Origin of the sequence: Treponema sp. UBA3813 (assembly GCA_002368605.1) — a bacterium.
Lineage (GTDB): Bacteria > Spirochaetota > Spirochaetia > Treponematales > Treponemataceae > Treponema_D.
The window spans coordinates 1-46,652 of record DFEB01000022.1 but is presented as its reverse complement, the minus strand read 5'-3'; the positions used below and the strand labels follow the sequence as shown (position 1 = coordinate 46,652).

General features: G+C 43.7%; 38 protein-coding genes and 1 tRNA gene. 26 read left to right on the top strand and 13 right to left on the bottom strand.

What is annotated here, in order from left to right; translation table 11 throughout:
* The 7 genes from B2089_RS03520 to B2089_RS03490 form a co-directional block, all read left to right on the top strand.
* On the top strand, nt 1-1,032 hold a 1,032-nt coding region (locus B2089_RS03520; RefSeq protein WP_296685931.1), incomplete at its 5' end, for a S1 RNA-binding domain-containing protein.
* A 21-nt stretch (nt 1,033-1,053) separates the two neighbouring features.
* Nucleotides 1,054-2,604, top strand: coding sequence for a sigma-54-dependent Fis family transcriptional regulator (locus B2089_RS03515; RefSeq protein ID WP_296320556.1), 1,551 nt, complete (start codon nt 1,054-1,056; stop codon nt 2,602-2,604).
* Nucleotides 2,605-2,671: 67 nt separating this feature from the next.
* A complete protein-coding gene (locus B2089_RS03510; protein WP_296320559.1) occupies nt 2,672-3,349 on the top strand; it encodes a tetratricopeptide repeat protein in 678 nt (225 codons plus the stop codon).
* 43 nt (nt 3,350-3,392) lie between these two features.
* Nucleotides 3,393-4,151 carry a hypothetical protein gene (locus tag B2089_RS03505; RefSeq protein WP_296320564.1) on the top strand — a complete coding sequence of 253 codons (759 nt, stop codon included), beginning with the start codon at nt 3,393-3,395 and terminating at the stop codon, nt 4,149-4,151.
* 43 nt (nt 4,152-4,194) lie between these two features.
* Nucleotides 4,195-4,269, top strand: a tRNA-Arg gene (locus B2089_RS03500).
* 45 nt (nt 4,270-4,314) lie between these two features.
* Nucleotides 4,315-4,926 (top strand): hypothetical protein, encoded by a 612-nt coding sequence (locus B2089_RS03495; RefSeq protein ID WP_296320567.1) that lies wholly within the window; start codon nt 4,315-4,317, stop codon nt 4,924-4,926.
* Nucleotides 4,927-5,916: a glycosyl hydrolase family 18 protein gene (locus tag B2089_RS03490; protein ID WP_296320570.1), complete on the top strand. Its 990-nt coding sequence runs from the start codon at nt 4,927-4,929 to the stop codon at nt 5,914-5,916. It abuts the gene before it with no gap.
* 71 nt (nt 5,917-5,987) lie between these two features.
* Here B2089_RS03490 and B2089_RS03485 read toward each other — a convergent pair whose 3' ends face one another.
* The gene (locus B2089_RS03485; RefSeq protein ID WP_296320573.1) at nt 5,988-8,147 is read right to left on the bottom strand and encodes an ATP-dependent helicase; all 2,160 of its coding nucleotides are present in this window, start codon (nt 8,145-8,147) and stop codon (nt 5,988-5,990) included.
* 68 nt (nt 8,148-8,215) lie between these two features.
* Complete coding sequence (locus B2089_RS03480) at nt 8,216-8,707, bottom strand: hypothetical protein (RefSeq protein ID WP_296320578.1); 492 nt, start codon at nt 8,705-8,707, stop codon at nt 8,216-8,218.
* Between the two features lie 410 nt (nt 8,708-9,117).
* On the opposite strand from B2089_RS03480, the gene B2089_RS03475 reads away from it, so the two are divergent.
* Nucleotides 9,118-11,877 (top strand): hypothetical protein, encoded by a 2,760-nt coding sequence (locus B2089_RS03475; RefSeq protein ID WP_296320582.1) that lies wholly within the window; start codon nt 9,118-9,120, stop codon nt 11,875-11,877.
* Nucleotides 11,878-11,917: 40 nt separating this feature from the next.
* Here the strand turns inward: B2089_RS03475 and B2089_RS03470 are convergent, their stop codons facing one another.
* Complete coding sequence (locus B2089_RS03470; RefSeq protein WP_296320584.1) at nt 11,918-12,466, bottom strand: hypothetical protein; 549 nt, start codon at nt 12,464-12,466, stop codon at nt 11,918-11,920.
* Nucleotides 12,467-12,554: 88 nt separating this feature from the next.
* On the opposite strand from B2089_RS03470, the gene B2089_RS03465 reads away from it, so the two are divergent.
* Together B2089_RS03465 and B2089_RS03460 are read left to right on the top strand one after the other, a co-directional pair.
* Nucleotides 12,555-13,793, top strand: coding sequence for an aminotransferase class V-fold PLP-dependent enzyme (locus tag B2089_RS03465; RefSeq protein WP_296320592.1), 1,239 nt, complete (start codon nt 12,555-12,557; stop codon nt 13,791-13,793).
* Nucleotides 13,794-13,862: 69 nt separating this feature from the next.
* A complete protein-coding gene (locus B2089_RS03460; RefSeq protein ID WP_296320594.1) occupies nt 13,863-15,086 on the top strand; it encodes an LL-diaminopimelate aminotransferase in 1,224 nt (407 codons plus the stop codon).
* 36 nt (nt 15,087-15,122) lie between these two features.
* Here the strand turns inward: B2089_RS03460 and B2089_RS03455 are convergent, their stop codons facing one another.
* The 4 genes from B2089_RS03455 to B2089_RS03440 form a co-directional block, all read right to left on the bottom strand.
* A complete protein-coding gene (locus tag B2089_RS03455) occupies nt 15,123-16,325 on the bottom strand; it encodes a hypothetical protein (protein WP_296320597.1) in 1,203 nt (400 codons plus the stop codon).
* Nucleotides 16,326-16,337: 12 nt separating this feature from the next.
* Nucleotides 16,338-17,636 (bottom strand): OmpA family protein, encoded by a 1,299-nt coding sequence (locus B2089_RS03450; RefSeq protein WP_296320601.1) that lies wholly within the window; start codon nt 17,634-17,636, stop codon nt 16,338-16,340.
* Nucleotides 17,637-17,726: 90 nt separating this feature from the next.
* Complete coding sequence (locus B2089_RS03445) at nt 17,727-18,695, bottom strand: lytic transglycosylase domain-containing protein (protein ID WP_296320605.1); 969 nt, start codon at nt 18,693-18,695, stop codon at nt 17,727-17,729.
* Nucleotides 18,696-18,780: 85 nt separating this feature from the next.
* Nucleotides 18,781-19,704, bottom strand: coding sequence for a tetratricopeptide repeat protein (locus B2089_RS03440; RefSeq protein WP_296320607.1), 924 nt, complete (start codon nt 19,702-19,704; stop codon nt 18,781-18,783).
* Nucleotides 19,705-20,003: 299 nt separating this feature from the next.
* Here B2089_RS03440 and B2089_RS03435 point away from each other — a divergent pair, with 299 nt between their 5' ends.
* From B2089_RS03435 to ffh, 9 genes are all read left to right on the top strand, one after another.
* Nucleotides 20,004-20,609, top strand: coding sequence for a hypothetical protein (locus tag B2089_RS03435; RefSeq protein WP_296320611.1), 606 nt, complete (start codon nt 20,004-20,006; stop codon nt 20,607-20,609).
* A gap of 5 nt (nt 20,610-20,614) precedes the next feature.
* Nucleotides 20,615-22,351 carry a tetratricopeptide repeat protein gene (locus tag B2089_RS03430; RefSeq protein WP_296320614.1) on the top strand — a complete coding sequence of 579 codons (1,737 nt, stop codon included), beginning with the start codon at nt 20,615-20,617 and terminating at the stop codon, nt 22,349-22,351.
* A 73-nt stretch (nt 22,352-22,424) separates the two neighbouring features.
* Nucleotides 22,425-22,817, top strand: coding sequence for a preprotein translocase subunit YajC (yajC, locus tag B2089_RS03425; RefSeq protein WP_296320617.1), 393 nt, complete (start codon nt 22,425-22,427; stop codon nt 22,815-22,817).
* 21 nt (nt 22,818-22,838) lie between these two features.
* Nucleotides 22,839-24,626 carry a protein translocase subunit SecD gene (secD, locus tag B2089_RS03420; RefSeq protein WP_296320620.1) on the top strand — a complete coding sequence of 596 codons (1,788 nt, stop codon included), beginning with the start codon at nt 22,839-22,841 and terminating at the stop codon, nt 24,624-24,626.
* The gene (gene secF, locus B2089_RS03415) at nt 24,626-25,867 is read left to right on the top strand and encodes a protein translocase subunit SecF (protein ID WP_296320623.1); all 1,242 of its coding nucleotides are present in this window, start codon (nt 24,626-24,628) and stop codon (nt 25,865-25,867) included. The genes secD and secF overlap by 1 nt, the downstream gene beginning before the upstream one ends.
* Nucleotides 25,868-26,001: 134 nt before the next feature.
* On the top strand, nt 26,002-26,904 hold the full coding sequence (gene ispH, locus B2089_RS03410) for a 4-hydroxy-3-methylbut-2-enyl diphosphate reductase (RefSeq protein ID WP_296320626.1): 903 nt from the start codon (nt 26,002-26,004) through the stop codon (nt 26,902-26,904).
* Nucleotides 26,905-26,942: 38 nt separating this feature from the next.
* Complete coding sequence (gene ndk, locus B2089_RS03405) at nt 26,943-27,392, top strand: nucleoside-diphosphate kinase (protein WP_296320629.1); 450 nt, start codon at nt 26,943-26,945, stop codon at nt 27,390-27,392.
* Nucleotides 27,393-27,442: 50 nt separating this feature from the next.
* Nucleotides 27,443-28,513, top strand: coding sequence for an NAD(P)H-dependent glycerol-3-phosphate dehydrogenase (locus B2089_RS03400; RefSeq protein WP_296320634.1), 1,071 nt, complete (start codon nt 27,443-27,445; stop codon nt 28,511-28,513).
* 34 nt (nt 28,514-28,547) lie between these two features.
* Nucleotides 28,548-29,972, top strand: a complete 1,425-nt coding sequence (gene ffh / locus B2089_RS03395; protein WP_296320637.1) for a signal recognition particle protein — start codon at nt 28,548-28,550, stop codon at nt 29,970-29,972.
* 111 nt (nt 29,973-30,083) lie between these two features.
* On the opposite strand, the gene B2089_RS03390 is transcribed toward ffh, so the two are convergent.
* Nucleotides 30,084-30,812: an isoamylase gene (locus B2089_RS03390; protein WP_296320640.1), complete on the bottom strand. Its 729-nt coding sequence runs from the start codon at nt 30,810-30,812 to the stop codon at nt 30,084-30,086.
* Nucleotides 30,813-30,930: 118 nt separating this feature from the next.
* Between B2089_RS03390 and flcA the strand changes: the two genes are divergently transcribed.
* Nucleotides 30,931-34,305: a periplasmic flagellar collar protein FlcA gene (gene flcA / locus B2089_RS03385; protein WP_296320643.1), complete on the top strand. Its 3,375-nt coding sequence runs from the start codon at nt 30,931-30,933 to the stop codon at nt 34,303-34,305.
* On the top strand, nt 34,305-34,922 hold the full coding sequence (locus B2089_RS03380) for a diacylglycerol/polyprenol kinase family protein (RefSeq protein WP_296320646.1): 618 nt from the start codon (nt 34,305-34,307) through the stop codon (nt 34,920-34,922). The genes flcA and B2089_RS03380 overlap by 1 nt, the downstream gene beginning before the upstream one ends.
* Here B2089_RS03380 and B2089_RS03375 read toward each other — a convergent pair.
* A complete protein-coding gene (locus tag B2089_RS03375) occupies nt 34,919-35,254 on the bottom strand; it encodes a hypothetical protein (RefSeq protein WP_296685918.1) in 336 nt (111 codons plus the stop codon). The genes B2089_RS03380 and B2089_RS03375 overlap by 4 nt on opposite strands.
* 600 nt (nt 35,255-35,854) lie before the next feature.
* On the opposite strand from B2089_RS03375, the gene B2089_RS03370 reads away from it, so the two are divergent.
* From B2089_RS03370 to B2089_RS03360, 3 genes are all read left to right on the top strand, one after another.
* Entirely contained in the window at nt 35,855-36,556 is a 702-nt protein-coding gene (locus tag B2089_RS03370) for a DUF2259 domain-containing protein (protein ID WP_296320651.1), read from the top strand.
* A 138-nt stretch (nt 36,557-36,694) separates the two neighbouring features.
* Nucleotides 36,695-37,810, top strand: a complete 1,116-nt coding sequence (locus B2089_RS03365) for a hypothetical protein (protein WP_296320654.1) — start codon at nt 36,695-36,697, stop codon at nt 37,808-37,810.
* Nucleotides 37,811-37,872: 62 nt separating this feature from the next.
* Nucleotides 37,873-40,140, top strand: coding sequence for a peptidase U32 family protein (locus tag B2089_RS03360; RefSeq protein ID WP_296320660.1), 2,268 nt, complete (start codon nt 37,873-37,875; stop codon nt 40,138-40,140).
* Between the two features lie 18 nt (nt 40,141-40,158).
* Here the strand turns inward: B2089_RS03360 and B2089_RS03355 are convergent, their stop codons facing one another.
* Nucleotides 40,159-40,623, bottom strand: coding sequence for a single-stranded DNA-binding protein (locus B2089_RS03355; protein ID WP_296320663.1), 465 nt, complete (start codon nt 40,621-40,623; stop codon nt 40,159-40,161).
* Between the two features lie 189 nt (nt 40,624-40,812).
* On the bottom strand, nt 40,813-42,750 hold the full coding sequence (locus B2089_RS03350) for a hypothetical protein (RefSeq protein ID WP_296320668.1): 1,938 nt from the start codon (nt 42,748-42,750) through the stop codon (nt 40,813-40,815).
* Nucleotides 42,751-42,825: 75 nt separating this feature from the next.
* Here B2089_RS03350 and hisC point away from each other — a divergent pair, with 75 nt between their 5' ends.
* Together hisC and B2089_RS03340 are read left to right on the top strand one after the other, a co-directional pair.
* A complete protein-coding gene (gene hisC, locus B2089_RS03345) occupies nt 42,826-43,995 on the top strand; it encodes a histidinol-phosphate transaminase (protein WP_296320672.1) in 1,170 nt (389 codons plus the stop codon).
* A 12-nt stretch (nt 43,996-44,007) separates the two neighbouring features.
* Nucleotides 44,008-44,703, top strand: coding sequence for a metallophosphoesterase family protein (locus B2089_RS03340; protein WP_296320674.1), 696 nt, complete (start codon nt 44,008-44,010; stop codon nt 44,701-44,703).
* Nucleotides 44,704-44,825: 122 nt separating this feature from the next.
* Here the strand turns inward: B2089_RS03340 and B2089_RS03335 are convergent, their stop codons facing one another.
* Entirely contained in the window at nt 44,826-45,788 is a 963-nt protein-coding gene (locus B2089_RS03335) for a formylglycine-generating enzyme family protein (protein WP_296326515.1), read from the bottom strand.
* Nucleotides 45,789-45,846: 58 nt separating this feature from the next.
* The coding region (locus tag B2089_RS03330; protein WP_296685912.1) for a magnesium transporter CorA family protein at nt 45,847-46,652 on the bottom strand (806 nt) is incomplete at its 5' end.

Here is a 46,652-nt window from a genome sequence, read left to right as displayed (position 1 = left end):
CATATCAACGATATGTCTTGGGGGCATGTCACACGGCCGAAAGATTTCGTCAAAAAAGGTCAGGAAGTCGAACTCAAAGTTATCCGCCTTGAGCCAAACGAAAAACGAATCAATCTCTCTCTCAAGCACTTCACTGAAGATCCTTGGGTACACTTCGAGGATAAATATCATGTTGATGACATCGTAGAAGGAACTGTTACAAAACTCACTGACTTCGGCGCATTCATCGAACTTGAAGAGGGAATCGAAGGTCTTGCTCACATTTCTGAATTCAGCTGGACTAAAAAAGTCAACAAGGCTTCTGACATGGTAAAAATCGGCGACAAAATCAAATGTATGATTTTGGGCTACGATATTCCTGCTGGCCGTGTTTCTCTCGGTCTCAAACAGGTTACTGCTAATCCTTGGGATTCTATCTCAGAAAAATATCCAGAGGGAACAAAACTTTCTGGAAAAGTTGTCAAGCTTACTAATGCAGGCGCATTCATTCAGCTTGAGGACGGAATTGATGGATTCCTTCATGCAGAAGACATTTCTTGGACAAAGAAAGTTAAACATGCCGGAAGCGAACTCAAAGTCGATCAGGAAGTTGAAGTTGTCGTTCTTGAGTCAGATGCTGAAAATCACCGCATCCGTGTTGGAATCAAGCAGCTTACAGACAATCCTTGGAAAAAATTCGCAGAGGATTACAAACCGGGCTCAACTCTTGAAGGTGAAATCACTTCAATCACTGATTTCGGTATCTTTGTAAAAGCTCCGGATGGAATCGAAGGTCTTGTAAATAAGGCAAACTTGAGCGATGATCGTGAGGTTCCTTATGAAGAGGCTGTTAAAAAATACAATGTCGGTGACAAACTCAATGTATTTGTTGTAGACATCAATGTCGAAAAAGAGAAAGTTGCTTTCTCTGTAAAAGAGTACAAAAAAGCTCAGGCACGCAAAGAGATTTCTCAGTATATGACATCTTCTGAGAATGATGATGACGGAGCATATACTCTCGGCGACATGATTAAATCTCAGAAAAATAACTAATTTTGTTTTGTTGGTGCATCGATGGGTGATTTAAATTCTCTTTCACTTGAACAACTTAAAACACTCATCGAAATCAACGGACGAATTAATTCTAATTACTCTGACATAAACGCATTGTTGGTTTATATTCTTGAATCGGCAATGCGTTTAGTTCATTGTGAGTCATCTTCTCTTCTTCTCTTGCATAACGAAGATGATACTCTTCGTTTTGTGGTTGCATTGGGGCCAAAAGGCGCCGAAGCTCAGAATATCCCGGTTGCAAAAAATTCCATCGCTGGTTGGGTTGCCGAGCATAATAAATCCCTTATTTTAAACAATGTTGCTTCTGACCCACGCTTTTCTACTACTGTACAGAACAAAACCGGATATGTAAGCCGAAATATGATTGCGATTCCCATGCGAATTAAAGGAAAATGTATCGGAGTTATTGAGCTAATAAACAAGGCTGAGGCGCTTCCTTTTAATGATGATGATTTGGCTGTGCTTGAAAGTCTCGCTGACCAGGCGGGAATTGCTTATATAAATGCCGATTCATACCGCAGTGCTAAAGATAGGATATCTGTGCTTACCTCAAAAATCGAGAATGGGTCTGAGTATCATCCTTTTGTAGCGCGGAGTTCTGTGGTTCTTGATTTGCTTCGCGTAATCGATGAAGTTGCCAAAACAAATACTACTATTTTGATTACTGGCGAAAGTGGCGTTGGCAAAGAATTGTTTGCTGAGCAGTTGCACACGAAGAGTACTCGTCGAGACAAGCCCTTTGTTCGTGTGAATTGCGCTGCTCTTTCACCAAGCCTTCTTGAGAGCGAGCTTTTTGGTCATGTAAAGGGGGCTTTTACTGATGCTGTGAGCGATAGAATCGGTCGTTTTGAAGCCAGTGATGGCGGAACAATCTTCCTTGATGAAATAGGTGAGCTTTCCCTTGATTTGCAGGCAAAACTTTTGCGTGTCTTGCAAGAGCATAAATTCGAGCGGGTCGGCTCAAACAAGACTATTTCAGTGGATGTTCGCGTTGTAGCGGCTACCAACCGTAATCTTGAGCAAATGGTCAGTGACGGTCTTTTCCGAAGTGATTTATATTATCGATTGAATGTAGTTCCTCTTAATATTCCTCCTCTCAGGGAGAGAAAGGACGATATTGAGAGCCTTGCTTCTTTCTTCCTGGATAAATTCAGTCGTGAGACAAAAAAGAATTTCACCGGATTTTCCCAAACCGCAATGAAGGCCTTGTATGACTATTACTGGCCTGGAAATGTCCGTGAATTGGAAAATTCAATCGAAAGGGCTTGCGTTCTTGGGCGACCACCCATGATTCAGGCTGAGGATTTGCGAATTAATTCGGTTCCTTCCTCTCCTAAGACAAATTCTTCAAGTTCTGAATTTGATACGATTGCCAGTGAGATAGCAGACAGCGATGATAGGACTCTTAAAACAGCGCTCAATCGTTTTAAGGCGGCCTATCTTAAAAAAATCCTTGGTGAGACTTCATGGAATCAAACTGAGGCTGGAAAGGTTTTGGGTATTCAACGAACTTATGTCTCGCGCCTGCTTAACGAGTTGAATATACGGTAAAAATTCATTAAAATATTTGAATCAAAAAATGATTATTGTGCTAAAAGGCATTCTATAGGAGTAAAAAATGGCTAATACATCAGAAAACGAGACGCTTGCAACTTCTTTGAGCGCAAAATTAGAAAAATCAAAGGGACTTGTGCTTACGGTTGGTGCGATTGTCCTTGTTCTTGTGGCTGCGGTTCTGGTTTTTGCGACTGTTCGTGCGAAATCAATTTCAAATGGAATCGAGCGTGTTGATTCTATTTCTTATGCTTTAACAAATGAATCTGAAGAACTTTCTGATTCTGATATTGCTGCTCGCCAGAACAAAGCTCTTGAAGAACTTGTTTCACTGGGAGATAAAAGCGGCATCGTCGGTTTGCGGGCAAATATGCTCATAGCAGAAATTAAATTCGCTCAGAAAAACTATGAAGAAGCTCGTTCTGCATGGCTCAAAGCTGCAAATCTTAACAAAAAGGCTTATACAGCTTCAGTTTGTTTTTTTAATGCGGCTCTCTGTAGTGAAGAATTGAATGACAGTGAAAATGCTATTGCCTATTACAAGCTTGCTTCTGAGGACGAAAATTTCCTCTTGATTGATCATGCTCTTTTTTCTCTTGGTCGCGTGAATGAGACTGCTCAGAAATACGAAGAGGCGAAAGAAACTTATCAGAAGTTATATGACTTGCACTCAACATCAAATTGGGGCTTGCTTGCAAAATCTCGCCTTATCGCTTTAAAAGCTGCTGGAAACATTCAGTAATTTTCTGAAACTTTTTCGATATTTAATTATTATATTTATATCTATGAATAATGCCGGTGTTAAAATCAAAAGAATTTCCCCACTTGTCTTTTGCTTTTTGGCCGGCATTTTTGTTTTTTCTTGTGGACTTGAAGAAGTTATCGTTGTTTCTGATCCGACGACGACTTATAATGATCCTCTTTATTCAAGCTCCGACCCTTTGACATGGTATTTCAGTTTCAAAACTGTCAAAGATAGCGGCGACTCTTTTTTGGGTACTGATGTATATTATAAAATCTACAATAATTACAATGACTTGAACAGCCAGAGAGCCGCGATTCTTGCCGTGAATTCATCCTCGAACGGTTCTGCTTCTGCGAGACAAATGATTGAGGCTTACTCTTATCAACCTTTGGGAAAGGCAGCTGGTTCTGATGTAGTTTTTTATCCTTCTTCAAGCGGCGAGAGGGTTGTTATTCGCTTAAAGACATATCAAAACGGCTCTACAGACCCTGACAGCGCATGGTATTCATTTAATGCAGGTGTGGGAACTTTAACTTCTAATAATGATAGTCCGCGTAGAACCAATGGAAAAACATTTGATTTTTTCAATTACAATGATACAGATGACCCACTGCAACTGAATGTTGAGCCTTCAAGCGGAGACACTGATTATTGTTATTCGGAGTCAGGTTTTTCTGAATCCAACTGCTATTATGTACAGATGTTTGCCGTCGGTGTTGCGACAGATCCTAATACAGTTGCACGTTCTTACAGTCTTGTTCTCAATTTAGGCTCTGTCCCCATTCGCAAAGGTGAATAAGTCTATTGCAAAATTCATGTTTTTTTGCTATATTATTTTCCACGGGATTGTAGCTCAGCTGGATTAGAGCATCTGCCTTCTAAGCAGAGGGTCGCCTGTTCGAGTCAGGCCAGTCTCAGAGCCGGTTCTTTTGAGCCGGTTTTTTTTATGTAAGGAGAACACAATGCGATTTTTTAAAAATCATTTCATAACTGCACTCATCCTTCTTTCTGTTGCCTTATTTTTTTCTTGCGCATCAGCTGGAAACATGGATTCTCGCGACTTAAAAAAGCGAATTTCTTCAGGTGAAGAAATCCCTGCTTCGGGTGATAAACTTCCGCCGCCGCCTGTCCGGGCAGGTGAGGCTCCAAAATATGAATTCAGCGGTGAAAAGCTTCAGATTGAAGCGGAGAATATGTATTATGATGGTTTCCAGCTTGTTGGTGACGCTGTTGCATCAAAATCTTACGCCCTTAAACTCTTGAATGACTCTTCATGGGCAATCGCCGAGGTTAATTTCCCGGCAGGAAGTTACGAGGCTGTGGCAAATGTTCTTGCTCCTTCTGCTAATCATACGCGCTTCAATCTTTATGTAAACCGGGATTCATATCTTCTGTATGGTTCAGAGCCGCCGATTGGAAAGTACGAGTTGACGACGCGCTCTCCCGCAAGTTTTACCCTTGATGTTCCGACCACTGTTACTGTAAAAATCCAAAAGAATGACATTAAAAATGCCGCTAACAATGGGCATGACGGCATGACAATCGATTACATCTCATTTAAGAAAATAAAGTAAATGAATAAAAAGTATTTCTTTCGTTCACTTCTTTTTTTCTTTGTTTTTGATATCTTGATTCAATTTCCGATTTTCTCACAAACAGAAGCAGACTCAAAACTTCCGCTTAAAGAAGTGTGGGGCTATGTTATGATTGGTGAGGAAAAATCTTTCTCAAATGATTACCCCGTCACGGATATTGGATATTTTGTCAGTGCAATCAATAATTACAGTGATTTTCCTGAAGTCCCAAACAGATACGAAAAATTTCCTGATTACAAAGGTCGGGTTCATTTAGTTTCAAGCGTAGACTCAACGGCACAGACACATCTTCTCCTTGATCCAAAACTTCCTTTGCGTAATAAAATCATCAAACAACTCGTTGCACAGGCAAAGGATTATGACGGAGTACAGATTGACTGGGAGCTTGTGCTAAAAAATGATGATGAGAATTTTTGGAATTTCCTAAAGCAATTAAAGAAAAAACTCAAAGGAAAAATGCTCACGGTGGCGATTCCTGCCCGTTTAAAAACTCTTGAAAAAGATGCGTATGATTATTTTACTCTGTCAAAAATTGTGGATAAGATAATCGTAATGGCTTACGACGAGCATTGGTCAACCAGTGCTCCAGGTCCAATAGCATCTGTTGCATGGTGCAAGCGAATTGCTGATTATGCTAAAACCGTGATTCCTGAAGAAAAACTCGTGATGGGCTGTCATTTTTACGCCAGGGCATGGAACAATGAGGATGTGGGACGAAAAGCCTACCGCATGTATAAAATCGATGGTTTGATTAAAGACAATAAGGTTTCCATATTTAATAAATCAGCCGATGGTGACTTGAGTTTTTATTTTGAGAAGAAAACGCGCGTTACCGTTTTTTATGACACGATAGATTCCGCCATTGCCCGCTGCAAAATGTATGCTGATAGTGGAATAGAGCGATTGTCTTTCTGGAGAATCGGACAGGAAATTCCCGAATTCTGGGATAAAATCGAAATTGCAGATTAAAAACTGCGAGAATTTTTCAGCGACTTTGGCGGTGGAAAATTCTCGTAAGGATTTTGACAAAAGTTGTTTTGTCAAAATCCAGGAACTTTCGGTGCGGAGAATTTCTTTTTCATCTGCTGAAGCAAATCAATGGCCATGTCCGCGCTGACTTCTTTTTGTGGCTCGTGGTACTGAACCAGATGAGACGGAATCTCGTCCAAAAAGCGGCTGGGCTGGCTTTCGACAACGCTGTTCTGACGGCGGCGGCTTCGGCAGCTTGAAATAAAAAGTTTGTCCCTTGCCCTCGTGATTGCAACATAAAAAAGCCTTCGCTCTTCCTCTACAGCAGCGTCTCCTCCCTCGTCAACGGCACGCCCGTGGGGAATGAGACCTTCTTCACATCCCGCAATGAAAACCACCGGGAATTCCAAGCCTTTTGAGGCGTGAATGGTCATCAGGTTCACTTTTCCAAGATTCTCGTCATCGTCCATGTCGTCCCGGCTTAAAAGGGTGATTCGGTTGAGGTAGTTGTAAAGGGTTGGCTCGCCGGACTCCGGATTGTTTTCCCAGCGTTCGATTGAGCCAATCAGGCTTTCGATGTTGAGCATTTTGAAGCGGGCTGCTTTTTCTGACTTTGGATTTTCGCCAATCAGATAGTCCATGTAGCGGATATTTTCCACCATAGTTCGCACTTTTTTTGAAAGTCCGTGACCGCCCAGCATTGATTTGTTCGATTCGATTATGTCAACGAAGGCCTTGAGGTTCTGCTTGGTGCCTTCCGAAAAATCCTCGTCGTCGAAGTCAGAATACTTGCCGGGGGAGTTTGCCGGGTCAAGCCCGGCAATGACAGGGTGTGCTCCGTTACTGGCAATGTGCGAGCTGTTACTGGCAGTGTACGAGCGGCCTGACATGAATAAATCCGCCTCGTTGTCGCCCACTTCCAAAAGGGCGTTGATGGCTTCCCAGAGGGAGCAGGAGAGGTTCTTTGCGATTTCGTTTAGTTTTTCGATGGTCGCCCGGCCGATTCCCCTTCGGGGCGTGTTTATGATTCTAAGCAGGTTCACGTCATCGTCGTGGTTTGAAATGACACGGAGATAGCTTATTATGTCCTTGATTTCCTTGCGCTGGAAAAATGAAGTGCCGCCACTCATCGTGTAGGGAATGTTCTCGGCCAAAAAAGCTTCTTCTATTGCCCTGGACTGGGTGTTTGCCCGCATGAGAACGCAGAAATCGTCGTATTTGCGTTTTTCGGTAATTGAAGTGGCCTGAATTGACTCCACGATAAAAGCCGCTTCTGCCGTCTCGTTGTCGGGCATGTAGATTTCAATGGGCTTTCCGTCGCCGTTTCCGCTCCAGAGTTCCTTGTCCTTGCGGTTGGTGTTGTGCTTTATGACTCCGTTTGCCGCCGCAAGGATTGTGCCTGTTGAGCGGTAATTTTGCTCAAGGCGGATTTCCTTTACGTCCTTAAAATCTTTTTCAAAATTTATGATGTTCTGGTAGTCAGCTCCCCGCCATGAATAGATGGATTGGTCATCGTCACCGACTACCGCAACATTGTTCTCGGCCAGAAGACGCATGAATTCGTACTGCTGGTGGCTGGTGTCCTGAAATTCGTCCACCATGATGTACTTGTAGCGTTCCTTGTATTTTGCCAGGACTTCGGGGAATTCACGGAAAATCTTAATGGGAAGGGTGATGAGGTCGTCAAAATCCACCGCATTGTAGAGTTTTAGACCCTCCTGATAGCCCTCGTAAAGCTCCTTGTACATTTCGTTTTCGATTGTCCAGTGCTTGCGCCCGGTCTTTATGTCGGAGATTAAAATTCCCACCTGATAGACATCCAGAGCATCTGGAGAATATGCGAGTTCCCGGCCGGTCTCTTTTATGAGTGAAGCCCGGTCAGTCTCGTCGTAAATCGAAAAATTTTCCCGGTAGCCCAAAAGCCCGATTTCCTGCCGCAAAATCCTCACTCCGAAAGCGTGGAAAGTGGAGACGGTGAGAAGGGGCAGTTTTTTGCCAGTGAGTTCCTTGATTCGCTCGCTCATTTCCTTTGCGGCCTTGTTGGTGAAGGTGAGGGCAAGAATCGCGCTCTGGGGAACGCCTGCGTCCAGCATGTGGGCGATTCGGAATGTGATTACGCGGGTTTTTCCGCTTCCGGCTCCTGCAATTATGAGAATGGCGCCGTTAATGGTCATGACGGCTTCGTACTGCTCAGGGTTGAGTTCGTTCTTTAAGTCTGATAAATCGGTCATTGGAAGTAGAATTATAAATGACTGATGAGAAATGAGCAATCAGGAGAAAGGCTTGAAAATGTCTGCGGTTATGGGGCGACATTGCCGCTGATAATTGCGCCATTTTTCAGGGTAAATCTGAAGTACCCGTCGCTATTTATTTGAACAGGAATCTCGCTTAGTGAGGTGACGATGATTGTCTTGTCAAGATAGACCATTTGTATGCTTGGTTCAGAGGTGTCTGGGGGGACGATAGATGAGTAAATGTATTCCGTAAGGTAGAGCGTTCCGCCTTGGTTTGCTGACCCCCGCCATTTTCCTTTTGAGATTGATACGTCATTTGTCATAAGCTCAAAAAATCCGTCGTTATCAATTATTAAATTTCCGGTTGTGTCTAGTCCTCCAATTCCTACTAAATTGGAAGGCTCGCTTGGGTTAGGACAATAAGCAGAGGTCACTGAAATCGGAATATTTTCTACATCGTTATTGATTTCTTTCATTTTGACAGTTACCGTATTTTCGCCTGCTTCTACGGTAAACGATGAGCTTGTTCCTGTGTAATACCAACTTCCGTCAGGCAAAAAACAGTTTGCCTCAAGGTAAACATTTGAGCCGACTGGAACAGAGTCAAATGTTGCTCTACAGTTGGGGCTATCAGAATCTAGTTCAAAAGAAATGACTTGCGACGCAGAATAATCTCCCCGGAGAATGACAGGAATATATACAAGAGGGCTGTCTGGATTCTGTATTATTGCATCACGGGCATTTGAATAAAGAGATGGAGAAATTTCAAAGGAGACCGTCCCCCCCCCGTCTCCAGGTCAGAGCAGGAATCTAATGTGAAACTAAATGGAAGTAATGCCACGAAATAAAAAAGACTTTTTATAAATGAATGTTTCATATATAACCTCATAATATAGTATAATGTAGAATCTGAGTAATTCAAGTTTTTTTTCTTGCCCATGAAATCTTTTCTTCTTATAATTGCCTTATGTTTCATCATACACGGTTCTTCCTTGCTATTCTTTTCATTCATTTGCTGATTTTACCTGCCTTTTCTCTCGGTGGGGCGCTTGCCGATTCTTCTTCACCTCTTCATGTGATTCAAACCCAGTATTTTGATATCATTTTCCCCGAAGAGTCCCGACCTGCCGCAGATAAAATTGCCGCCGTCTGTGATGATTATTATCTTCAAATCACTTCGCTTCTTGAGACTGATGCCTACCAGCGTTTTCCAGTGACGATTACCAGTTCCGTGGAAATGCTTAATGCCTATTACACGGCAGTTCCCTACAATAGAATCGTTCTTTATGATACAACTCCGGATGAGAGTCTGGACATGTACGAGGACACGATTCAGTCGGTTTTTTACCATGAGCTGACTCACGCGGTTACTTACAACATGAAAGGTCCTGTGCTCAGAAAGCTTTCTTTTTTCGCAGATGCGCTGACTCCAGCCTGGCTTTCGGTGACGACCTTCTGGGCAGAGGGAGCCACGGTTTCTTTTGAGAGCAAGGGAAGGGGAGGCCGCCTGAACGATCCTTTTTCCACGCAGATAGTGAATCAGTCGGTCATTGAGGGGCATTTTCCCTCTTGGCGGGATGTCACTGGAGCGAGGGACACTTATCCCGGCGGCACTGACGGCTACATGTTCGGCTCGATGTTCGCCGCATACTTGCAGGAAACTTACGGAATGATCAAGTACGCTGAATTCTGGAAGACGGCGAATTCCCGGTTTACTTTCAGCTTCATCGCAGGCGTTTTTGAAAGAACTTACGGAAAATCGATTTCTGATGTTTGGGATGAATTTGAAAAAACGCTCACTGTTGATTCTGCCGAAAAATCCGCCGAACTTCTCTCTCACAAAAAATCACTGGTTTCTTCCTTTGATATTCGGCTGGACTCTGAGACCGGAGAGAAAAAAATCGCTTACTATGACCGCCTCTCATCTTCCCTTCGCCTGCTTACCATAAACAAGGACGGCAAAAAAAAGAACAAAAAACTGCTGGCGATTACGGGAATTACAAGCCTGCGCTTTTCTTCCGATGGTGAGCGACTTTTGATGAGCCGTTACATCGACAAGAGAAATTACAAAAAAGTCTCTGCTACTTATGAATTCAAATCAAAAAAATATACTGAATCAAAGCCTCTTCCCAAAAATGCGGCTGTTTTTGACGATTCTGAGCTTATATTTTCAAAGATTGAAATTCCTGGCAATCTTTTTGCCACAATCGTAAAGGATGGCCTTTCATGGCATATAAAGATTTTTGATTCTGAAAAAACTCTTGCTGATTATGATTTTTCTTCTTTGAAATCTGCGGACTCTGAGCGGAATTTGATTTTACATAATCTTCATTTTGTCAGTGAGGATTCTGACTCGCTCGCGCTTTCTTTTTCTTGGGCAGAGTTGGGAATGGGCGGTAAAATGCTTTCTCGGCCGGGATTTTTTAAAATCAATCGTGAAGACGGATCGGCGACGGCTTATCTGCATAAAGAGAATTCCTTTGCCGGCGTGATTGATTCTTTTCCAATTTTTGATGATGAGGGAATTTCTCTTTACTCGGTTTTTGCTGAATATGAAAAAAATCCACTTTATAGACTTGAGATGAATCAGGAAGATTTTGAGACTGTTCAAATCCTTGCAAAAAAAATTGAAAAATCATTTACAGAGGAAACTGCATCTGAGAAAAAACAAGTTGAAATCTCATATAATCCTTTCCGTTATTACCCAAGAGGAATTTTGATTCCGGGGCTTTCTTTTGTCCCTGTTTTTAATCATGATTTAGAAACCGACTCAACTGCTCTTTTGGGCGCGACTTTTGTTTCCACTAATCCCTGGGGGGATAAAAGGCTTTCCTTAAGTGCAGGCTATGATACAAGTTATGAATGGGGTGGATTTAAGCTTTCCTTTTCTGGTGGTGACGACAGTTTTCAATATGCTCTGGACGGAAGTTGTCTTTTTGACAAAGACGGTTTTATGCAGACCGCAGAAACTCTGCAACTTACGCAAATTCTCTGGCGCGGGAAGGTTAGTGCCTTTTCTGCGGGCACACAAGGTGCTTTTCTCTACGGCAGGCAGCTTATTTCAGAGGATAAAGAGGACGAAAAACTAAAGGATAACTGGGATGAGTCAGATGGAAAGAGTGCGGATGCCCTTGCATTTGTTCAGTTCTCGAATATTCATAAAATCGCACCTGGAGTGTACAGTCGTGCGGGATTTTTGCTCCAGCCCTTCGTGCATGGCTCTTACCGTACTTCCGAATTCCTTCAAAAATTCTCAATTGAGGATAAATATTTGAACGCAGGCGTAAAGACCCAGCTCTGCTTTCCTGTTTTTTTTCCTTTTATTTTTACGGCGAGCCTTTTCCCATCGTCAAAATATGCCGCCAACGGAAGCGTGAAAGTGATTTTGTTTGACCTTGAGATTCACAAGGGAATACCAGCCGTCTCGCTTTTTGCCCAGCGCCTTGTTTTGAGTACCACATATTCAGGAAAAATTGCCTACAGATACCGTGACTACGATGAATTATGGAACATTCGTTATACAGACGAGATTTTTAAGGACGCAAAAAAAGAAGACTATTCCGATGAAATCCGCCTGAGCGCAGACTTGTACCTTTCTCCCAACACGGGCTTTTTGGCTAGCGGCGACATTCAGTTCAGCCTGGGCTATGCCATGATTTTCCGCCCCAACCCCAAATCAAGCGAGAAAAAAATCGCCTACGGAATCACCTTTAGCATGGCTTATTGATTAGCAAAGAGCGATTAGAAATTATCCGCGTTTATCTGCGTCAATCCGCGTCTAAAATTTTCCCCTCGCTCCATTTGAAGAAGCGCGGGGCTTTGTAGTCAATCCACCAGGCGCCCGCAAAAAAGCCGTTGTCGTTCATGACCGGGGTGACGAAAATCACTTTGGCGGGGTTTTGGGTGTCGTATTCGAAGACATTTGACTCCCAAATCTTCTTTCCAGCTATGCTTTTTGTGACTTCAAAGCCGCCCTGCTTGTCGATGGGAGTGTAGACTGAAAAACGGTATTTTCCGGGCTTTAAATTCAAGTGCATGGCCATTCCGCCGTCAAGGTAGAGCTGATTTTTATAGTAATTTACCACATTGGGAATAGTCGCCCATTCGTAAGTCGCCTTTACCTTAGATTTGCTCACATCATTGCCGTTTTCGTCCTCGATTCGGAGGAAACAACGCACATAGTTGAAGTCGGTCTTGTTTTCAGGACGATAAATTATGAGTTCCCAGGGATTGTGCTTCACGCTCTCCAGGCCTGAATCAGCGGAAACCGAAAAAAGAGAGAGAAGAGCAAAAATCGTGAGAAAAATTTTCTTCATCATCTAATTATCGGCAAAAATAAAAACCTACTAAAATTCTAGGTAAAACCACTTCTCAATCTGGGCGAAAATCTCTATAATTCTCTCTATGAACAAATTCCGAAATGATTTTCCGCTTTTTAAGGCGATTGATGAAAAAAATTCTGTAGACAACTCAGGCCTCGTTTACCTTGACACGGCGGCTACGGCTCAGCGGCCTTATATCGTTTTGAACGCCATGACTCACTTTTACGCCACGCAGAACGCAAATCCCCTTCGCGGGCTTTATTCTTTGAGCGAGAGGGCGACAAAGGCTTATGAAGATGCGCGGGAAACTGTTGCGCGATTTATCAATGCCCCGTCTGCAAAAGAAATCATTTTCACCCGGAACACTTCGGAAGGTCTTAATTTAATCGCCAACACTTACGGCATGGCTAATGTGAATGCGGGGGATGAAATCGTCATCTCAATCATGGAGCATCACTCAAACATTCTTCCCTGGCAGTTTATCCGTGACACAAAGGGAGCGGTCTTAAAATTCATGTATGTTGACAAGGAGACCGGCGAAATTCCCGAAAGCGAGTACGCAAAAATCACTCCAAAGACAAAAATCGTCTCGCTGACTCATGTTTCAAATGTCCTCGGAACCACCAACCCAATCAAAAAAATCGCAGAGATTGCCCACAAAAACGGCGCGATTATGGTTGTGGACGGAGCCCAGTCAACCCCCCATATCAAAGTGGATGTGCAAGACTTGGGCGCGGACTTTTTCGCCATGAGCGGGCACAAGCTTTGCGGCCCCATGGGAATCGGCGCGGTTTGGGGAAGGCTTGAGCTTTTAGAGGCAATGCCGCCCTTCCTCCGCGGCGGCGAGATGATTGAGTATGTCACCGAAGAAAGTGCCACTTGGGCGGAAGTTCCCCACAAATTCGAAGCGGGAACCGTGAGCGCGGGAGACGCTGTGGGAATGGCAGCCGCAATCCGCTATATTCAGTCTGTGGGCTTGGATACTATCACTGAGCACGACAATGCTCTTGCAGTCCGCCTTATCGAGGGAATGAAAAAAATCCCCCATGTGAACATCATCGGAAACAAAGACGGCAGGAAGCGGTGCGGAATCGTCACCTTTACGGTGGACGGAGTTCATCCCCACGACATAGCCACTCTTTTAAGCGAGGAGAACATTGCAATCAGGGCAGGCCATCACTGTGCCCAGCCTTTGGGAGCCTATCTTGGAGTTCCGGCCACGGCAAGGGCAAGCCTTTATTTCTACAATACGGAAGAAGAAATCGACGCCCTCTTGGAGAATGTGGCAAAATTGCGCTCATGGAGCGGATTTAAGGATTAGCAAATAATTGCTGTTAATCTCTGCTAATCTGTGGATAAAAAATCCGCTTTTCATTAAAATAGGCTCATTATGATTAAAAGAAACACTGGTTTTGCAAATTTGACCGCAGGCTATCTCTTCCCTGAGATTGCCCGCCGCCGCCGCGAATATGCTGCTTCTCACCCGGAAGCAAAGATTATTTCTCTCGGAATCGGAAATACCACCGAGCCTCTCTCAAAACACATTGCCACTGCCATGAGCGATTATGCCCTTGCTCTTGCCACACCTGCCGGCTATTCTGGCTACGGAGACGAGCAGGGTAACACTGCCTTGCGCGAGAAAATCGCTCAAGTCTTCTATAAAGGTATGGCTGACGCCAGCGAGGTTTTCATCTCTGACGGAGCAAAATGCGACATCGCCAGAATCCAGACCCTTTTTGGCCGTGATGTAAAAGTCGCAGTTCAGGATCCGGCTTATCCAGTCTATGTTGACGGCTCTGTAGTTGTGGGGGCTGCCGGCGAGAACAATGGAAGCGGCTACAAGGGAATCACATATCTTCCTTGCACCGAAAAAAATGACTTCTTCCCTGATTTGTCAAAAATCGAAAAGAACACCCTCATTTATTTCTGCTCGCCAAACAATCCGACAGGCGTTTGCGCCACAAAAGAGCAGCTTAAAAAACTGGTCGATTTTGCCAATGCTAACGGCTGCATAATCATCTTTGACGCCGCTTACTGCGAATTTATCCGCGACAAGAATCTTCCGAAGACGATTTATGAAATCGAAGGTGCAAAAACCTGCGCCATCGAAGTGAACTCATTCTCAAAGCCTGCAGGCTTCACTGGAGTCCGCTTGGGCTGGAGCATCGTTCCCAACGAGCTTAAATTCGAGGACGGAAGTAGCGTAAACAAGGACTGGAACCGGGTCATGACCACTCTCTTCAACGGAGCGTCAAACATCGCCCAGGCCGGTGGCTTAGCCGCTTTGGACGAGCAGGGCTTAAAGGACATGAAGGCTCAGGTCGATTACTATCTTGCCAACGGTCACAAAATCAAGGAAACCCTGGACGGCGAGAACTTCAAAAAGATGGGAGTTGAGGCTTACTTTACGGGAAACGGTCCTTATGTCTGGGCAAAATTCCCTGGCAAAAAGAGCTGGGATGTCTTTGACGCCATTCTCGACAAGTGCCACATCGTCACCACGCCGGGAAGCGGCTTTGGCCCAAGTGGCGAAAGCTTCATCCGCTTCAGCTCTTTCGGTCACAAGGCTGACATCGAAGAAGCCTGTGCTCGTCTGAGCAAATTTTCTATGTAAAAAAAAACCGTCGCTTTTGCGGCGTTTTTTTTGTGTTTACAGGTCTTTTTTGTAACCGATGAATAATTTCGCTGACTCAGGTTTTTTGTCGCTGATTTTCGTTAAATTAATCTGTCCGTAAATTTTTAATTTTCCGTCCATTGCGTCAATTTCTGTAAATGGGCTGATTTTTACATTAAGAACATCGTTCAAGTCTTTGTCGAAGTAATCTTTCACATATTTTCCTTCGTAACCCATCGTAAAGTCAAATCCGACTGAAAAATTTCTCTTTGATGTGTGGAGTTTGTCGCAAATAAAGCGATAATTTAATCCGAAACTCTCGTTGATAAAGAGCATTTTCTCAAGACTTGCGGATGGAACATTGTAGCCTGTTATGTGTATTCGCGCTCCGTTGAGATTGAAGCGAAGTTCCGCAAGGGCGAATACATCTTCCAACTTGAGTTTATCAGAACCGTCTTTTTTTTCTTTTACGGGATAGTCATCGAAACCGCCTAATATGTAGAGCGCAATTGGCGAATGTCTGTTTCCAAGCAGCATGTCGATTCCGCCGTGGAGGTAAAGAGTCTCAATGAGCAGGTATACATCCTCTCCGTCACTGTTCTTTCGCGTGACTGGGGCGCAGCATCCTGCGAGTAAGTCCATCGTCAGGTAGCGGAATGCGGTCGCAAAGCGCCAGTCAAAGTTTATCTGATATTCTCTGTCGTCTTTTTCATCGTTTCTGCTGATTACAAGTCCCGTGCTTATTGGAATACTTTTAAATGTAAGTGAAGCGCTTCCACCGTATCCGTAGACTTGATAAGCTGACACTCCGTTTTGTCCGAGATAATTTTCAGTAAGTGAGCTTGCATAGTTTTGTGCGCCCAGCCTTCTTTGCACGAATTGCTGTGTGCCGATATTCTCGAAATTTCCCTTGAAAAAACTAAGGCTTTTTGTCGTTCCGTAGCTGCTCGTGGTATAAGTCGCCGAAATTTCATTCACTCTGAAAACTGACAAAGTTTCGTTCGTTGAGCCGTTTTCGTACAAGTCTTCTGTTTGAAGGGATGCTTCTCCTCTCAGCAAAAGCTTGTTGTTGAGGGAGAATTGCCCTGCTATAAAGGCATCGAATCTTAGAGAGGGCTTAAATTCGCTTGTTTCGGTATTTGCGAATTTTGCGACCGCTCCCGTTTCGCCCGAAAAATAAGGCGTAGCGAAGAGGGGCGTGCTTGCGACAAGCAATATTAATGATAGTATCTTTTTCATAAATCCTCTTCCTTAGTTTCTTTGAATATAGGTCGCTTTTGGGCGGGCTGTGATGATAACGCGTCGGTTCATGGCGCGTCCTTCCGGCGTGTCGTTTGATGCGATTGGCTGAGTGCCTCCGTATCCCTTGTAGCTCAGAAGAGAGCGGCTGATTCCGTTACGGATAAGTTCGTTGACAATGGTTTCAGCGCGGGCAACGGAGAGGTTCATTTGGCCGACAGGTTTGTTAACATCTGCTGTGTGACCTTCAATAAGAATCGTGTATGCGTCGTCTTTGTTGAAATCTTTGAGGGCTTCGGCGAGTTTTGCGAGTTTAGGCAATTCTGAATCAAGAAGTTTAGGGCTGTCAGCGACGAATTTCAAATCATAAAGAATCTGCCACTCTGGACCGCGGGGGAGGATAATCGGAGCCTCTTCATCTGAGCCGAAATATTTTTTAATATCCAGGAATGGCGCGTAGTATTCGCTTTCTTCCTGCTCAGCCTCTATCGGGTAGGTTAAATTCTCTTTATCCAAAAGAATGACGACCTTGCCTTCCTGAAGAAGTTTCAGATTTTCTGGTACCGAAAGAATTTTCAGTGCGTCTTCCCTTGAGATTACGGGATCAGTCCGGAGATGACCATAGACCTTCCTTGCCTTTATGTGGAGGGGGTCGCTTCCGATTCTTGACTGATATGCGCTTTCATCGTCTCTCCAGTCATAGTGAATCATTCCGTTCTTGAATTCTGAAGCCGGGTCTCCCATGTTGCGCTCGTAAATCAGGTTCATCTGCTCGTCCCAAATCTGAGGGAAAAAGCAGGGGTAAACTTCATCGCTCATGAATTCACCGTGAACATCAAGCTCTCCCCTTGCGTCAATGATAATGCCTGAGTAAACGCGGGAAGCAATGTTCTCAATAGGTTTCGCATTTTTGTAGGGAAAATGGTGCTTAATCATAAGAGATGAAATTTCCCTCAGATTGATTGTGTGGGTCGTAAGAAGCGTGAGGGTACCGTCAGTGAAAATTCCCGGTGTTTTTTTGCCTTCGTCGATGATTTTCGTGAGTTGTTCAAGTGTGATGTCGTTCGCGAGAACTAAATCGCCCAGCTGCTGGCTTGAGTTGACATAAAGGGAGAGAAGCGGATCCTTGATGAGGTCGGGGAGTTTTGTCTCCACAAAATTCAGGGCTGCTCGTTTTCCTGAAGGCATGCTGATTCCTGCCTTTTCGGTGTCGAGGCGCACATCAGAGATGAAACTTGATTTAGACCAGTCGATTCTGCTTTCAGAAGAGATGAGTGGTCTGCTTTCTGCGGCAAAAATTCCAGCCGACATGCCTGCATATAAAATCAATGAAGATAATATTCTACTTCTCACGACTTTTTCCTTTTTATAGAGTTCTTCATTTTGATTTTCGGCAGATTTTTATTTGTTTGTTAAGATTTCTTTTAAAGCTTCTTCGGCGGATTTTTTCATTCCCATGGGAAGGCGGATAGAATAATTGGTTTTTGGGGGAGTCGTGTTCAAAAGTAAGGCGGGGTTGAGTTTTTTGAGAGTTTCTGCTTCAAGCCTGAGCTCTCCCGCCAGCCTGCTTAAAGAGACTTTGTTGTTTACTTCCAGATAGTCAAAATCCGCATATCTTGGGGAAGCGGTGACTTCAGGCAGCGGAATTTTATATTCGTCACCGTTTTCGGCTATTTCTGCAAGCGCGAGCAGTTTCGGAATGTAATTAATGGTCTCGTCCCTTAGAAGTCCATGCTCGGCTATGTACCAAAAGGATTTTTCGGGCACATTTTTTAGAATTCTTCTCATTGCGCCGGCCCCGCAGTTATAGGCGGCGATGGCAATCAGCCAGTCGTTAAACATGCGGTAATTGTCTTGAAGTTTTGAGAGGGCGGCATTTGTGGATTTCCATGGGTCTAATCGCTCGTCAAACCATTCGTTTTTTTGGAGAAAGGGGGACATGGAATTTTCCATGAATTGCCATAGTCCTATGGCTCCGCTCCTGGATTTTGCCGTTGCCTTGTATTCGCTTTCGACCAGGGGCAGGTATTCGAGAGCGGCCGGCATTCCCCTTTTTTTTAGCTCCTCTCTTATATAGAGACGGTAGTATTCGCCATCGTCAAGGATTTTATAGAGGTTCTGTTTACCGAAATTTGTCATGTATCGGGCTATGTAGTCATGTATGACTGTTTGCGCATAGCTGCTTTCGGATACGGCAATTCCGCCAGCGCTTTTTATGATTTTTCTTTTTTTTTGTTCAAGGTAGGCTTTTTGCCGCTCATAATCTTCTTCATCAAAGAGTTTTAATATTTGGTTGAGAGGGGAATCATCTATATAATATTCATCTGCTGGGGGCAACTCTTCGAGTTCGATTTTTTCGAAAAGAGACAAATCGTCTTCATTGCTGGAACCTTCCTGGCAGTGCAGGGAAAGTAGCGAAAAAATGAAAAGGACGAGAAAAAATTGCCGTGCAATCCTATAACTTTTCGCCAAAATAGATTCCTGCCCATTCCCAGCGACCGTGGATTTCGGGATCTGCAGGGAAGTCTACTTTTCGGAAATACAAGTACCAGACATTGACATAAGAAGTCCAGCCCCATGTGCGCAGGTATGCTTCTGTTGGCGTAGAACTTTCATCGAGTGTGTCTAGATAGCGGATTCTGTTTCCCAGCATGAAGTTGTGCATGGAAAAGTTTTCGAGAGCGTTCGGGTCAGATTCACTGGACTTCCAGCTCATGGCGAAGAAATTTACTTTTGAGCGGTAGCGGTCGAGTGCCCGCCAGTTGTAGCTTGTTATGCCTTTCTTAACGGCGTTTTCAAGTTCGTCGAGGGTCTCGAATGTCCAGTCTTTTGATGATTTTGAAAAATCTACCGTTTGCCGGGCTTTTGTGTATGCGTTCGGGAGACCTGCAATCTGAATCGTCGAACTGTCGGGCTGTTCCAGAAAAAGTTCGTATGATTTGAGAGCCGCGTCCCAGTCACCGACTTTTTCGTATTCAAGGGCAATGCGCATGTACATTTCGGTGATGCTTACCTGCTGGGGAAAGTCGTGAATGACTCGGTTGAAATAATTGATTCTGTTGGCGGATCTCTTGCTGATTTGGATAAGGTGCTGGAGGCATGAAAAATGCACTGATTTTCCGTTTACGAGCAAATCCGGAAAATTCGTAATAATCCGTTCGTAATAATATTCAGCAATGGGCTCTTCATTAAGTTTTAGATAATGGGAGGCGACCATGAAAAGCCAGTAGGCGTTGTAACTGTCTCCGGGGTGAGTTTCAACCCAGTCGGTGAGAAAGAGCACCATGTCATCGGATTTGCCCTGAGAGTAATAAAAACTTGCAATTCGGTTGATGACCGCATATCGGCTCTGAGGTGAGATTGAAGTGTCGTCAAGCATACTCATGTACTCTTCAAGTGTCTCCGTGGATGAATCTTGTGAGCTGATTTTTGCACATGAAGTGAAAAAAATCGCGCATAGTGCGCAGAGTATTGTTGCTGTCCGGAAAAAAAGAAGTTTATTCATAAACTTAAAAAAGGATAGCATAAAATTCGTCTTAGTGAAAGATGATAATTCTTGTCTGAATAGTCAAAATTTGATTTCTCTAATTTCTCTAGTATTTTATCGAATTCTGTAGTATCCTATTCTGATTTAGTATCTTCTAAATTTTACGGTATGCTTGGGGGTAGCTGTCTTTTATGAAAAAAATTACTGTTCCTGTGCTCAATGCCCTGCTGGCGGCGGGTGTTATCTTGATTATTGTGGGGTTGCTGCTTATTTCGCGCCTTTCCGCTGGCTGGGGCTCTGAAATTCCTGCTTTTTCCATAGCGATTATGGTTTTCGGAGCGGCAGTTTTTTATGTCGCGATGACATTGATCCACTGGGCTGTTTTTTTCTTTACGGGGCTTTTTGTCTTCTGTATGGGCTTGTGCATGACTTTTATCTTTACAAATGTGCTTCCATTTACGACGGAGCATTTATGGCCTATTTGTGTCATTTTGTGCGGAATATGCCTTATCCTGACCTGCGTTTTTAAGCACAGAAAAATCCGTGGAGTCTACCTTTTTCCCAGTCTGCTTATAGAAGTTCTCGGAATCGCCTTCCTCTTGTTCTCTCTTGATGTCATAAAGATTTCTCTTTCACTTTTTGTGGCCAAGTGGGGGCCTCTTATGCTCATTCTTGCGGGTGCTGCCCTTGTCGGTGTGTTTTTCTGGCAAAGGAATTTCAATGAATTTTTCCCCTACGATAAAGACGAGCTTTCTGATTTGACAGATGAAGATGAAAAAGGATTCTACGGAGATTAACTGAATTGCGGCTTTCGTGGCGGAAAGTCTCTGCCTTTGCTTGTATTTTTTTCTTTTCTCTTTCTAGTCTTTGCGCTAAGAAGAAAGCGGCGGAAGCCCAGCCTGAATATGTCGCAAATCCTTCTGATGCCGTAAAACTTTCCCTTCCCGAAAAACGAAATACTTCATATTTCCGTAATATTGAAAAATCAGTCCTTGATAATGTCGAGAAGGGAACTCCCGAATCCCTTAGTTCTGCTATTACCTATTTGAAACGACGGCATGAGAGTATGAGCGAGAGTGAGCAGGTTCTTCACTATATTGCCGTCTCAATCATGCAGGTCTGCTGGAAATCCCAGAATCTTACCGAGGAGACCAGCGGACAGTTCATAAAAAATAATTACACTGGGGCGATTACATCTTCACGAAACGGCTTTTATGATTCTTTTCCGTCACCTGATGATTTTTTCAGCTATATGCTGCCTTCTCTGGTTCTTGCGGCTTCAGAAACAAGGAGTGATTACTACGAGGATTCCTTTGCCTCCCTTACAAAAGCCCTTGAGTTGCGCCCTGACTCTCTTCCTGCGAATTATCTAATGGGATTGCTCCTGCGTCGTATGTCAGATTTTAAGGGGGCGAACAAATATTTTGCTCGTGCTTATGAGATTGACAAGAATTGTTTTGAATGCGCATACGCTTATGCGGATAGTTTTGTGAAATTGACTGACTATGATTCTGCTTTTTCCCTTGCCGAAGACTTACTATCCTTGTATCCCCAAAAAAAAGAATTGCTGGCTTTGTGCGCAGAGTCTTCTTTTTCGGCTGGAAATTTTGACAGCGCCGAGGTTTATGTAGGACGCTTGCTTCAAATCGAGCCTGAGAATTCCTATTATCTTTTGTTCCGGGCGAGGATTCTCGTTAAGAGGGGAGAGTACATCAGGGCGGCTTCTCTGCTTGATGCCTATGCCCGTAAAGATTCAGATTCCCGCGATTATCTGGTACTTCGTTTTACGGTTCAGAAAAACTGGAATAAAAATCTTTCGGCCGCACGGTCAACAATTGAAAAAGCCCTTGTCCTTTACCCTGATGATGAGGAAATTATTCTTGAGGCGGCTGAACTTGCTTCTGAGACGGGGGAGAAAATTGCCGAAAAAAGCGGCGAGGAGCTTGCTGATCAAATTCTCGAAAAAAGACCTGGTGATTCTAGAGCTCTTCAGATAAAAATTGCCTCTATGGTTCAGAACAAAAAGTGGGCGGCTGCCTATAAAGCGAGCTCAGAGCTTCTTAAAATGGAAAATCTTCCCCGCTCAGCTCTGTTTACTCATATACAAATTTGTCTTTCTGCCGGTCGAAAGGATGAGGCTTGGCGTTATGCATCTGACTTGTATGCAGGAGATAGCACTAATGAGGAAGTTCTCCAGTCTTATATTGATGTGCTTGTCTCAACTGGACGGACGAAAGAGGCTTCCCGTCTTATCGCTCAGTTGCTTCCGAACGCAAGTGCAAAATTGAAAAGTTTCCTCTATTATGAAAGGAGTTTTATCTCTGGGGGGGAGAGTGCGATTCTTGCTGACTTGCGCTCAAGCCTTACTGCAAACCCCCGCAATAAAGATTCGCTTTTTCGCCTTTACCGCATTTACTACAATAAAAAAGAATACCGTAAAGCCCAGTATTATCTCAAACAGGTCGTTGCGCTTTCCTCAAAAGATGAGTATCTTCTCGGACTAAATAAAGAACTGGAAGATATCCTAAAGCGAAATTAAGTAGTTGATTTTGACTTAATTTAATGATATTCTCTTAGCACTAATTTTTTAAATTTATATAAGGAAGTCAAAAATGTCTTTTTTACCATTACTTCAGGCCCAGTCACAGCAGGGCGAGCAGACTATGTTAACCGTTATCATGCTTGCTCTTTTCATCGCAATTTTCTATTTTTTTATTTTTCGCCCGCAGAATAAAAAACAGAAAGAAACTCAGAAAATGATTGATGCTCTTAAAAAAGGCGACAAAGTCGTAACTATCGGTGGCATCCACGGAATCGTTTCTGCAACAAAAGAAAAGACCGTTATCGTAAAAGTCGATGAGGGTGTAAAACTCGAATTTAACCGTGCCGCAATTGCAGGGGTCATTACTGATCAGACACAGTCTTCAAAATCAGATAAAAAAGCTGATGAGTCAAAAGAAGCAAAAAAGGAAGAAGCTTCTGCTGATTCAGAAAAAGCTGAGTAAATAATAGTACCGGAGTAAAAAATGAACAAACGAAGTCGTTTTATCATTATTCTGGTAGTTCTTGCTGTTTGTTTTGCATTCCTTTGGCCTTCAATCAGTTGGTATGCACGAACACCAAAAGACCAGCAGAGCCTTGCGCTCGGTTCTCTTGAAAAAATCAAGGACTACACAGTCGTAAAAGCAAAAGAAGAGTCAGACAAACTGATTGCCATCGCTAGGGAAAATCCTGATACGATTCTTGATTCTTCTTATGATTACCTTGTAAAAGCTTCAAAAAAGAACTACAAAGAAATCAAAAAAGCCTATAAGACCGCAGGAATGGAAGCCCCAGAAACTCCAGCTGTCATGACAGTCGGAGCCATTTTGGATTCTTTTGCAGGTTCAAATGCAAGCGATAATCTTCGTTCTGTAATTGAAGAGAAATATCGCGAAGAAATCCTTGACGCAAAAAAACGCTACAATTCATCTGTAAAACTTGGTTTGGATTTGAGCGGTGGTATGAACATTATTGTTCGCGCGAATCTTGATGAGGCTCTCGCTGCTAAAAAGGCAGAGGGAAATGAAATCGTTGATGAGGCTCAGTGGAAAAAAGATGCAATGGCTCAAACCATTGAAACCCTTACAGGAAGTATTGATAAATTCGGACTTACTTCTCCTGTTGTTCGCCAGCAGGGTGAAGACCGTATTTACATTGAGATTCCGGGTGCTGCAGACCGTGAGAGCGTCAACACAATCATCATGGGTAAGGGAATTTTGAATTTCCGTCTCGTTGACCGAAATGCGACAAATGCTTTCAATGCCTATTACGCACAGAATCCTGCAAATACTTTCAATTCTGATGGAAAACTTATTGACCCGTCGATTATCCCTGCTGACACAGAAGTCATGGGATATTATGTAAAAGATGATTACGGTCTTGATGAGAGAACAGGTTTCATCGCTGTTAAAAAAGAAATCGCACTTGAAGGCGAGCATATTAAATCTGCTGATGTAACTGCTGATCAGACAACGAATCAGCCGGAAGTTGTTTTCGGACTTGATACTGAAGGAGCCGTCATTTTCGGTGAATTCACAAGTTCTCACATTGGAGAGCAGCTTGCCATCGTAAGCGATAATAAAGTTAAATCAGCACCAACGATTCAGAGTGCAATTAACAATGGACAGGTTCGCATTTCTGGCGGATTCAGTATTGAAGAAGCTCAGAATCTTCAGAAAGTCTTGCAGACCGCTTCGCTTTCAGTTCCTCTTGAAGTTGAAAGTCAGCAGGTTGTCGGCGCGTCACTTGGAGAAGCGGCTATTAAACAGGGTATTAATGCCTTGCTTTGGGGCTTGGTTGCGGTTCTTGTGTTCATGATTTTCTACTATCTTGGCGCAGGTTTCAATGCCGTAGTCGCGCAAGTCCTTAACATGTACATCATGTTCGCGATTTTGAGTGCATTCAACTATACGCTTACACTTTCTTCTATCGCTGGTATGATTCTTACAGTCGGTATGTCTGTCGATGCGAATGTAATTATTTTCGAACGAATCAAAGAAGAACTCAAAAACGGAAAGAGTCGTGCCGCTGCAATTTCGGCAGGTTTTGACAATGCTTTTTGGGCAATCATGGACTCAAATATCACAACTTTCATTGCCGCAATGTTCCTTTCACAGCTTGGAACTGGCTCAATTCAGGGCTTTGCCGTTTCGTTGGCAATCGGTGTCATTTCATCGGTATTTACAGCTCTCGTAGTTTCTCGACTTATGTTTGACTTCAATACTGAGGTTATGCATAAAAAAGAAATGAGCATCGGCTGGGGAGTAAAATAATGAAAAAACTTATTCAATTTAGTAAATTTTTCCCTGTCGCTGTCATTTTGAGCGCAGTAATCATTATTTCGGGAATTATTTCCGTTACAACTCGCGGAATTAACTTTGGTCTTGATTTCAAGCCAGGTATGATTGAAGAAATCAAGATTTCAAATACAGTTCTTGAAGTCACCTACAATGGAACAGCAACGGTCTCTCTTGATGTTACTGAGAATGGTGTTGATGTGGTTGTAAGCGGTATTGGCGAAGAGAACCGCACAGAGTCAATTTCTTTTGACAGTGTTTCGACAGTTTCAGAACTTGCCGCAAAAATCAATTCTGTAAACGGCGTATCTGCTCATATTAAAAAAGAACAGGCTTTACCGTCAGGTGGTGTTTATGTCACTTCTGGCGCATCTAAAAACCTCGGCGAGAATCCGCTTCGCTTGTTTGTTGCGGACGAGTCATCAACAGTTACGGCAGACGATATTCGTGCAGCTCTCAAAGACTTCTCAAGTGTCGATGTAAAAGAAGTTGGCTCAGATACAGAGCGCGCTTTCCAGATTCGTATGGGTGTTACCGGCGAAGAAAGCAAAACAATGCAGGGAGACGCAAACAAGGCTCTTACTGATACATTTGGTGCTGATAAAATCGCAATTTCAAAATCTGATTTCATCGGCGCTCAGTATTCACAATCTTTGATCCGCGATTCAATCCTCCTCGTTCTCGCAACATTGGTCTTGATTTTCATCTACTCTGCAATCCGATTCCACTGGGATTTCGCTCTTGCGGCAGTTATCGCTATCATTCACGACGCATTGATTATGGTCTCTTTCATCTCATTCATTCAGATGGAATTCAGCACCACGACTTTGGCGGCAATCCTCACGATTATCGGTTACTCAATCAACGCTACTGTCGTTATTCTTGACCGTGTCCGAAGCGACATCAAGGTCGTTGAGGCAAAGACTTTCAAAGAAATTTTGAACTCAGCCCTTACTTCAACATTGAGCCGTTCTGTCATCACCACACTCACAACATTGTTCGCAGTTTTGGCATTGTTCTTCTTCACAACGGGAACGATCCACGACTTCTCTCTGGCCCTTACTGTCGGTTTGATTTCAGGTTGTTATTCTTCTATCTTCATTGCAGGCGCATTCATTCTTTCTGTCCGCAAGAACCAGAAGTTCATGACAATCGCCTCTAAGTCAAACATCAGCCAGTTCAAGCCTGCTGAAGACGAAACTGACGACGCTGAGTAAAATTAAGACGCGGATATAACAGATAAACGCGGATAATTATTTGTCCACAGATTAACACAGATTTTCACAGATTTTTATATAATTATAATCTGTGTTGCTCTGTGCATATCTGTGGATTATTTTTTAGGTGCTTTATGGAAATTATTCGTGCGAAAATTTTGGGATTTTGTGCCGGTGTGCGCCGGGCGGTGAATGCGGCGGACAAGGCTCTTTCTGAGAATGGAGCAGGGCAGGTTTACACCCTAGGTCCTTTGATTCATAATCCCGTCGCCCTTGAAAAACTTGCTGAGCGGAATCTTAAAATCCTTTCCGAAAAAGAAATTCCTTCTCTCAAAAATGAAGACACGGTGATTATCCGCGCTCACGGCGTTCCACCGGAGACAGAAAATGCCTTGCGGGAAAAGGGCGTGAATCTTATCAATGCCACCTGCCCCTTAGTTACCCAAAGCCAGAAGAGGGCTGCAGAATATGCAGAGCAGGGCTATATTATTTTCTTTGCCGGGGATAAAAATCACGGTGAAGTAATTGGAATTGAAGGTTATGCAAGAGAAGCGGCGAAAAATGCCGGCATAAATCTTCATTTTATCCTCGTAAAAGATTTGGCCGAGCTTGATTCTTCTATAAATCAGCTTTCTCAGAATGGCGAAATCTCCGCTGACTCAAAAATCGTTCTTCTTTCCCAGACCACATTCAGCATCAAGGTCTTTGATTTGCTTCAAAATGAACTTACAAATCGCTTCCCTTGTGCGAAGGTAATCAGCTCTATTTGCCCGGCGACCCACGAGCGGCAGAACGCGCTTAAGGAACTTTGCGAAAAAGTCGAGGGCATCCTTGTTATAGGCGGAAAGACCAGCGCCAACACGAACCGCCTTTTTGTCAGTGCGGAAAAATCATGCAAAAAAGCCGCCCTTATCGAGACTCCCGAAGAAATCCCGGAAGAATTTTTCTCGCTTAAAAGCGTTGGGATTACGGCGGGTGCCAGCACACCTGACGATACGATTGAGGCTGTGGAAAATCTGCTGAAAAAATATTCTTAGTTGTAAAATTCAGCAGACTGTTATATACTAATAAGACTATGACAAGATGTTTTGCTATGTGCAAGCCTGGCGTATTAAACCGCAGGCTTGTGGGTCAGGTAATTACTCGCCTTGAAAATAAAGGCCTGAAGTTGGTTGGTTTAAAACTCATGAACATTTCTCCGGAGCTTGCGGCCAAGCATTATGCCGAGCATGCCGGAAAGTCTTTTTATAATGACCTTGTTTCTTATATTACCAGCGCGCCTGTTGTTGCCATGGTCTGGCAGCTTGACAACGAAGATTGCGTTTCCCTGGTGCGAAAGGTTGTAGGGGCTACAAAACCCAGCGAGGCTCTTCCCGGCACAATCCGCGGAGACTTCTGCTCGCACACAAATCATAACATAATTCATGCGTCGGACAGCGATGAAAGCGCCCAACGCGAAATAAATCTATTTTTTAAACCGGAAGAGCTTATCGATTGGAAAGACGAGGCTGCTTGCTGGTTCTAAAATAAGATTATCGGCTTTGGGTCGGTAATTACAGTTTATCGAGGTTAAGAATGAAACCAAAGAATGTAGGTGTAATTGGTGCTGGTGCATGGGGCTCAGGTTTGGCTCAGGCAATTGCCCGTGGTGGTCACAAAGTTCAGATTTGGGCCCGCGAGCAGGATGTGGTTGACGGTATCAATAAAGAACACGAAAATAAACGCTATTTGCCGGGATACCCGCTTTCAGAGAATCTCACGGCTTCCATCGACATTGAAGAAGTCGCAAACGGCAAGGAATATCTCATTTTGGCATCTCCATCTCTCTTTATTGCCTCAACGGCAAAACAGATTGCCAATGTTCCTTCTATTAAAAACGGCGAGACTGTAATCGGAGTCCTTACAAAAGGCTTTGTTTCTTCCGAAAAGGGCCCCCGCCTTATCCTTGAGACTTTGGAAGATGTCCTTCCTGATTGCTACAAAGGCTCTCTCGTTTACATTTCAGGCCCCTCTCACGCAGAGGAAGTCGCCATGGGCAAGCTCACAGGCCTTATCGCAGCCAGTGAGCATGCCCTTAATTCAATTAAATTCCGTGAATTGCTTCGAGTTCCAGGCCTCATGGTCTATTCTTCCCTTGATGTGGTGGGCGTTCAGATTTGTGCCGCCGCAAAGAATGTCATCGCCGTTATGTACGGTTCTCTCGATGCAGTGAGCGAGCATTCAGACATTTTCGGCGACAATTCCGAGAGTCTTTTGCTTGCCGCAGGTCTTAACGAAATCCAGCAGATTGGTTTTGCCATGGGAGCGACTCACGCCGAGACTTTCACTTCAATCGCAGGTGTGGGTGACTTGGATGTTACCTGCCGTTCAAAATACGGCCGAAACCGACGCTTTGGTCAGGATATCATCAAAACTGACATCCTCTCAAAATTCAAAAATCTTGATGACTTGATTGCCCGAATCGGTGAAATCGGTTATCTGTCAGAAGGTGCGGTGGCCTGTAAATTCGTCCATCAAATCGCCGAAGCCCACAATTTAAAGCTTCCGATTTGTGACAGCCTTTACCGAATCCTTAACAAAGAGATTGAGCCAATGGCCTTGCTTCAGGAGCTTATGATGCAGGGCAAAATGGACTCAGAAGACTGAGATTCAAAAAAGCCCGGAATAACAGAGGATAAAAATGCTTGAGAAAATCACAAATACTTTCAGTGACATTACCCGCACTTTAAGCGGCAAGTCAAAAATCACTGAAAAAAATATCGAAGAGACCGTTGAGCAGATTAAGATGGCTTTGCTCGAAGCCGATGTCAATCTTCGTGTCGTGCGCCGTTTCGTAAACGCCACAATCGAAGAGGCAAAGGGCGAGAAGGTTCTTCGTGCCGTAAATCCGGGCCAGCAGTTCACGAAAATCATCTACGACCGAATCGTCAAACTTTTAGGCGACACAAAAGTCGATTTGCAGCTTAAAGGCCCTGACACTCAGTCTGTTATTCTTTTGCTTGGTTTGCAGGGTGCTGGTAAAACCACGGCGGCTCACAAATTGGCTGCCCGCCTTACCAAAAACGGGCGTAAACCTCTTCTCGTTGCCTGTGACCTGGTTCGTCCTGCTGCAATCGAGCAGTTGAAGCAGCTTGGTGAAAAAATTGGCGTTCCTGTTTACCTTGAAGAAGGTGCAAAGGATGCCGTAAAAGTCGCCAAAAACGGTATTTCTTATGCAAAAAAGAACGGAATCGACACCATAATCATCGATACGGCAGGCCGCTTGCAGATTGACGAAAGCATGATGAAAGAGCTGGTTGATGTCAAAAAAGCCGTTGACCCGGTGGAGACAATCCTTGTCGCCGACTCAATGACTGGTCAGAATGCGGTTGACATCGCAAAATCTTTTGACGAGCAGCTCGGTCTTTCCGGCGTTATCCTCACCAAATTCGACTCTGATGCCCGTGGTGGTGCGGCTCTTTCTCTCAAATCAATCACCGGTAAGCCAATTCTCTTTATCGGTACCGGCGAAAAAACCGAGGACTTTGAGCCATTCCATCCGGAGCGAATCGCAAGCCGAATCCTGGGTATGGGCGATATTGTTTCTTTGGTCGAAAAGGCTCAGGAAACCGTTGACATTGAGGAAGCAAAAAAACTTGAGCAGAAGATGGCTCGCAATGAGTTCACTTTGGACGACATGCTGGCTCAGTTTGAGAGCGTCGGCAAAATGGGAAATCTTTCTTCCCTCATGGAGATGATTCCGGGCCTTGCCGGTCAGCTTGACCCAAGCAAGCTGGATATGTCAGGAATCGCCCATCAGAAGGCAATCATTCAGTCAATGACAAAAAAAGAGCGGGCTAATCACCTGATTATCGGGCCTGGCCGCCGCAAGAGAATTGCTCAGGGCAGCGGAACCAGCGTCGCTGAAGTCAATAAGCTTTTGAAGCAGTTCGAGAAAACAAAGCTCACCATGAAAAAACTTACCCGTAACAAGGGTATGCAGTCAAAACTCATGCAGCAGTTCGGTGGCATGTCGGGCGGCGGAATGGGTGGCTTAGGCGGCCTCGGCGATTTGAGCAAGCTTGGAGATTTGAGCAAATTGGCCGGTAAATTCGGCAAATTTTGACGCACTAGGGGGTGTAGGGGCGTAAGTTGCGCAGCGAAGCGAAGCGAAGCAATGAAGCGCTTTTGCGCGGAACCCCGAAAGACCCGACCCGCGCTTGCGCGGGAAGTGCCCTTATTTAATAGTTATGCAGCTTACAATCCGTCCGTCTGTGGAGTAGCCCCTGGACGGATTTGTTTCGTCTAGGAAGGATGTGATTCCGCTGTAGTAAGAGTAATAATAAGTTCCCGGATGAAGGGGAATATTGATTTCGTATTTTCCTGGAACTGTTTCTTTCATTTCGTAAACCCAGCTGTCCCAGTTCGTGAAAGTACCGCCAAGACGGATTTTCTGACCGCTTTCTGCATGGCAGACAAAATGAGTCATTCCGTTGTCGAGTTTTTCGGTTATTTCAAACTCCACCGGCGGCAAGTCGATGTATGAGAGTGAGTAATTTTCAATTTCGTTATAGGTGACATTGGGGTTTCGCGGGTCAACCGTCCAAAGTCCGTCAATAACGAGACGGTAGCTGATTCGCGGGATTTTTTTTGGTATTTCAAGAATGTAAAAATAATATGATGAAGTGATGTCTCCCTCGTACCCGTAGTTCTTTTTGATTTTAAAATAATGAATCTTTCGGAATTCCTCAAAATCAAAGGCAATTCCGATTGAATTTGATGTAATAGGTGCCGTAAAGACGACATAATTGTTGCTGATGTAAGGCTCGCGAATTCCTGATATTTCTGTGAGCGCCAGGTCGTATTCGTAAGTGTCTTTTTGAGGAGCGGCATCTTTTGCTGAAATCGGTGCGAAAGAAGTTGCAAAGAGAAGCATTGAGCCAATCAACATAAAAATCTTTTTCATACTTCTTGTATCGGTTTTTTTAGAGGAAAAATTAAATACTATTATAAGTGTTTTTTTATTATAAAGCGCAGTATTCAAAATGCCGAAATTAGAGTATACTAAGTAGGGTGGGATTTAAATGCCAGGATTAAATCAGCTTAAAAAATTCAGCGATGATATGCGCGAATTGGGCGACGAAGTAAAGATTCGTGCTCAAAGAGGCGAGAAAACGCCACAACTTCCTTTGCCAGAGGGGATTTCCGAGGCAGATGATTCAAATGACTTTCTCATTGGTATGCCTGATGGTAGCGCTACGGATAAAAAACCAGACGATGCCCTTGATCTTCTCGACGATAATCTTGGTTCTGATATCGATGTTTCTGGCTTGGACTCAATCCTTGACCCTCAATTCTCCGCTGATGATGCCGATTTAGCGGATTTCCTTGATGATAATCCTGATTCTGATGCAACAGATGCGGCCGTTGCTGAGATTCTTGCCGCTGATGAGCCGAGCCCTGCTGAAGAGGCTGGAAAGGCTGAAGAGACTGGAAAGGCTGAAGAGACTCCTCTTGAGGATATGGATTTGGATTCTCTCTTGCAGCCGTCAAGTAATCCTGACGATTCTCTTGAAGAGGGAGATGCTCTGGAGACAGCGGATTCTCTTGGACAGGGAGATTCATCGGAGACAGCGGATTCTCTTGAAGAGGGAGATTCACCGGAGACAGCAGATTCTCTTGACAGCCTTGATTCTTCTGATACATCTTTTGATATTCCGGACAATCTTCCTGCAGGAGATGATTTTACAAGCGAAGAAATTAACCTTAACGAAGATTTGCCACCTTCTGTTCTCGAAAACGATGGCATACCTCCTGTCAAACCCGATGATTTTTCAACCGAAGATACGCCTAATTTAAGCGGCGATCTGGATTTAGGTGGTTTTGATATTGATTCTCTGATTGATGGAGATGATAGCGGCTCTGATTTGGGAGCAGAAAGCACGGTTGATGATAATTCTCCTACTGATACTGTTTCTGACTTTGATACTGGTTTAACTGCTGATGTCGCTGCAAGTCCTGAAGGCGACTTTACATCGGAAGCAAGTGAAGACTCAGATTCTGGTCTTGGTGGCGAGAATCCTTTCGCCGGTATGGGTGATTTGCCTGACATGGACATGGATTTTGACTCTTTTTCTGGATCCGCATCCGATGCTCCTTCTCCAGACGAATCTATTCCCGATGCGTCTGACGAGGTTCCTGATAGTCCTTCTGAATCAGCTGGCGGAGAGGATTTCTCTGTCGAGTCTTTTGATACATCTGATATGGATGGCGTTGATTTCGGGCCGAGTCCGTCTGCTTCTGGGGATGAATTCCCTGCGACTGACGATGGGCTTGGAAATGACGATGATTTCATCCTTGATTCAAGTTTTGAGATTCCGGGCTTTTCTGATACAGAAACGGCTGACATGGGAAAGAAAAAACCGGTTCTTGATACCGTTGATTTCTCAAAAGGAAAAGAAGGCCGTCCGAAAAATTCTCTTACAGAAGAAGAATATGTCCAATTCAAGAAAAATCTCTCAAATTATCCGCTGAATCTCCGTATTGCTCTTGAGGATTTCATCGCACGGGATGAATTCACTGATGATGCGGTATTTGAAATCATCGAAAAGGTTCTCAAAAAAGCTTCTGCACGACAGCTTGCGACTCAACTCGAAAAAATTCTTGATATTTCTATTAATATTCCTAGGGATTTTGAACGCCGTTCTTTTGCAGAATATGAGGCTTACAAGCAATCTTTCCAATATCAGCTCAAAAACCGTATTATTCCGGCGGCTGTCGTTGGAATCGTAATTGCCTTTGTCTGTGTCGGACTCTTCAGAGCTGGCGTACATTTTATCTATAACCCTGTCATGGCAAACATTCACTACAAGCAGGGTTACACGCTTCTTGAGGCAAATGAATTCCCTCAGTCAGAAAAAGAATTCGTTACGGCTGTTACCTATAAACCTGTCAGAAAATGGTTCTTTAAGTATGCTGATGGATATCGAAGCAAAAAACAGTTTGATCGTGCTGCCCAAATGTACAAAAATACTCTCGCCATGTTCAATCATGACAAGCAGGCAGGTCTTGATTACGCAGAAATGGAATTATATGAGAGGGCTAATTATGAGCGGGCAGAGGAAATTGTGCGCCGAGAAGTCCTTGACTATCATATAAATGATGCGGACGGTATCCTTATGCTCGGCGATGTTTTCCTAGAGTGGGCGGAAGTCGAGCCAGAAAAATATGAACTTGCAAAACAAGAGTACCTCGATTTGATTCAGCGTTACGGAAGTAACAATGTCTACCTTTCACGAATGTTGCGTTATAACATTCGCACTGATAAACTTCGTGATGTCCTTACTTATAAGAATATGTTCTATGTGAGCAAGCAGGATCGGCAGAATCTTAAGAATCTCGGCGCATCTGACTGGACGGAGCTTAGCGGTTATCTTCTTGATAAACTCTACGGTACTCTGAGCAAAAATGATGAATATCTTCGCTCTTCTATAGAAGATGTTCTTGCTATGCTCAATCTTGCAATTAAGGCAGATCCTTCTAATCCAATTGCCCGCTATAACCTCGCCAGATATTTCATTCAGAACGGAAACACTGAGCAGGCTAAAGTGGAGCTTGAACGAAGCATTGATTTGTTTTCAGGAGTTCCTGTCCGAACTAAAAAGAATGTTTATCGGGAAATAAATGCTACTCGTGTTTTGGGCGAATTATATTCTGGAAATCGGGAATATCTCAAGGCTCAGACTGTTTATACGCGGGGAATCAACCTTTACAATGAGGAACATGAAAATTCAAATCTTGAGGGAGATGAAAACACCGGAAAACTCTTTGCCGATATGGGAGATTTGGATTACTTTATTTCTGGAGAGATGGATGATGCCCTCTATAATTACGAAAAAGCCATCGAGATTAAAAACGATACTCCCTCTATCAATTATAGGGTTGGCTCTATTTATTATAATCGGAAAAATTATGATAACGCCCTCGTTTCTTTCATAAAAGTTGCTGAAAAAGAGCCGAAAGATCCGAATGTTTTGCTTTCATTGGGAAATGTTCTTTCACTCCGCGGAGACAATTTTGCTGCTGAAAGCTATTATGCTGATTTACTTTCGGTGCTTGATCAAGAACGACCGAAAATCCTGACTCCGCAAGAAAACGGAGATGATTACGAAATCGTTGACTTATATTTGAAGGCAAATAACAATCTTGGGGTTACTCTTTACAGACTTGCCCAGCAGACAGGTAACAGCAACATGAATGCCGAGGCGATGGTGCGTCTTTCAGATTCAATTAGGGCTTGGGATTCTTTAACGCGCAATCCTAACACTATGATTCGCCTGGAAGGAAGCAATCTTGCTGCCCAGAATTCAAAGTACATAACGCATCCTTACCCGGAGTTTGAGCCTGCCATTTATACGGATATTCCCCGTCTTTTAGCAGGAGAAAAAGGTCTCGAATAATGAAGTATTTCTGCTATCAAATAGGAATCGAATTAAAGAATCAGCTTGTTTCTCTTAGAAAAGAGTTTTTCCGTAAGACAATTCATATCTGTACGGCATTCGTACCTATTTTTTTATCTTTTGCTCATAATACGACGATTGTATGTCTTTGCGTTGCGGGCATCCTTTACATCATTGCGGAATCCCTTCGAACCAACGGCCATGAAATTCCCCTTATTTCTGATATTACTGCTGCCGCTGCCCGAAAGCGGGATGAAAATAAATTCGTTCTCGGTCCTGTTACACTGGTGGCGGGTATTATTTCTTCTGCGATTCTTTGGACTGAGTCTTCGGCTACTGTCGGAATTCTTGCTCTTGCTTTCGGTGACGGATTGGCCAGCCTTGCAGGTAAGACATTCGGAAAAATCCGCGTTCCCTACACAAATGGAAAGACTGTCGAAGGTAGCCTTACTTGTTTTGCGGCGATTTTCTGTTCGACTTTTTTTGTTACAGAAAATTGTATGATTTCACTGCTGGTTGCTACTGCTGGCGCTCTTATTGAGGTTCTTCCCCTTAAAGATTTTGATAATCTGCTTATTCCTATTTTGTTAGGTGGAATCGTTTCATATTTCGCTTAGCTCCACATGTACATTTTGTGCAGGCATAGTAAATATCTGTAACTGCCTGCCAGAAGCGCAAGTGTTCCCGAAATCAAAAAGAAGAAACTGTCGCAGCTTACCAGCATACTGTATCCCAGAAGCGTAATAAAAGCTGAGAGTGCGAGAATTTTGTGTTCAGAACTGTTCTTTTTTATGCCCTGAATGAAAAATGAGATGACCGTAGTCGCCAAAAGTAAAAATCTCATGATATTAATGAGGGACATGAAGCCTTCTGTAACGAGGCCTGTTGACGATATTCTTGCCGTGTTCATTGGAATTACAGCCGCAAATACGACGGATACTGTTGTCATGATTATATAATTTCGTTCTATATCTTGTCTTTGAACTGTTTCACTGAGAAGGGCCGCGCAGAGAAAACTAAGTGGTGCGAGTGTCCGTCCAAAAAGAACGACATTTCCCATAAATATAAGAATATTGGAAAAAGATTGCCAGAGTCCGAGGCAGATTGTCACGAAACGGGCTGTTTCCGCAAGGCAGGCGAATAAGAATCCCGTGAAAAAAATTATTTCACTAGTTTGTGTGTTTTCAAAATATCGGATGAGAAGAAAAAAACAAAATGGAACATAGAGAATAATGACTGCAAATGAAATCATGAGGGCTATAAAGCTCTGCTTAGCGAAGGGAATGTGAGAGAGGAAAGCAGGAATCCGAAAATCTGGTGGCGTGAGAATAGTGCCGAATTTTAAGGCAAAAAGGAAGGTAATGAGATTTAATGCAACGATTGCCAGACTTGCGAAAAGAAAAGTTTTTATAAATTGATTTCTTGTTTTTAATGTCATGTGAAAATCTTAAACGGAAGACAAAAATATGTAAAGACTTTATCTCAAAAGCCGAAAATAATAAAGAAGTCTGATTTGCTGACTTGTTGGCAATTGACTTTGGGAGGACTTATGAAAAAGCTTCTGTTATCCGGAATGATACTTCTTTTTGCTGGACTTAATGTCTTCGCCGGTGATGCTGCTGCTTTTGTTGACTTGGGAATTTCAAAAGACGGTACGACATACGCATTTGCCGAATATGGAAAGATGGACAAGACATTTCAGGGCTATGCTGAAATTTATACTGTAGATATTGCAAAAAATGATTTCGTGGATGGTGCTGTTTTCAAGACAAATCCTTCTGCAAATACGACTTCAAAAAGCGGAAAAGAAATCTATGATGAACTTCTGAAAAAAGCTTCATGGTCATTAAAAAAATATGATTTCAAACCTGCTCCAGTCGATAATTTGCTATATGTTCGTGATGATAAAAAGGCTGGAGAAAGCGAGATTGTCTTCAAGGATTTTGAAGGCTCAACTGTAGAACAAAGCGTTTTTTATCATATTCAGCTTGTGAAGACTGTTGAGGGAAGCGGCGATAATCTTCGTTCTTCTTTTTTTATCACCCTTGAGAAAAAAGACGGAGACGGAAATGTCATCAGTCGTAATATCGTCGGCTCTCCTGACATTAAACGAAAAAAAGTGACGGATTACCGCATTGACAGAATCTTCTCCGATAAGACCGGGCGAAATCTTGTCTTTGTTGTTGAAAAGACTCTTTCTGATGTGAACGGCTCTTCTATCCGTTATATGGTAGAGACAATTCGCCTGTAACTTTGTATATTTTTTGTGAATCCGATTGTGCCTTTGCATAGTCGGATTTTTTTTTATTTTTTTTCTCTAAAAGTTGCCGAAAAGTGATTTTTTTTACGAATACACTTATAGATTTTGAAATAAATCTGGAGGTATTCAATGAAAAAAGTTTTTAAAAATGATTATGCCAAAAGTCTCCTGATTTCTGGCATCTTGTGTTTTATCGTACTCATGATAGTCTCTCCAATTTCCTGTAGGCTTACTGAGGAAGGAATTGAAATCATTCCGGCTGATACGAATGCTCCTTCAATTCTTTCATTTTCCGTAACAGGTGAGCGTCTGCTGAATCTTTCCTGTTCTGAGAAAATTGTCCTTGACCAGTTAACTGTCCGTGAGTTTCAAGGGGAATCTTCCGATGAGGGGGATTTGTTTTTGCTTGAGGAAGAGCCTTATGCTTATGCGGATTGTATTACCTACAGTGAGAATATGATGGACGCAGAGATTTATCTTTCTGAAAGCACTCGTGTTGGAAAGGAATATGTCCTTTCAGGTATTGTTTATGACAGGTCAGGCAACAGCCTGGAATTTTCACAGCAATTTTCAGGTTTCAATGCAAATCCGGCCAGACTTGTGCTCAGTGAAGTGCGCTATAATTCTAGTAAGCCTAAAAAAACAGAGTTCGTTGAGTTCTATGTCTTAAAATCTGGAAATCTGTCAGGACTGGAATTTGTGAGTGCGGCGAATCCAAAAAGAAAATATGTTTTCCCTGCGATTGAGGTGAAGAGGGGTGAATATATTGCCCTTCATGGACAAGTATATGATGGCATGGAATATAATGCGATTGATGAGTTAGAAAATGACCTTACTTTATCAACGGCTACAGAAAGCTGTGATACAGGTAGAGAACTGTGGAGAAAATTTACGGACAAATTTGTTTCCAAAACAGATGTGATTCTTTTAAGAGATTCTTGTAAAAACAAAATTATGGATGCTCTTTTATGGACTTCTGTTGAAGGAAGCGAATGGTCAAAAAATTTAAAAGAGCTTGCTGAAGAAGTTCAGATCGCTGGATTTTGGGAAAATGCCCTTAGTCCAGAAAATGCGTTTCGTACTGAGACCATAAAATCTTCTGCCGTGAAATCACTTGCGCGACAGAATATTCTGCTTCTGGCGGAAAAATATCCTGAGAGTGAGGAAATCCCCGATGTTATTCCTGCCAATGCTTGTGATTGGGCTGTTGCCTCGTCAGCGACACCTGGATATAAAAACAAGTAGGCTCTTTGTAAGGCTAAGCAATCTGTCTAGTAATTTGTCGGAAAGTGTGTTATTATTTCAGAATGTCTGAATTATTAGCACCTGCCGGCAATATCGAAGCATTGGATGCGGCAATCGGCGAGGGAGCCGACGCAGTTTATCTTGGTCTAAAAAGTTTTAATGCGCGACTCCGCTCTTCAAATTTTGCATGGAATCAGTTTGAGGCAGCCGTTTCCTCTCTTCACCGCCAGAACAAAAAAATCTATGTAACGGTAAATACGGTCAGCGAGGAGCGTGACCTTGAGCGATTGTACCGTTTCCTTTCTTATCTCAACAAAATCGGCCCGGACGGCCTCATCGTTCAGGATTTCGGCGTCATCCGTATGTGCCAGGAGTTTTTCCCTAAGCTGGAGCTTCACGGCTCTACGCAGATGAATGTGGAGAGCGCCGCTGGCGTTAACTTGCTGAGTAAGGCTGGCTTAAAACGAGTCGTAGTTGCAAGGGAACTTGGCCTGGAAGAAATCAAATACATCAAGTCTCACACAAATGCCGAGATTGAGATTTTCGTACACGGAGCCCTTTGCGTAAGTGAGTCGGGCTTGTGTCTTTTCTCAAGTTTCTTGGGGGGAAAGAGCGCGAACCGGGGCATGTGTACTCAGGCTTGCCGCCGTTTTTATACAGTTGATTCTGAGTCAGAGGGCGAGCAGCAGGGCTATTATTTTTCTCCGTGTGATTTGCAGCTTATCGAGCAAATTCCTGACTTAATGCAGCTTGGCGTTGAGTCATTTAAAATCGAAGGCCGAATGAAGAGCGCGGAATATGTCGGTTCGGTTGTTGCCGCTTACCGCTATCTCATGGATAATTGGGAAAAGGACAAAAAAGGTGCGCTGGCAACGGCAAAACGCCTTCTCTCAACAGATTTTGCCAGGGCAAAAACATCTTATTGGTATAATTTCAAGACAAACGAAGAGGGCGTTCAAAAGGCAGGAAGCCTTATCTTAAATCCAAAACAGGCAGGTGGCACGGGAATTTATCTGGGTACAATCGACACTTTTGGCGAAATCCCTGACGAAGAAAAAGAAAAGTCATATAACGCCTATCAGGAGGCCCTTCGTACAAATCCTGAGGCAAAGCAGTCTGATTTTTATGTCGCAATGGCGCATTTAAAGGGTGGAAACTACGATCCCGATCCGGGCGACTCAATCCGCTTGCACCGTCAGGACGATACGGGCCGAGTCAGCCACAAAGTCCGCACTGTCTCCGTCGATTCAGAAGGTCGTCGTTTTATCGATATTCCTCTCGGATTTAAGCGGGGTGACTCGGTTTATCTCTTGCAGACAAAATCGATGTCCAAGCGTTATCCGCGAGTTCTTCCCAATGACATCGGCAAATACCGCCAGCAGCCGGGTGCCGAAGTCCTTCCTGTGCTGGACTTAACGCCTGTCGAAAAGAATGAGCTTTCATATTTCCCAGAAGGGCTTTACATTCAGGTTTCTACTATATCTGATTTGCACACAGCCATTTCAAAAAATCCTGTCCGCATGATTGTTGAGTACAATTCCGAGACCAGAGTTGATTTGATTGAAAAAAAAGTAAAACTTCCTCTTTCAAAAAAGCAGATTATCATTTCACTGGATCCTTATTGTCCGGCTTCCCGCGAGGAGCAAATTCTCTCTGATTTAACGGAACTTGTTGCCGAGGGGTACAAAACTTTCGTCGTAAATAATATCGCTCATATCTCCATGCTTCGTGGAAAGGGGGCTAATCTCATTGCAGGTCCATATTTGTACACATTCAACCGATGGGCTGCTTCATGGTTTGAGAATCAGAATATCGGGGCTTTTATCACTCCGCTTGAAAATTCTTGGGATAATCTCAAAATGACATGGGAAGAAAGTGTGCGCAGCAGAGTTCTGGTAACCGCCTATGCGTATCCTGCCTTGTTCCGAATGCGTTTTAAACTTCCTGAAAACTATGATTTCCTCTATTTTAAGGATAAAGAAGAGACGCTCTTTAAGGTGAATTCTACCGTTGACGGTTCCGTCGTTATGCCGGAAGCTCCCTTCTCAGTCGTTGATAAGGTTGAGCTGTTGAATTCAAACGGATTCAAGAGAATCTTGCTTGATTTCTCACGCACCCATGTTACCCGTCAAGAACTCAAAATGGTAACGAATTCAATGATAAAAAAGCAGCCTGTTCCAGAAAGTTCCCGCTTTAATTGGAAGGACGGCTTCTACAGTCCCGAAAAAATCGAAATTTACCGTGCCATGAACGAAAAAGCCGAGGCCGAAAAAGCGGCTAGTCTTTATCGTTCACAGAACGGCAAAAATCGAAAAAAGCGTCGCAGATAATATTAAGGCTTATCTGATTTAAAAGACCGTCTCACCCCCGTCGGCGAATTCACCGCTCGTATCGGAAAATTCTGACTCGGCTCGGATTCCCTCTGCGGCACTTTTAGCGTTTGTTCTTGCCTCACTGTCGGAGTCAGATTTTTCTTCTGTTTTGGGGTGTTGAAAATCAATATGTTCTGCAAGGATGTAAATCTTTGAGGCACTTTTGCCTTCTTGATTTTTCCAACGGTCTTGTTTCAGCCGTCCGACAACGCGCAAGCCCCGGCCTTTTTTTGCCATCTGTGCCATTCTCGTACAGAAATTGTCTCCCCAAGCCTCTACATCAAAAAAGGCTACTTCTTTTTGTGTTTCGCCATTTGCGTTTCGGTAGAAGTGGTTTGTGGCAATGGGGACGATACAAACTCTTGTTCCCCTTGCTGTTTCCCTTACGGTTGTGTCACGAACAACATTACCTTCAATTACGACTTGATTCATTTGATTCATAAGATTCTCCAAAAAATAAAATGATTATAAAAACGCGGCCGTCGTTTTTATAAGTGAACAAGTTCTCTTCCTCGTTCACTTATATATTTGAGAAAAAAAGAAAATTTTGGTAATGCAGAAATATAATTTTTTGTTATATTTGAAAGATAAAAAATAATCCCCACGATTTGAAGTGGGGACTAAGATAATTTACATCGGAATGTTTTTGACTAATTTGACCATATACAACTGAATGTACATAAGAAGCGCGTCTCTTTCCCGTATTTTTTGTAATCCAGGGGCTGTCATAAGGCTTTCTGCGAGACTGTGAATTCGCTCGGTTGTAAAACTCTCGACCTTCATTGTGCGGAGAGTTTTTCGGATATAATCTCGTATGAGAGAATTGACATCCTCGGTGAGGTTGTTGTGTGTTTCCTTTCCGAGCCGTTGATTCCAAATTTTCTCGTAAGAATCAAGCTCACGGTTAAGGGTTGAACTTGTAGGGACAAAAGATTGCTCTGCGTTTCTTGCGGCTTCTCGGAATGCGACTTTCTTTGAGACAGTTGCATTTTGTGAGAGCATGGCCGTCGTTTCGTCTTCCTTTCGTTTTGCTTCTTCTTCCTCTCGGTATTTCTCTGCTTTTGTTTTTTGAGTTTTATTGCGCTTGCTTTTTGGAGGTCTGAAGAGCATTTTTGCAATCCATGAGACTACGGGCATTGAATACCAGAAAGGAAGCATTATTTTTGCGTCATTCAGCAATTCCTGACGGCTCATAAGGAGAATGTCGCTATATGGAAGCAAGTGACCGTTTACAAAGAGACTTATCTTGCTTGTGTCGTCACCGCCCGAAGCGTCATAGCTCAAGAGTGGCAGGAATGAAGAGTGGAGTAGCGCGCTTAAAATTGGAGATTGAATTCGTATTTCTTTTTCGAGACGAGACTCAAATGCCTTTTGGTCTTTCATTTCGGGCAAGAAGTCAAACTGTCGCAGCACTTCCGACCAGTGATTTTTGATGGCCTCAAGGACAGAAACTCTGGCATCGGTACAAAGTCGCAGAATTAGCTGTAAAACCTTGCTTTTAAATATGAAGTAGCGTGTGTCATCATAGGTTTTGAATACAAGAAGCTCAGGCAATTCCTGAACCGGGGCGTCTTGGGTTTTTTTATGGAGATATTCTTTGAGTTCCTCTTCGCTGTATTGTCCAAGAAGAGGCAGCCCTTTGTTGTCAGTGAATTTAATAATTTCGTCAAAAGTAAAATAGTAGGGCGGTTTCAACAGAAGAGATTCGAGTGCTTTGATTGCGCCTTCTTTTTTAGCACTTTCTGCGGCTTCGTTCTTGAAGTAATTTGCCCCTACCTCAGTTATGTAGACGGCCTGCAAGCAAGACAAATCTTCCTGAGTGTAATCCTTGATTTTTTCATAATCTTGCTTTATGAAGAAGCATAGCTGATTCCAAAGATAGAAACTTTCTGTTGTTTGGCTCAATGTTTCAAGGGAATGGTCAGGTCTGTCTACAAATGCGTTGAAGAAATTTTTTACAATCATCTCTCGACCTGGATTTGAGACCGTGAGTTTTTTAAGAAAGTAATCGTGATGCTCTTCTTTTTTGAGCATATTCTGAATCTTTCCGACTGCATCTTCTATGAATGTGACGACGGAAACAGTTGACGGAAGGAGAATTGACGGAGCATTATTTGGCAACATGAGTCCGTACAGAGTTTTTTCGTTTAAATCCTGATGCTTGAGCAGGCGGCCAATGAGATCTGCCGCATTTTCTCTCGTTATGATTTCTTTTGGAGTTCCCTTTGGTAAATCAGCCTCAGATGGAAAAGGAAGACTAGGAGTGACGGCGATATCCTTGTAGCGTTCAGTGAATCGCTCAATGTAAAAAGGAACGACTACAATTCCCTGCTTATCAGGAGTTGTGTTTACAATCATGATAAGTTTTGAGTCGATGAGTTTGTCAAGTTCTGTCTGCAGTGCTGGAACCGGGTCTTCAAGATAGCAGGCGAGGCTTGGTTGTTCCTCCAGGTGATGTTCTGAATAGCGTTTCAAATATTCGCAAAAATCTGTGTAATCAACGATAGCGTTCTTCTGTCGTGATGCAAAAAATTTTAATAAAACAATGATACTTGTTGTGGTTGCCATGTCTTTATTTTATCAGCAATTTGTCATAAAATAAAGTAGTAAATTAAAAAGCGAAAGTCAAAACGGAGTTAAAAAATGCTTTCTTCACGAATGTCAAATCTTCATCCTTATGTTCCCGGCGAGCAGCCCAAGGACAGAATCTACATAAAACTCAACGCCAACGAAAATCCTTACCCGCCTTCCCCAAAAGTAATCAAGGCCGTGCGGGCGGCGGCAAAGGCTCATCCAGAAAAAATGGCCCTTTATCCTGACCCTGACTCAAACGAGCTTAAAGAAGCCATCGCTGACATGCTCAACAAATCTGGCGGCGTCCTCTGCCGGGCAAACCTTGAGAAAGGCAAAAAAAATGGCAGCGGGGCAATCGTAAGTCCCAGCGAATTTGACAAAATTCCTTTCGTCGTCACTCCCGACATGATTTACGCGGGAAACGGCAGCGACGAGGTTTTGAGCTTTGTCTTTTACGCTTTCTTCGACTCAGACCGCAAACTGGTTATGCCTGAGCATACTTATTCCTTCTATCCGGTTTACGGCGGATTTTATGACATTCCCTTGGAAAAAATTCCCTTGAAGGCAGACTGGACTCTGGACACAGAAAAAATGCTTGAAGCGGCTAATAAAGAAAATTCTGGAATCATCTTTGCCAACCCCAACGCGCCCACTTCCTTGGGATTGACGCGGGACCAAGTCCGTAAAATGCTTGAAAAAGCCCCAAAAGACCGGGTTTTTGTCGTGGACGAAGCTTATGTTGATTTCGGTGGCGAGAGCTGCATTCCTCTTCTCGCTGAATTCCAGAATCTTGTGATTGTGCGGACGACCTCAAAGAGCCTTTGCGGGGCGGGGCAGCGATTAGGCTATCTCGTGGCCAACAAAGAACTTGTTGAGGCCGTCACAACGGTAAAAAATTCCCTCAATCACTTCCCGATTGACTTCCTGGCACAGACTGCAGGAATCGCTGCTTGCCGTGACGCGGGATATTACGCAAAATGTGCCCAGTCCGTTGCATTTGAGCGTGACGAATTCATCGACTTTTTGCGGGAGAAGGGCTGGTTCGTCCTTGACAGCCAGACCAACTTCATCTTCTGCAAAAAAGACGGGGTGAACGGTCAGGAAGCCTACAGAAGAATCAAAAAAGAGGGTATTTTGGTTCGCCGCTTTGACACCCCAGGCATTGAAGAATATCTTCGCATCACGGTGGGCACCCACGAGCAAATGCAGGCTTTGCGCGATGTAATGGAAGAAATTTAAGGGAGGATAATTATGAAATTTTTGGTTCTTTCTGACATTCATGGTGATTTGGACAATCTTGACAAGCTGGATTCCCGCTTTAATGAGGCCGACGCGGTTCTTTTTGGCGGTGACTTCGCGAAATTCGAGCACGAGGAGACAGGAAAGCCAGTTCTTGAAAAACTCCTCAAAAAGCACGATTCAATTTTCTCTGTAATCGGAAACTGTGACAATCCTGATTTTCTTTCGGAGATTGAAAGCGCGGACATTTCCGTTGAAGGGAGCCTTGCCTTCCACGAAGGAATCGCAATCTGCGGAAGCGGCGGCGGAACTAAATTCACGGGAACCACTCCTTTTGAGCGGGATGAGGACGAAATTCTCTCTGATTACAATGTTGTTGAGTCTTCAAGCGCAGAATGTGCAGATGAGAATGGGCACTGGTCAAATCTTGTCTTAATCATGCATAATCCGCCAAAAGACACTGAATGTGACAAAATTCCCGGCGATGTCCATGTGGGAAGCGAAAAACTCCGTGCCTACATTGAAAAACGCGCTCCATTTCTGGTTGTTACGGGGCACATTCACGAAAGCTCTGGTCTCTCAAAAATCGGAGAGTCAACGGTAATCAATCCTGGAAGCCTTGCCGAAGGAAAATACGGCTGGGTCGAGGCTCAAAAAGACGCAAATGGAAAGTGGTCGGTAACGAAAGCTGAGTTGCTGAGCTTGTAGGTGAAAAAACAGGCGGAAGCGTGGTTCTGACAAAAGTTCGCTTGAACTTGTTCACCGCGAACTTTTTGGCAGGTTCACGCTGGGAGCCTGTTTTTTTGCTATCAGGTGTTTTACAACTCTGCTTATTTTACCGTTCGCGCGAATCTGAAGCCAAGGTAGTTGTAGCACTCGTTGGGGTCGTAGCTGTAGCGGTCGCCGGTGTAGATGAAGGGCGTGTATTCACTCCAGCTGCCTCCCCGGCTAACCCGTTCGCTTCCAGCCTCGGCTCCAATAGCCCTTGCTCCCGGATCCGTGTCTATGTAGCGGCCATTCCAGTCCCAGGTGAATTCACAGATATTTCCGCTCATATCAAAAAGCCCCATGCCGTTGGGGTTTCCGCTTCCAGCTTCGGGTGGGGCGTCATCCTTAAAAGGCGTGCCGGCAGTGCCAACCCTGTGAGTGCCCCTTGAATTGGATGCAGTCCAGGCTACTTCTTCTTCAGGAATCGAATCATCTTCCTTTCCGTATTTATCCACCTGACCGCTGGCCGTGCTTCCGCTTTGCATTCCGGAAATTGTTTTTCTGGCGGCATATTCCCATTCGGCTTCGGTGGGAAGACGGTAGCCGTCTGCGTTGAAATCACACTTGCACAAATCCAGGCTGATTGTGTCGGTTGCGTCTTTGAGGATTTTGCCGTTAAGACTGTAACATGGGCTGAGTCCGTGGATTTCTGAAAAGGCGTTGCACCAGACTACGGCATCGTACCATGAAATCATTGTGACGGGCTGCTCTTTTTCGTTTGTTGGTTCTGCTCCACGTTTCCCTATGGAGCCTTCCTGACCTGGATTTATGAATTTGTAGCCCAAAGCCTCTGCAATTTCCCTTGTTTCATACCAAAGTTCGTAAGTCGTTTCGTAGCGGTTGATTTCAAAGGGGGTTATCCAGCGGCTTGCCGTGTAAGATTGGCTTCCGTCACCGATTACATAAACATCATATTGGGCTGGAGCGACAGGTCCCAATCTGACTGGAGAAAGGGAGTTGAAACTTTGAGAAAAGGTGATTCCCGTAATAAGAAAAGTGAGCGTGGCAAAGATATATTTTTTCATGATTAAACTCCTAAAATATAGAGGCGAATTGCACTAATTTTACGAATTATATTTATTTTCAACTTACTTTTTTACGCTTTTTGGCTTTTTTGAACTTCTTTAGCGTGCGTGCGTTTTTGTTGAAGCTTAAAAGCCACCAGCTGAGCAGTACAGAAATTAAACAAATTAAAGCTGCAATCGATACAGGAACATAACCGTTCATTGTGTCGAAGGGGAGCTTGAAGTTCATGCCGAAGAAACTCGTTACGAAGGTCGGTGCCATCATGACAAGGTTGATGACGGCCAATTTTTTCATGGCGACATTCATGTTGTTGGAGATGACATTTGCGAAAGCATCCATGACGCCCGTGGTGATTGAGCTGTAGGTGTCAGCCATTTCCATAGCCTGCCTGTTATCAATTTCAACATCGTCCAGCCATTCCTGATCATCACTGTCCAGTTTGAGTATGCGGGTACGGCGGATTTTTTCCAGCAAAAGCTGGTTTGACTTAAGGGAAGTCGTAAAGTAGGTGAGGGACTTCTCAAGGTTAAGCAACTGGATGAGCTCGGCGTTTTCGATTTGTTCGTGCAACTCGTTCTGAATGGAAGTGACCCGGCGGCTGATTTCCTTGAGGTAGCGAAGGAACATTATGTCGCTGCGGGAAAGAATTTTGATTAAAAAGGCCGGAAAATCCATGAGGGAAAGACCTTTGATTCGGTTTGCACTCATATCCTTGAGAACTTCGCAGTCAGTCCAGCAGATTGTGATGATTTTATCTGGATAGATGACCGCACCCACCGGAGCCGTTGAGTAAGCGACCTCAGAATTTGGCGTAAAGACCGGCAATCGCATGATGGCAAGGGCAAAATCGTCCCAGTTTTCGA

Excerpts from the sequence above, each read along its gene's own strand:
- B2089_RS03370 (WP_296320651.1), top strand. The coding sequence starts at position 35,855 with ATGAAAAAGCTTCTGTTATCCGGAATGATACTTCTTTTTGCTGGACTT.
- yajC (WP_296320617.1), top strand. The coding sequence starts at position 22,425 with ATGTCTTTTTTACCATTACTTCAGGCCCAGTCACAGCAGGGCGAGCAG.
- secD (WP_296320620.1), top strand. The coding sequence starts at position 22,839 with ATGAACAAACGAAGTCGTTTTATCATTATTCTGGTAGTTCTTGCTGTT.
- B2089_RS03435 (WP_296320611.1), top strand. The coding sequence starts at position 20,004 with ATGAAAAAAATTACTGTTCCTGTGCTCAATGCCCTGCTGGCGGCGGGT.
- B2089_RS03455 (WP_296320597.1), bottom strand. The coding sequence starts at position 16,325 with ATGAAAAAGATACTATCATTAATATTGCTTGTCGCAAGCACGCCCCTC.
- B2089_RS03465 (WP_296320592.1), top strand. The coding sequence starts at position 12,555 with ATGAACAAATTCCGAAATGATTTTCCGCTTTTTAAGGCGATTGATGAA.
- B2089_RS03470 (WP_296320584.1), bottom strand. The coding sequence starts at position 12,466 with ATGAAGAAAATTTTTCTCACGATTTTTGCTCTTCTCTCTCTTTTTTCG.
- B2089_RS03375 (WP_296685918.1), bottom strand. The coding sequence starts at position 35,254 with ATGACAACAGTATCCGTCGTATTTGCGGCTGTAATTCCAATGAACACG.
- B2089_RS03390 (WP_296320640.1), bottom strand. The coding sequence starts at position 30,812 with ATGAAAAAGATTTTTATGTTGATTGGCTCAATGCTTCTCTTTGCAACT.
- B2089_RS03460 (WP_296320594.1), top strand. The coding sequence starts at position 13,863 with ATGATTAAAAGAAACACTGGTTTTGCAAATTTGACCGCAGGCTATCTC.
- B2089_RS03450 (WP_296320601.1), bottom strand. The coding sequence starts at position 17,636 with ATGTCGGCTGGAATTTTTGCCGCAGAAAGCAGACCACTCATCTCTTCT.
- B2089_RS03355 (WP_296320663.1), bottom strand. The coding sequence starts at position 40,623 with ATGAATCAAATGAATCAAGTCGTAATTGAAGGTAATGTTGTTCGTGAC.
- B2089_RS03440 (WP_296320607.1), bottom strand. The coding sequence starts at position 19,704 with ATGCTTGACGACACTTCAATCTCACCTCAGAGCCGATATGCGGTCATC.
- secF (WP_296320623.1), top strand. The coding sequence starts at position 24,626 with ATGAAAAAACTTATTCAATTTAGTAAATTTTTCCCTGTCGCTGTCATT.
- B2089_RS03505 (WP_296320564.1), top strand. The coding sequence starts at position 3,393 with ATGAATAATGCCGGTGTTAAAATCAAAAGAATTTCCCCACTTGTCTTT.
- ispH (WP_296320626.1), top strand. The coding sequence starts at position 26,002 with ATGGAAATTATTCGTGCGAAAATTTTGGGATTTTGTGCCGGTGTGCGC.
- ffh (WP_296320637.1), top strand. The coding sequence starts at position 28,548 with ATGCTTGAGAAAATCACAAATACTTTCAGTGACATTACCCGCACTTTA.
- B2089_RS03495 (WP_296320567.1), top strand. The coding sequence starts at position 4,315 with ATGCGATTTTTTAAAAATCATTTCATAACTGCACTCATCCTTCTTTCT.
- B2089_RS03400 (WP_296320634.1), top strand. The coding sequence starts at position 27,443 with ATGAAACCAAAGAATGTAGGTGTAATTGGTGCTGGTGCATGGGGCTCA.
- B2089_RS03510 (WP_296320559.1), top strand. The coding sequence starts at position 2,672 with ATGGCTAATACATCAGAAAACGAGACGCTTGCAACTTCTTTGAGCGCA.
- ndk (WP_296320629.1), top strand. The coding sequence starts at position 26,943 with ATGACAAGATGTTTTGCTATGTGCAAGCCTGGCGTATTAAACCGCAGG.
- B2089_RS03365 (WP_296320654.1), top strand. The coding sequence starts at position 36,695 with ATGAAAAAAGTTTTTAAAAATGATTATGCCAAAAGTCTCCTGATTTCT.
- B2089_RS03475 (WP_296320582.1), top strand. The coding sequence starts at position 9,118 with ATGTTTCATCATACACGGTTCTTCCTTGCTATTCTTTTCATTCATTTG.
- B2089_RS03360 (WP_296320660.1), top strand. The coding sequence starts at position 37,873 with ATGTCTGAATTATTAGCACCTGCCGGCAATATCGAAGCATTGGATGCG.
- hisC (WP_296320672.1), top strand. The coding sequence starts at position 42,826 with ATGCTTTCTTCACGAATGTCAAATCTTCATCCTTATGTTCCCGGCGAG.
- B2089_RS03515 (WP_296320556.1), top strand. The coding sequence starts at position 1,054 with ATGGGTGATTTAAATTCTCTTTCACTTGAACAACTTAAAACACTCATC.
- B2089_RS03350 (WP_296320668.1), bottom strand. The coding sequence starts at position 42,750 with ATGGCAACCACAACAAGTATCATTGTTTTATTAAAATTTTTTGCATCA.
- flcA (WP_296320643.1), top strand. The coding sequence starts at position 30,931 with ATGCCAGGATTAAATCAGCTTAAAAAATTCAGCGATGATATGCGCGAA.
- B2089_RS03335 (WP_296326515.1), bottom strand. The coding sequence starts at position 45,788 with ATGAAAAAATATATCTTTGCCACGCTCACTTTTCTTATTACGGGAATC.
- B2089_RS03380 (WP_296320646.1), top strand. The coding sequence starts at position 34,305 with ATGAAGTATTTCTGCTATCAAATAGGAATCGAATTAAAGAATCAGCTT.
- B2089_RS03490 (WP_296320570.1), top strand. The coding sequence starts at position 4,927 with ATGAATAAAAAGTATTTCTTTCGTTCACTTCTTTTTTTCTTTGTTTTT.
- B2089_RS03485 (WP_296320573.1), bottom strand. The coding sequence starts at position 8,147 with ATGACCGATTTATCAGACTTAAAGAACGAACTCAACCCTGAGCAGTAC.
- B2089_RS03340 (WP_296320674.1), top strand. The coding sequence starts at position 44,008 with ATGAAATTTTTGGTTCTTTCTGACATTCATGGTGATTTGGACAATCTT.